The 56,140-nt window shown below is 61.9% G+C and carries 52 protein-coding genes and 5 pseudogenes (1 of these 57 cut by a window edge); 32 read left to right on the plus strand and 25 right to left on the minus strand.

Going from position 1 to position 56,140, the window contains the following annotated elements; genetic code table 11:
• Window positions 1-20: 20 nt before the first annotated feature.
• Window positions 21-107: pseudogene (locus K5H97_RS29615) on the minus strand (c-type cytochrome); the annotation flags it as partial.
• A 5-nt stretch (window positions 108-112) separates the two neighbouring features.
• Window positions 113-604 carry a DUF1543 domain-containing protein gene (locus tag K5H97_RS11710; RefSeq protein WP_028689311.1) on the minus strand — a complete coding sequence of 164 codons (492 nt, stop codon included), beginning with the start codon at window positions 602-604 and terminating at the stop codon, window positions 113-115.
• Here K5H97_RS11710 and K5H97_RS11715 point away from each other — a divergent pair.
• The 5 genes from K5H97_RS11715 (at window position 603) to K5H97_RS11735 (ending at window position 3,883) form a co-directional block, all read left to right on the plus strand.
• A complete protein-coding gene (locus K5H97_RS11715; RefSeq protein WP_155952662.1) occupies window positions 603-1,034 on the plus strand; it encodes a hypothetical protein in 432 nt (143 codons plus the stop codon). The two genes, K5H97_RS11710 and K5H97_RS11715, sit on opposite strands and share 2 nt — an antisense overlap.
• A gap of 296 nt (window positions 1,035-1,330) precedes the next feature.
• Window positions 1,331-1,867 carry a DUF3833 domain-containing protein gene (locus tag K5H97_RS11720; protein ID WP_028689313.1) on the plus strand — a complete coding sequence of 179 codons (537 nt, stop codon included), beginning with the start codon at window positions 1,331-1,333 and terminating at the stop codon, window positions 1,865-1,867.
• Window positions 1,864-2,169, plus strand: coding sequence for a DUF6482 family protein (locus K5H97_RS11725; protein ID WP_028689314.1), 306 nt, complete (start codon window positions 1,864-1,866; stop codon window positions 2,167-2,169). The genes K5H97_RS11720 and K5H97_RS11725 overlap by 4 nt, the downstream gene beginning before the upstream one ends.
• A gap of 8 nt (window positions 2,170-2,177) precedes the next feature.
• Entirely contained in the window at window positions 2,178-3,704 is a 1,527-nt protein-coding gene (locus tag K5H97_RS11730; RefSeq protein WP_028689315.1) for a cryptochrome/photolyase family protein, read from the plus strand.
• Window positions 3,701-3,883 carry a DUF2256 domain-containing protein gene (locus K5H97_RS11735; protein ID WP_081791532.1) on the plus strand — a complete coding sequence of 61 codons (183 nt, stop codon included), beginning with the start codon at window positions 3,701-3,703 and terminating at the stop codon, window positions 3,881-3,883. Before K5H97_RS11730 ends, K5H97_RS11735 begins: the two co-directional genes overlap by 4 nt.
• On the opposite strand, the pseudogene K5H97_RS11740 reads toward K5H97_RS11735, so the two are convergent.
• Window positions 3,821-3,973: pseudogene (locus tag K5H97_RS11740) on the minus strand (DUF2878 family protein); the annotation flags it as partial. The gene K5H97_RS11735 and the pseudogene K5H97_RS11740 overlap by 63 nt on opposite strands.
• A 346-nt stretch (window positions 3,974-4,319) precedes the next feature.
• Here K5H97_RS11740 and K5H97_RS11745 point away from each other — a divergent pair.
• From K5H97_RS11745 to K5H97_RS11775, 7 genes are read left to right on the plus strand one after another with little or no spacing between them, the layout of a single operon-like run.
• A complete protein-coding gene (locus K5H97_RS11745; RefSeq protein WP_028689317.1) occupies window positions 4,320-4,997 on the plus strand; it encodes a thermostable hemolysin in 678 nt (225 codons plus the stop codon).
• Complete coding sequence (locus K5H97_RS11750; protein WP_028689318.1) at window positions 4,987-6,450, plus strand: AMP-binding protein; 1,464 nt, start codon at window positions 4,987-4,989, stop codon at window positions 6,448-6,450. The genes K5H97_RS11745 and K5H97_RS11750 overlap by 11 nt, the downstream gene beginning before the upstream one ends.
• Before the next feature lie 8 nt (window positions 6,451-6,458).
• Entirely contained in the window at window positions 6,459-7,139 is a 681-nt protein-coding gene (locus K5H97_RS11755; RefSeq protein WP_028689319.1) for a TenA family transcriptional regulator, read from the plus strand.
• Window positions 7,126-7,932: an SDR family oxidoreductase gene (locus K5H97_RS11760; protein ID WP_028689320.1), complete on the plus strand. Its 807-nt coding sequence runs from the start codon at window positions 7,126-7,128 to the stop codon at window positions 7,930-7,932. The genes K5H97_RS11755 and K5H97_RS11760 overlap by 14 nt, the downstream gene beginning before the upstream one ends.
• Entirely contained in the window at window positions 7,929-8,570 is a 642-nt protein-coding gene (locus K5H97_RS11765) for a tetratricopeptide repeat protein (RefSeq protein ID WP_028689321.1), read from the plus strand. The genes K5H97_RS11760 and K5H97_RS11765 overlap by 4 nt, the downstream gene beginning before the upstream one ends.
• Before the next feature lie 2 nt (window positions 8,571-8,572).
• Window positions 8,573-9,235, plus strand: coding sequence for a response regulator (locus K5H97_RS11770; protein WP_028689322.1), 663 nt, complete (start codon window positions 8,573-8,575; stop codon window positions 9,233-9,235).
• Complete coding sequence (locus K5H97_RS11775; RefSeq protein ID WP_028689323.1) at window positions 9,232-10,596, plus strand: sensor histidine kinase; 1,365 nt, start codon at window positions 9,232-9,234, stop codon at window positions 10,594-10,596. The genes K5H97_RS11770 and K5H97_RS11775 overlap by 4 nt, the downstream gene beginning before the upstream one ends.
• Before the next feature lie 260 nt (window positions 10,597-10,856).
• Here K5H97_RS11775 and K5H97_RS11780 read toward each other — a convergent pair whose 3' ends face one another.
• Entirely contained in the window at window positions 10,857-11,954 is a 1,098-nt protein-coding gene (locus K5H97_RS11780) for a mechanosensitive ion channel family protein (protein ID WP_028689324.1), read from the minus strand.
• A 72-nt stretch (window positions 11,955-12,026) separates the two neighbouring features.
• A complete protein-coding gene (locus tag K5H97_RS11785; RefSeq protein ID WP_028689325.1) occupies window positions 12,027-12,527 on the minus strand; it encodes a DUF4142 domain-containing protein in 501 nt (166 codons plus the stop codon).
• Between the two features lie 326 nt (window positions 12,528-12,853).
• On the opposite strand from K5H97_RS11785, the gene K5H97_RS11790 reads away from it, so the two are divergent.
• Window positions 12,854-13,018, plus strand: coding sequence for a DUF6021 family protein (locus tag K5H97_RS11790; protein WP_167388388.1), 165 nt, complete (start codon window positions 12,854-12,856; stop codon window positions 13,016-13,018).
• 76 nt (window positions 13,019-13,094) lie between these two features.
• On the opposite strand, the pseudogene K5H97_RS29620 reads toward K5H97_RS11790, so the two are convergent.
• Window positions 13,095-13,187: pseudogene (locus K5H97_RS29620) on the minus strand (protease); the annotation flags it as partial.
• 152 nt (window positions 13,188-13,339) lie between these two features.
• Here K5H97_RS29620 and K5H97_RS11795 point away from each other — a divergent pair.
• On the plus strand, window positions 13,340-13,582 hold the full coding sequence (locus tag K5H97_RS11795; protein ID WP_028689326.1) for a hypothetical protein: 243 nt from the start codon (window positions 13,340-13,342) through the stop codon (window positions 13,580-13,582).
• The gene (gene xth, locus K5H97_RS11800; protein ID WP_028689327.1) at window positions 13,579-14,376 is read left to right on the plus strand and encodes an exodeoxyribonuclease III; all 798 of its coding nucleotides are present in this window, start codon (window positions 13,579-13,581) and stop codon (window positions 14,374-14,376) included. Before K5H97_RS11795 ends, xth begins: the two co-directional genes overlap by 4 nt.
• Here xth and K5H97_RS11805 read toward each other — a convergent pair.
• From K5H97_RS11805 to K5H97_RS11830, 6 genes are all read right to left on the minus strand, one after another.
• Window positions 14,373-14,639, minus strand: coding sequence for a hypothetical protein (locus K5H97_RS11805; protein ID WP_081791533.1), 267 nt, complete (start codon window positions 14,637-14,639; stop codon window positions 14,373-14,375). The two genes, xth and K5H97_RS11805, sit on opposite strands and share 4 nt — an antisense overlap.
• A 77-nt stretch (window positions 14,640-14,716) precedes the next feature.
• Window positions 14,717-15,181 (minus strand): hemerythrin domain-containing protein, encoded by a 465-nt coding sequence (locus tag K5H97_RS11810; protein ID WP_028689328.1) that lies wholly within the window; start codon window positions 15,179-15,181, stop codon window positions 14,717-14,719.
• Window positions 15,182-15,325: 144 nt separating this feature from the next.
• Window positions 15,326-15,769, minus strand: coding sequence for a DUF421 domain-containing protein (locus K5H97_RS11815; RefSeq protein ID WP_028689329.1), 444 nt, complete (start codon window positions 15,767-15,769; stop codon window positions 15,326-15,328).
• 9 nt (window positions 15,770-15,778) lie between these two features.
• Entirely contained in the window at window positions 15,779-16,285 is a 507-nt protein-coding gene (locus K5H97_RS11820) for a hypothetical protein (RefSeq protein ID WP_028689330.1), read from the minus strand.
• Window positions 16,286-16,296: 11 nt separating this feature from the next.
• Window positions 16,297-16,800: a CinA family protein gene (locus K5H97_RS11825; protein WP_028689331.1), complete on the minus strand. Its 504-nt coding sequence runs from the start codon at window positions 16,798-16,800 to the stop codon at window positions 16,297-16,299.
• Window positions 16,801-17,162: 362 nt separating this feature from the next.
• Window positions 17,163-18,020 carry an SDR family oxidoreductase gene (locus K5H97_RS11830; protein ID WP_028689332.1) on the minus strand — a complete coding sequence of 286 codons (858 nt, stop codon included), beginning with the start codon at window positions 18,018-18,020 and terminating at the stop codon, window positions 17,163-17,165.
• 194 nt (window positions 18,021-18,214) lie between these two features.
• Here K5H97_RS11830 and K5H97_RS11835 point away from each other — a divergent pair, with 194 nt between their 5' ends.
• Together K5H97_RS11835 and K5H97_RS11840 are read left to right on the plus strand one after the other, a co-directional pair.
• On the plus strand, window positions 18,215-18,739 hold the full coding sequence (locus K5H97_RS11835; RefSeq protein ID WP_016486361.1) for a hypothetical protein: 525 nt from the start codon (window positions 18,215-18,217) through the stop codon (window positions 18,737-18,739).
• 79 nt (window positions 18,740-18,818) lie between these two features.
• A complete protein-coding gene (locus tag K5H97_RS11840; protein WP_028689333.1) occupies window positions 18,819-19,133 on the plus strand; it encodes a DUF6555 family protein in 315 nt (104 codons plus the stop codon).
• Here the strand turns inward: K5H97_RS11840 and K5H97_RS11845 are convergent.
• From K5H97_RS11845 to K5H97_RS11865, 5 genes are all read right to left on the minus strand, one after another.
• The gene (locus K5H97_RS11845; protein ID WP_051555629.1) at window positions 19,099-20,349 is read right to left on the minus strand and encodes a zinc-dependent alcohol dehydrogenase; all 1,251 of its coding nucleotides are present in this window, start codon (window positions 20,347-20,349) and stop codon (window positions 19,099-19,101) included. The two genes, K5H97_RS11840 and K5H97_RS11845, sit on opposite strands and share 35 nt — an antisense overlap.
• 255 nt (window positions 20,350-20,604) lie before the next feature.
• The gene (locus tag K5H97_RS11850; RefSeq protein WP_028689334.1) at window positions 20,605-22,803 is read right to left on the minus strand and encodes a xanthine dehydrogenase family protein molybdopterin-binding subunit; all 2,199 of its coding nucleotides are present in this window, start codon (window positions 22,801-22,803) and stop codon (window positions 20,605-20,607) included.
• A complete protein-coding gene (locus K5H97_RS11855; protein ID WP_028689335.1) occupies window positions 22,800-23,801 on the minus strand; it encodes an FAD binding domain-containing protein in 1,002 nt (333 codons plus the stop codon). Before K5H97_RS11855 ends, K5H97_RS11850 begins: the two co-directional genes overlap by 4 nt.
• Window positions 23,798-24,325, minus strand: a complete 528-nt coding sequence (locus K5H97_RS11860; protein WP_028689336.1) for a (2Fe-2S)-binding protein — start codon at window positions 24,323-24,325, stop codon at window positions 23,798-23,800. The genes K5H97_RS11855 and K5H97_RS11860 overlap by 4 nt, the downstream gene beginning before the upstream one ends.
• 98 nt (window positions 24,326-24,423) lie before the next feature.
• Window positions 24,424-26,211, minus strand: coding sequence for a thiamine pyrophosphate-requiring protein (locus K5H97_RS11865; protein ID WP_028689337.1), 1,788 nt, complete (start codon window positions 26,209-26,211; stop codon window positions 24,424-24,426).
• A 148-nt stretch (window positions 26,212-26,359) separates the two neighbouring features.
• Between K5H97_RS11865 and K5H97_RS11870 the strand changes: the two genes are divergently transcribed.
• Window positions 26,360-26,884: a cupin domain-containing protein gene (locus K5H97_RS11870; protein ID WP_028689338.1), complete on the plus strand. Its 525-nt coding sequence runs from the start codon at window positions 26,360-26,362 to the stop codon at window positions 26,882-26,884.
• 409 nt (window positions 26,885-27,293) lie between these two features.
• Here K5H97_RS11870 and acuI read toward each other — a convergent pair whose 3' ends face one another.
• Together acuI and acuR are read right to left on the minus strand one after the other, a co-directional pair.
• Window positions 27,294-28,277: an acrylyl-CoA reductase (NADPH) gene (acuI, locus tag K5H97_RS11875; RefSeq protein ID WP_028689339.1), complete on the minus strand. Its 984-nt coding sequence runs from the start codon at window positions 28,275-28,277 to the stop codon at window positions 27,294-27,296.
• A gap of 47 nt (window positions 28,278-28,324) precedes the next feature.
• Entirely contained in the window at window positions 28,325-28,957 is a 633-nt protein-coding gene (gene acuR, locus K5H97_RS11880) for an acrylate utilization transcriptional regulator AcuR (RefSeq protein WP_169740497.1), read from the minus strand.
• An 80-nt stretch (window positions 28,958-29,037) separates the two neighbouring features.
• On the opposite strand from acuR, the gene gcvA reads away from it, so the two are divergent.
• From gcvA to K5H97_RS11910, 6 genes and pseudogenes are all read left to right on the plus strand, one after another.
• Window positions 29,038-29,967, plus strand: coding sequence for a transcriptional regulator GcvA (gene gcvA / locus K5H97_RS11885; protein WP_028689341.1), 930 nt, complete (start codon window positions 29,038-29,040; stop codon window positions 29,965-29,967).
• A gap of 207 nt (window positions 29,968-30,174) precedes the next feature.
• Window positions 30,175-32,673 carry a CoA transferase gene (locus tag K5H97_RS11890; protein ID WP_028689342.1) on the plus strand — a complete coding sequence of 833 codons (2,499 nt, stop codon included), beginning with the start codon at window positions 30,175-30,177 and terminating at the stop codon, window positions 32,671-32,673.
• Window positions 32,674-32,791: 118 nt separating this feature from the next.
• Window positions 32,792-33,949, plus strand: a complete 1,158-nt coding sequence (locus tag K5H97_RS11895) for an iron-containing alcohol dehydrogenase (protein WP_028689343.1) — start codon at window positions 32,792-32,794, stop codon at window positions 33,947-33,949.
• A 45-nt stretch (window positions 33,950-33,994) separates the two neighbouring features.
• Window positions 33,995-35,491 carry a CoA-acylating methylmalonate-semialdehyde dehydrogenase gene (locus tag K5H97_RS11900; RefSeq protein WP_028689344.1) on the plus strand — a complete coding sequence of 499 codons (1,497 nt, stop codon included), beginning with the start codon at window positions 33,995-33,997 and terminating at the stop codon, window positions 35,489-35,491.
• A gap of 303 nt (window positions 35,492-35,794) precedes the next feature.
• Window positions 35,795-37,429, plus strand: a complete 1,635-nt coding sequence (locus K5H97_RS11905) for a BCCT family transporter (RefSeq protein ID WP_028689345.1) — start codon at window positions 35,795-35,797, stop codon at window positions 37,427-37,429.
• Window positions 37,430-37,529: 100 nt separating this feature from the next.
• Window positions 37,530-37,684: pseudogene (locus K5H97_RS11910) on the plus strand (transposase); the annotation flags it as partial.
• Between the two features lie 327 nt (window positions 37,685-38,011).
• On the opposite strand, the gene K5H97_RS11915 reads toward K5H97_RS11910, so the two are convergent.
• Together K5H97_RS11915 and K5H97_RS11920 are read right to left on the minus strand one after the other, a co-directional pair.
• On the minus strand, window positions 38,012-38,668 hold the full coding sequence (locus tag K5H97_RS11915; protein WP_028689346.1) for a response regulator transcription factor: 657 nt from the start codon (window positions 38,666-38,668) through the stop codon (window positions 38,012-38,014).
• Window positions 38,665-40,089: a sensor histidine kinase gene (locus tag K5H97_RS11920; RefSeq protein WP_036985830.1), complete on the minus strand. Its 1,425-nt coding sequence runs from the start codon at window positions 40,087-40,089 to the stop codon at window positions 38,665-38,667. The genes K5H97_RS11915 and K5H97_RS11920 overlap by 4 nt, the downstream gene beginning before the upstream one ends.
• A gap of 181 nt (window positions 40,090-40,270) precedes the next feature.
• Between K5H97_RS11920 and K5H97_RS11925 the strand changes: the two genes are divergently transcribed.
• Together K5H97_RS11925 and K5H97_RS11930 are read left to right on the plus strand one after the other, a co-directional pair.
• Complete coding sequence (locus tag K5H97_RS11925; protein WP_028689348.1) at window positions 40,271-41,893, plus strand: acyl-CoA synthetase; 1,623 nt, start codon at window positions 40,271-40,273, stop codon at window positions 41,891-41,893.
• 99 nt (window positions 41,894-41,992) lie between these two features.
• Window positions 41,993-43,762 (plus strand): acyl-CoA dehydrogenase C-terminal domain-containing protein, encoded by a 1,770-nt coding sequence (locus K5H97_RS11930; RefSeq protein WP_028689349.1) that lies wholly within the window; start codon window positions 41,993-41,995, stop codon window positions 43,760-43,762.
• A 147-nt stretch (window positions 43,763-43,909) separates the two neighbouring features.
• Here K5H97_RS11930 and K5H97_RS11935 read toward each other — a convergent pair.
• Together K5H97_RS11935 and K5H97_RS11940 are read right to left on the minus strand one after the other, a co-directional pair.
• A pseudogene (locus tag K5H97_RS11935) lies at window positions 43,910-44,776 on the minus strand (tyrosine-type recombinase/integrase); the annotation flags it as partial.
• Window positions 44,777-44,929: 153 nt separating this feature from the next.
• Complete coding sequence (locus tag K5H97_RS11940; RefSeq protein ID WP_028689350.1) at window positions 44,930-45,844, minus strand: LysR family transcriptional regulator; 915 nt, start codon at window positions 45,842-45,844, stop codon at window positions 44,930-44,932.
• A 207-nt stretch (window positions 45,845-46,051) separates the two neighbouring features.
• On the opposite strand from K5H97_RS11940, the gene K5H97_RS11945 reads away from it, so the two are divergent.
• The 6 genes from K5H97_RS11945 (at window position 46,052) to K5H97_RS11970 (ending at window position 55,484) form a co-directional block, all read left to right on the plus strand.
• Complete coding sequence (locus tag K5H97_RS11945) at window positions 46,052-47,074, plus strand: zinc-dependent alcohol dehydrogenase family protein (RefSeq protein WP_028689351.1); 1,023 nt, start codon at window positions 46,052-46,054, stop codon at window positions 47,072-47,074.
• Window positions 47,075-47,265: 191 nt separating this feature from the next.
• On the plus strand, window positions 47,266-48,666 hold the full coding sequence (locus tag K5H97_RS11950) for a hypothetical protein (RefSeq protein ID WP_028689352.1): 1,401 nt from the start codon (window positions 47,266-47,268) through the stop codon (window positions 48,664-48,666).
• A gap of 116 nt (window positions 48,667-48,782) precedes the next feature.
• Window positions 48,783-50,438: a VRR-NUC domain-containing protein gene (locus K5H97_RS11955; RefSeq protein ID WP_028689353.1), complete on the plus strand. Its 1,656-nt coding sequence runs from the start codon at window positions 48,783-48,785 to the stop codon at window positions 50,436-50,438.
• Complete coding sequence (locus K5H97_RS11960; RefSeq protein WP_028689354.1) at window positions 50,435-52,690, plus strand: ATP-dependent DNA helicase; 2,256 nt, start codon at window positions 50,435-50,437, stop codon at window positions 52,688-52,690. Before K5H97_RS11955 ends, K5H97_RS11960 begins: the two co-directional genes overlap by 4 nt.
• A gap of 79 nt (window positions 52,691-52,769) precedes the next feature.
• On the plus strand, window positions 52,770-54,407 hold the full coding sequence (gene pgm / locus K5H97_RS11965) for a phosphoglucomutase (alpha-D-glucose-1,6-bisphosphate-dependent) (protein ID WP_028689355.1): 1,638 nt from the start codon (window positions 52,770-52,772) through the stop codon (window positions 54,405-54,407).
• Window positions 54,408-54,596: 189 nt separating this feature from the next.
• Entirely contained in the window at window positions 54,597-55,484 is an 888-nt protein-coding gene (locus K5H97_RS11970; RefSeq protein WP_028689356.1) for a pirin family protein, read from the plus strand.
• A 95-nt stretch (window positions 55,485-55,579) separates the two neighbouring features.
• Here the strand turns inward: K5H97_RS11970 and K5H97_RS11975 are convergent, their stop codons facing one another.
• Both K5H97_RS11975 and K5H97_RS11980 read right to left on the minus strand, forming a co-directional pair.
• Window positions 55,580-55,996, minus strand: coding sequence for a RidA family protein (locus tag K5H97_RS11975; protein ID WP_028689357.1), 417 nt, complete (start codon window positions 55,994-55,996; stop codon window positions 55,580-55,582).
• Window positions 55,996-56,140 carry the end of a flavin-containing monooxygenase gene (locus K5H97_RS11980; protein WP_036985833.1) on the minus strand. 1,172 nt of this gene lie beyond the right edge of the window, so the window shows 145 of its 1,317 coding nt (coding positions 1,173-1,317); the start codon falls outside the window, past its right edge; it ends in the stop codon at window positions 55,996-55,998. Before K5H97_RS11980 ends, K5H97_RS11975 begins: the two co-directional genes overlap by 1 nt.

Genomic DNA, 56,140 nt, shown 5'->3' on the forward strand with positions numbered 1-56,140 from the left:
TGCGCAACTTGCTGGCCGCATCACTTGGACATGTAGTCGATCACTGCCTGGTAGTCCTCGGCGGTGCAGTCCATGCACAGGCCTCGCGCCGGCATGGCGGTGAAGCCGGTCTTCAGAGCAGGATGTAGTCACTGAACTGGCGGATACCTCCATGCTCGCCCTTGACCAGATGCACATAGCGTCCCGCCACCAGATCGACCGGCAGGCAATCGTCGACGTCGAGCACAGCGTCGGTATGCGGCTTGAACCAATCAGATGCCATTCGTTGCTTGCCCAGGCGCTTGGCCTCGGCCTTGTCGGTGGCCGCCACCAGCAGGTAGCGATGCGCTTCACCGAATACCTGCCGTTCATAGCCGCCCAGGTTCAGGAAGAACAGGCGCATGGTGTCGGGGCCCGGAGCCACCTGGCTCAGTTCGACGCGATAACCATCGACACCGGCAACTTCCAGCCAGGAGTCGATGTGCAGGCCTTCCGCGCTGCCGAACCAGGCTTCGCGCAATTGCGGATAGAGCTGTTCCAGGGTATCGGCCTGGGCGAAGACCACATCGTGGACTTCGATGTGGGCTCGAGGGTGACGACCGCCGAGCATGACGATGTAGAGCATGATCAATCCTTCAGGGCAGCAAAAAGCGCTGTGGTGTAAACACTACAACGCTGTTCGCCAAGCACGCAATCAGCGTAACGGTTGCCTGAACACTCCGTGCAGACGTCGCCAGGCCAGTACGACACCACTGCGCGCAATGACCAGGCCACTGATGCTCATGGCAACGAGCAGGCTTTCGCGTAGCAGTCGCCTGGCCAGCCGGCGTTGTCAATCCCAGCTATACAGCAGTTTGAACAAACAGCGGCCGAACCGTTGCGTGTGCGACTACCTCGCCGTTCGGCGTTTCGCCTGGGCACTTTGGGGCGCCTTTGGCGTGCTCATAATCACGCTTTGTGTGTTTGCAGCAAGTTTGCGTGAGGGCTATGCGTTGCTGACTTTGGCATTCGTGCCTGTCGATATTGCGGACTTGGCGATATTGCTAGTGACCTGATCGAGGTCTGGCGCTGTCCATAAAAATCTATACGGTTGCAACGAATAATTGTACAAGATGCTATTGTTGTACAGTATTTGCGTGCGATCGAGGTCATTATGGCGCACCGTACTCGTTGGACTTGCCTTTGTCTGTTACTGGTTATCTTCTCGGCGGGCGCGAGCTGGAGGGCCGAGCTGGCTGGTGCGCAACGGCTCGGGAGTGGTGAGTTTCTTCTCCATCTGGCTAGACCCACGCTCCAGGGGCCCGCAACTGCGCCTGCTTGGGCTGGCTAGCAACGACTGAGGAACATGAACATGTACAAAGTACTGTTGCTGGTTTCCTGCGTGCTTCTGGGCAGCTGCCGCAATGTCGTTGTCGAGCACTATGCCCAGGAGCAACCGAAACTCGACCTGGCTGCATTCTTCTCGCGACCGGTGCAGGCCTGGGGGATGTTCCAGAAGCGTTCCGGGGAAGTGGTCAAGCGCTTCCATGTGCGTATCGACAGCCGCCGCGAAGGTGAGCGGCTGATCCTCGACGAACATTTTCTCTATAGCGATGGCACGCGCCAGCAGCGTACCTGGACACTGGTGCCAGACGGCCCTGGTCGCTGGCGCGGAACAGCAGGAGATGTGATCGGCGAGGCGCGCGGTGAAGTGGCGGGTAACGCGTTGCGATGGCGTTACCAGCTGGGCCTGCCAGTTGACGGGCGGCACTGGCAGGTAGACCTGGACGACTGGATGTATCTCATGGATGACGACACCCTGATCAACCGTTCAAGCATGAGCAAGCTGGGCGTCGAAATCGGCCAGATCACCCTGTTTTTCCGCCGCCAGCCAGAGGGCACACAATGAACCTGATAGCGCTTACCCAGCTGGTCTCGACCGGCGCAGCAAAGGAGCTTGAACTGTTGTCGCTGGAGGGTGGCTTCTACCTTCTGCGCGCCTTGACCGACGCCGGCCCCGTGACATTGAGCGATGCCCATGGGCAGCCCGTTCGCGTGCGTTCCACTACCGAGCTGCGGCAGCTGTTGGCCGACCTGCCACCCGTGCCTTGCATGCTGGTACAGCAGGTGGTGCATGATGAGATGTGCGGGCAACGTGACGGCCCCATTGCGCCGCTTCGCGTACCGGTCACGCTCACCAGCCAATGGTAGCCAGAACGATGCGCCTGGGCCTTGTGCTGGGTGACCAGCTGTCGTTCGACCTGGCGAGCCTCGCTGCCCTTGACCCCGCCCGCGATGCTGTTCTGATGGCGGAAGTGGAGGGTGAGGCTCGCTATGTGCCGCATCATCCGCTCAAGATCGTGCTCATCTTCAGCGCCATGCGGCACTTTGCCCAGACCCTGCGTGAGCGGGGTTGGCAGGTGCATTATGTCGAGCTTGATGCTGACGGCAACAGCGGCAGCATCGTTAGCGAGTTGCATCGCTGGCAAGAAGCCCTGGGCGCCACGCAAATTCACCTGACCGAGTGCGGGGAATGGCGCCTGGAGCAGGCTCTGCGTGATGCCGGATTGCCCCTCGTGTGGCATCGCGACACGCGTTTTCTGTGCTCCCGCGAAGCCTTTGCGCGCTGGGCCCACGAGCGTCGTCAGCTGCGTATGGAGCACTTCTACCGGGGCATGCGCAAGCGAAGCGGCCTGCTTATGCAGCCCGACGGCAGCCCGGCAGGTGGGGCCTGGAATTTTGATGGTGACAACCGCAAGCCCCTGCCTCGCCAGTTGCGTGGGCCGTTCGCTGCGCATTTCGCGCAGGACGGGATCACAGCAGCGGTGGTCGCCTTGGTACGACGGCGCTTCAGCGACCACTACGGGGACGTCGACGGCTTTGACTACCCCGTGACCCATGCCGAGGCAAAGCAGCTGTGGCAGCACTTTCTGGATTTTGGCCTGGCGGCTTTCGGCGACTACCAGGACGCGATGGCCGAGGGCGAGCCGTACCTGTTCCATGCGCGCATCAGTGCGGCGCTCAACATCGGGCTTCTGGATGTGCGATGTGTGTGTGAAGAGGTCGACAAGGCCTGGCGCGAGGGGCGGGTGCCGCTTAATGCAGCTGAAGGCTTCATTCGCCAGTTGATCGGCTGGCGCGAGTATGTGCGCGGTATCTATTGGCTGCGCATGCCTGAGTATGCCGGGCTCAATCACCTGGGCAACGACCGAGCGTTACCTGAATTCTATTGGACCGGGCGCACCCGCATGCGCTGCATGGAGCAAGCCATCGGGCAGACCCTGCGGTTGGGCTACGCGCACCATATCCAGCGGTTGATGGTGACCGGTAACTTCGCCTTGCTGGCGGGTATCGTGCCTACCGCGATTTGCGAGTGGTACCTGGCGGTATATATGGATGCCTTCGACTGGGTCGAGCTGCCCAACACGCTTGGCATGGTGATGCACGCCGACGGCGGCTACCTGGGGTCCAAGCCATACTGCGCCAGTGGTCGTTACATCCAGCGCATGTCCGATCATTGCCAGGCGTGCAGTTACAAGGTGAATCATGTGATCGAGGACGACGGCTGCCCGTTCAATGCCCTGTACTGGCATTTCCTCATCCGCCATCGCCCCCTGCTGTCGCCGAACCCGCGCTTGGCTCTGGTTTATCGCAGCCTTGATGGCATGACTGCTAGTCGGCGCGATGCCGTGTGGCAGCGTGGCCAAGCACTGTTAGCGCAGCTTGATGCGCAGCAGCCGTTATGAAAAAGAGTCTTTTGCCCAGCAAGGTCTGCGTGGCATGTGATCGGCCGTTCAACTGGCGCAAGCGCTGGGCCCGCTGTTGGGACCAAGTGCGCTACTGTTCAGAGCGATGCCGCAGGTCAGCGCCGCGCCGCGAGGCGCGCGAGCAGTGGCATGGCCAAGACCCATATCGGCATCAGTAGCAGGCCGGTTTGCAGCGCGCCAAGCGGCAGGGCGACATCCTCAAACCTTGCGCCGCCTACGTAGGCCAACGGGCCACCCCGTGCACCCATCCCTCTTGAAGCGCGCATCGTGGTGCTGTGCAATGTGTATGACGCCTTGTGCATGCCCCATCCCTACAAACCCAGGTAGAGCGCGCAACGCGCCCAAGCCTTCCTCCTGGAGCAGTCAGGGCAGCATTTTGATCCGCATTTGGTCCAGGTCATCCAAGGATGCTTCGAGCAAATCGAGCAGTATTTCGAATCATCCAAAACGGCACAGGGCCTTCGCCTACAAAGGTGGGTATTTGTGGCATTTAGCCGTCAGGCCGAATTCACCTGAAGTCGAAAACGTCACTTCAGATTCTATTCAGATTCGACCCCGATAATCCCTCCGTCGAACCCAATCGGGGGGAGTTTCATGACCGAATCTCAATGGAGCAGTCTGCTCCCGCTACCCATCGGTAGCCATGCCGACCACCGCGCGCAGCTTTCACTTTGTCTGGAGGGAGATCCTTCACGTGCGGATCTTGAGCAATTCATCCACGCGTGCTTTGCCGCCGTGCATCAAGCGAATGTGCAGCATTACCTACCAGAACTCTTGGCATTGCATGATAGCCACGGCCGCCTGATCGCCGCGGCCGGCATGCGCCCGGCCAGCCAGGGGCCAGTATTTCTCGAACGGTACCTGGACGTGCCTTTGGAAACCGCCGTTTCTCAAGTTGCGGGTATTTCATTGGATCGCACCTGCATAGTCGAGGTAGGAAACCTGGCCTCCCTCAGCGCTGGCAGTGCTCGCATCATGATCATCGCTGTCACGTGGTTGTTGGCCAACCGCGGCCTTGAGTGGGTCACGTTCACTGGGGCGGCGACACTGATAAACAGTTTTCAACGGCTTGGGCTTACGCCCTGCGTGTTGGCCGCCGCCGATCCCGATCGCCTACCGGGGCAGATGGATCAGTGGGGGACCTACTATGACCAACATCCGCAGGTGTTTGCCGGAAACATCGGCTATGGCTTCGACGCCCTGACCCGAGCCGGCGTGTTCCAAAGGCTGGGTTTTCCAGTGCTCGCCGAGGAGACTGGCCATGCCGCGTGAACTGGAGCGGTTTCAAGAGCTGCTGATGTCGTTCGCCCGAGATCATGCCGGTGCCGTGGCGGTGAAAGGTGATGCTCACAGCTACACATACCGGCAGTTACTCGGTGAAGTGGGACTGCGAGCCCATGTGCTGCACCGGCAACCTGCTGGGGCATTGGTGCTGGCCCTGGATAACGGCCCTGATCTGCTGTTCTGGGACCTGGCCGCCTTGTTCGCGGCGCGCCCCTGCGTGATCGTGCCGTCGTTCTTCAGCGCGACGCAGTTTGATCACTGCATTGCTCAGAGTGGTGCTTCAACCGTGCTTTGCACGACGCAGTGGGAGCCGCGACTGGTCAGTGAGGGGTTTGTTCAGGAAGGTGAGTTCTGGGTGCGCGAGCGGCTGGCCAGCGCCCGATTGCCTGATGGTACCGCCAAGATTACCTACACCTCTGGCAGCACCGGGCACCCTAAAGGTGTCTGCCTGAGCGCTGACGCCATGCTGCGGGTAGCACGGGAATTGGAGGCGGCAAGCCGGCCCACTGAACCGCAACAGTACCTGGCCGTGCTGCCTTTGGGCGTATTGCTGGAGAACCTCGGCGTATATGCCGCACTGATGGCGGGTGCCTGCGTACAGCTCTATCCGCAGCATCAGTTGGGCATGGGCGGGGCAAGTCAGGTGGATTTCAAGCGACTGCTGGGCGCCATTGCCCTCAGTGGTGCGCAGAGCCTGATCCTCGTTCCGCAGTTGCTGATGGGGCTGGTCACGGCCATCGAGCGCGGGTTGATGCGCGTTGGCCCACTGCGTTTCGTGGCGGTGGGCGGTGCCCGGGTATCGCCAAGCCTGCTAGCCCGGGCCGAGGCGGTCGGGTTGCCGGTGTTCGAAGGCTACGGCTTGTCGGAGTGTGCCTCCGTGGTCGCATTGAATCGCCCTGGTGCCGTACGCCACGGCAGCGTCGGCCAGCCATTGCCCCATGTGCAAGTGCGTATTGCCGACGACGGCGAGGTGCTGGTGGCCGGCTCGACACTGCTTGGCTACCTTGAGGACGCCCCGGTGACCCAGTCCTGGTGGGCAACGGGCGACCTGGGCCACCTCGACGAAGAAGGCTATCTGTTCCTCGATGGACGCAAGAAACACCAGTTCATCACCAGCTTCGGGCGCAACGTCAACCCGGAGTGGGTAGAAGCCGAACTTACCCAGAGCGGCGTCATCGCCCAGGCATTCGTGCATGGCGAAGCCTTGCCGCACAACCTGGCTCTGCTTTGGCCTCTTGACCCTGCCGCCAGCGACGATGCCATCGAGCAGGCCGTGCAGCAGTGCAACGCGCAGTTGCCCGATTACGCCCGGGTACATACCTGGCGGCGCTTGCCGGCCCCCTTCAGCACCCGTGACGAAACCCTGACTGCCAACGGCCGCCCGCGACGCGAGGCGATCCTGCAGCACTACCAAACCCTGTTATCCGATATCTCGTGGTGAGGCTCCCCATGTCCTTTTTCGACACCCTGCAACTACAAACAACCCAAGAGCGTCAGGCGTTGTTCGCCGTGCCGGTGATCCGTGACGCCCTGGCCGGCCAGGTCAGCCTGGACAGTTACATTGCCTTCCTGACCCAGGCCTACCACCATGTCCGCCACACGGTTCCGCTGATGATGGCCTGTGGCGCGCGCTTGCCGTCGCGCCTGGAGTGGCTGCGCGGCGCGGTGTGCGAGTACATCGACGAGGAATACGGCCATGAGCAGTGGATCCTCAACGATATCAACGCCTGTGGTGGTGACTGGGAGGCGGTGCGCGATGGTCGGCCGGCGCGGTCGATCGAGCTGATGGTCGCCTACCTCTACGACCTGATCGCCCGCGGCAACCCGGTCGGGCTCTTCGGCATGGTCAACGTGCTCGAAGGCACCAGCATCGCCCTGGCCACCCAAGCGGCGGGCACGATCAAAACCACACTGAACCTGCCTGACAAGGCGTTCAGCTACCTGAGCTCCCATGGGGCGCTGGACCAGGACCACATGGTGACCTACAAGCAACTGATGGACCGCCTCGATGATGCCGCAGACCAACAGGCCGTCATCCATGCGGCGAAGGTCGTCTACCACTTGTACACCGAAATGTTCCAAGGCTTGCCGCGCGCGGGGCAGCTAGAGGTGCATCATGCGCTTGCCTGAGTCCGTGGTGATCCTCACCGGCGCCAGTGGTGGCATCGGCCTGGAGCTGGCCGAACAGTTGTGCGCTGCCGGTGCCCAGGTACTGGCTGTCAGTCGACACATGGGCAAGCTGGCAGGCTTGATGAATCGCTACCCGGATCGCCTGCGTTGGCAGGAGGCCGACTTGCGCAGCCAGGCGGGGCGCGAACAGGTCGTGAGCCGAGCCCGCGAGATGGGCACTGTCAACGTGCTGATCAATGCGGCCGGCGTGAATCGCTTCGCCCTGCTCGACCAATTGGACGAGCACGCGCTCGACGAGCTGCTGGACATCAACCTCAAGGCACCGCTGCAGCTGACGCGGGCCTGCCTGCCGCTGCTGCGTGCTCAGCCCAAGGCACTGGTGGTCAATGTCGGGTCCACCTATGGCTCGATCGGCTATCCCGGCTACGCCACCTACTGCGCCAGCAAGTTCGCCCTGCGCGGCTTCTCCGAGGCACTGCGGCGCGAGCTGGCCGACACCACGGTCAACGTCTTGTATGCCGCCCCCCGGGCGACCCGTACCGGCATGAACAGCAGTGCTGCGACTGCGCTCAATCAAGCGCTTAAAGTCGGCATGGACGACCCGGCGGATGTTGCGCGCGCCGTTCTCGCGGCGGTGCAGTCCGAGCGCAGCGAACTTTACCTGGGGTGGCCGGAAAAGCTTTTCGTGCGCATCAACAGCATGTTGCCGGGCGTGGTCGACCGCGCACTGCGCAAGCAACTGCCCGTCATTCGGCGCTATATCGCTAACCACTCCAAGGAGTCGATCAAATGAAGCGTCTGTTCGTCGCCAGCTTGTTGGCATTCGCACCCTTGACCTGGGCATTGGACCAGGCAGGCACACAGCACCTGAGCGATCTGCAGCAGCACTGGGCGCAGATCCAGTACCAGGTACCGAAGGACAAACGTGCCGACGCCTTTGAAAAGCTCTCCGCTGACGCGGCGGCATTCGTTCATCAGTACCCCGGATCACCTGAGCCGTTGATCTGGCAAGGCATCATCGACAGCAGTTGGGCGGGCGCCACCGGTGGCCTCGGCGCACTGGGCAAGGTCAAGGCGGCGAAGGCCAGTCTTGAGCAGGCCATGAAACTGGACCCCAATGCCCTGCAGGGTTCGGCCTACACCAGTCTTGGCACTTTGTACGATCAGGTGCCCGGCTGGCCAATCGGTTTCGGCGACACTGACAAGGCTGACGCCCTGCTGCGCAAGGCGCTGCAAATCAACCCAAATGGTATCGACAGCAACTATTTCTGGGCCGATCATCTGTATCGACAAAAGCGCTACCCTGAGGCTACTGCTGCTCTGCAGAAAGCCTTGCAGGCCCCGGCCCGCCCAGGGCGTGAGTTGGCTGACCAGGGCCGGCGTGCCGATATCGATGTTTTAATGAAAGCGATCAAGGACAAACAGGACTGAACATGCGGCTGCTGCTGGTTGAGGACGACATCGCACTGGGAGAGGGCATCTGCGACGGCTTGCGCCAGGAAGGCTATACGCTCGACTGGTTGCGTGACGGCGTCAGTGCCTTGCATGCGCTGCAGCATGAAGCCTTCGACCTGGTGATCCTGGACCTTGGCCTGCCGCGCATGGATGGCCTGGAACTGCTGCGGCGGGTGCGCGCCGGCGGCGACAGCCTGCCGGTGCTGATCCTCACCGCGCGGGATGCGCTGGACGACCGCATTACCGGGCTTGATGCCGGTGCCGACGATTACCTGGTGAAACCTTTCGACCTCAACGAACTGAAGGCACGCTTGCGCGCCTTGCTGCGGCGCAGTGCGGGGCGAGCGAAGGTAGTGGTCGAGCATGCCGGGGTCAGCCTCGACCCTGCCACCCAGCAAGTGCACTACAACGGTGTCGAAGTGGTGCTGACCCCGAAGGAGTATGTGCTGTTACATGAACTGTTGGCGCAACCCGGCAAGGTATTCACCCGCGAGCGCTTGACCCAGCTGCTGTATGGCTGGGACGAAGAGCCCGAGAGCAATACGCTGGAGGTGAACATCTACCACCTGCGCAAGAAGCTGTTCAACGGGTTGATCCGAACAGTACGCGGCATCGGCTACCTGGTCGAGGCCAAGGCATGAGCTCGCTGCGCCAGCGCACACTGTGGCGGGTGATGTTGTTGCTGCTGCTCGGCACCGGTCTGCTGGCGCTCTACAACTACCACGATAGCCGCCGCGAAATTAACGAGGTGTATGACGCGCATCTCGCCCAGAACGCCCGCCTGCTGCAGGGTGTCATGAGCCTGCCGGTGCAGGACGGCTCGCGTGAGGCGCTGTACCAGGCCTTCAATGAGGCGTTGGGCAGGGCAGGGCGACATCAGGTGGGGCACCCTTACGAAAGCAAGCTGGCTTTTCAGGTCTGGCAGGTCGGCGGAGCCCTTCTGGTGCATACACCCAGCGCGCCAGCGTTCGATTCGCCACCGACGGTACCAGGCTTTTACGACTTCACCAGCGGCGGCGAACAATGGCGCGGTTTCGTCTTGCCGGTGCCGGAAAAACGCTGGGTGATCTGGGTCGGCGAGCGTGATGACGTACGCTACGACCTGATCGACCGTATTGTCCGCCATACCCTGTTCCCGTTCCTCCTGGGCAGCTTGGCATTGGCGCTGTTGGTCTGGGCGGCGATCGGCTGGGGGCTGCGGCCGTTACAGAACATGGCCAATGTCATCCGCGCGCGCCACGCCGACTCCCTTGAACCATTGCAACTGGTGCCGCTTCCCTCGGAGCTTGAGCCGATGCAGGCCGCCATCAATCGCCTGTTGGCGCAGATCGAGGACCTGTTGCGGCGTGAGCATCGGTTCATTGCCGATGCCGCTCACGAAATGCGCACGCCGCTGGCCGTCCTGCGCCTGCATGCACAGAACGCGCTGGCCGCCAGCAACGACATGGAGCGGCAAAAAGCGCTGGGGTTCCTGATGGGCGGGGTCGACCGGCTGACCCGGGTGGTCAACCAGTTGCTGACACTCGCCCGCGTCGAGCCGAAACTGGGGCAGCGTGCCAGTACCTGCGTCGACCTGGCTGAGGTGGTTACCGAGACCTTGGCTGAGCTGACCCCGTGGATACTTGATCGCGGCCTGGAGCCCTCGCTGGAGATCGGTGAAGGCGACCATCACCTGGCGATCGATGCTGGCGCGTTGGGCATTGCGCTACAGAACCTGGTGTCCAACGCGGTTGAACATTCACCTCCGGCAGGCCGCATAACCGTATCACTCAGGCGTCTGGATGGCGCCTTGGAGCTGGTGGTCGAGGACGAGGGGCCAGGTATCGATGAAGCAAGCCTTTCTCGTGTATTCGAGCGTTTCTATAGCCGCAACAGCCCGAATGGCGCCGGCCTTGGTCTGTCGATCGTTGCGACCATCATCGATCGCCTGGGCGGGCAGGTCCGGTTGGAGAATCGAGCGGGCGGGGGACTGGCCGCCACCTTGCTGCTGCCAAGGGATTGAGTCCATCGGCACATGCGCTGGCCAAGTCCTGCCGATGACCTGCGGCGCAACGCAACGTTGATAGCTTCAGACTGCGCCGCCCGGGCTTGAACTGGCACTGAGCCTCGCCGCCGGTGCGGCGAGGCCAGGAGGGCAGCAGTTGTGCGACTGCCTGGCCATCCTTCTGGCGGCGTTGGTCTTGTGCACGATCAGGTACATCGGTGGGGACGGCATCGGGTAAACGCCCACCTGGCCGAGATGGGCCAAAATGCGACCCGCCGTCACAGTACCTGAGACTGAACGAAGGGTTGCGGCAGCGCCGTAACTTTGATGGCACGCACTGGCACGGCAAATTTGGCGCCGATTCGGGTGAAGCGTTCGAGCAGGTGAAAGTTGATGGCCTGTTGAATATCCATGTAGAGGTTATAGCCAGGGTCTCTCACGATATAGACGCATTCGAACTCCAGCGCCTCTTTGCCAAAGCCGCGCAAGTGAGCGCGGTCGAAACGCACCTGCTGCTGGGCCTTGATCGCCTCTTCGACGATGGCGGGCGCCTGTTTCACCGCCTCGGTGGGCGTGTCGTAGGACAAGCCGAACTCGAACACAATACGTCGTTCCTGCAAGCGCTTGTAGTTCTGGATGGTGCTGCTGATCATGCTGGCATTGGCCATGACGATCTGCTCACCGCCCAGGCTGCGGATGCGAGTAGTCTTCAGCCCAACATGTTCCACCGTGCCGGCCAGTGGGCCGATGACGATGAAATCACCGACTTCGAAGGGTTTGTCGACGGCAATCGACAATGAGGCGAACAGGTCACCCAGGATGTTCTGCACGGCCAGGGCCACGGCAATGCCGCCCACACCCAGGCTGGCCACGAAGGCGGTGATATTGACGCCGAGATTGGACAGCATGGCCAGCAACACTACCGACCACAGCAGCACCCGTGCCCCCCAGGCCGAAAGCGTGGCCAATGCACTGCCTTGATACAGGCCGTCGGCGCTGTGCCGGCTGAAGTAGCGTGTCAGCCCCAGCGCGATGGCGCGATTGACCCAGAGGCCGATCTGCAAGGCGGCGACCACGAACCACAAGCTACTGACCCGGCCCAACCAGCGCTCGGGCAGGTCCAGCATGCTCAAACCGACCAGCAGCGAAGCGAGCAGCAGCAGGCTGTTGCTGGTACCAGCCAGTACCTTGGCCAGCACCTGACTCATCGCCCCGTCATGTTCGGACCAGCGCTGCACCCGGCGCATCAACAGGCCGATGACAGCTCTGGCAATCACGAACGTCAGCACGGCAACGCACAGCGCTACCAACAGGTTGAGGATGGAAATGCCGAAGAATGTGGTGTCGGTGAACAGTTCGATGATTCGATCATTCATGGGGAGCCCACCTCCAGATGGCTCAAGGCAGGGCCGCAAGGCGGCCCCTGGGATTGCGCGGTGACGTGTGGGTTACTTGCCGTGGGTGGCTTTCAGCGCCCTGGCCTGTTCCAGATGGTGTTGCAGCGTTGGCAGCTTGTCGCTGGCAAAGGCCTTCAGCTCAGGCTTGTCGGAGGAGGCGGCCTCTTTCTTGAACAGTTCCACGGCCTTTTCGTGCGCGTCGACCTGGTTATTGACGTAGGACCGGTCGAACGACTCCTCGCGCCATTCGAGGATCATCTTCTTGACCTTGTCGGTCAGCGCCGCCTCGTCGGGCACGCTGATGTCCAGCTTGCGGGCGATATCACCGAGTTCCTGGTTGGCTTTGGTATGGTCTGTAACCATTTGCTGGGCGAATTGCTTGATGTCTGCGCTTTGGCTCTTTTCGTGCGCCAGGTTGCCGGTGACCACTTCGGCGATACCGGCTTCAGTGGCCGCATCGACGAAATCGTCCGAAGACGCTGCCTGTACCTGCAGCGAAGCCAGGCCCATCAACAGGGTTACCCCGGCGATTTTCAAGAATGGTTTGTTCATCTTTCACTCCTTCGCTTGGTGGCTGCGACCTCTATGCCGCAATCGGTTGAGCCGTAGGAGCAGGTGAAGGTTTAGTTTTTCTCGAATAACCGGCCACTGTGAGGGCGCAACCGGCGTTTTGGGCACCGCTCATCCACTATGTCGCAATCAGAACGAACTCACGGGTACCGTTCAGACTTGTCCAGCAGATGGCATGTAGAAGGAACTTTACCGATCTTGCGATCCTCCACCGGATGCGAGTGCTTCACCGAAATATTTCATGAACAGCCCGTTCAGAAAGGGGCAAGACCCTGACGGTGAATACATCACACTCCGGAGACCGCAAAATGAACAAATCCGACGATCAGCAGCAGAAAGGCCCCCATTCCTCCGATCATGCAACGACTGATCAGGACCTGGGATTCGATCCGGACTCTCCAGACCTGGACGACCCTCAAGTGGACCCCCAAGGCCCAGCGAAAGCGCCCAGGGATGTGGAAAAGAAACCGTGAGCTTGCCTACCCTGAATGTTTGCCGAGCAGAACAGTAGGTTGAAGTGTTTGCTAGCCCACGGTTAGCAAGTGAACAAGCAAGGTCTTGGATCAACCGATCATTGAAGGCGGGTATATCATCCGGCATGCGGCGGGTGATCAGATTCCCGTCCACCACCTCTTCATCTACTTTCGCCAGGTGTGGACGTGGGACGTCTCGGACGGAGTGAGAAGTTCCATCGCACTACTTCAGCGGTAGGGTTGCTAACCGTCTGACCGTTGCGGTTGAACATTGCGCGGTGCTTGGGCTCTCACTTGCAGGGATAGAACGAGGCGGCCGTCATGAGCATCGAACGCAGCATTCCTGAACTTGAAGCCTGGTACGCGCAGTACGACGACATCAGCTACCGGCGCGAATCGCCGGACGCCTACCACCATGAACTGGTTCGCACCGCCGAGGCGCTAAGGGACGATGGTGCCATTGACTGGGATGACTGGTTGGCGCTGAAGGCACTGGCCGACGAGGCTCATATCCGGGCTCTGGAAGATGCCGTGCAGGCTCATGTGAGCGCCCCTGACGCATGAGAGCGCTGAAGATCGCCACCTTCAATATCAATGGCATCCGCAGCCGCCTGCCCGCGCTGTTGGCCTGGCTGGAGCGGGAGCAGCCGGACATTGCCTGCTTGCAGGAACTAAAGGCGGCCGACCAGCAGTTTCCTCGCCAGGCCATCGAAGCGGCAGGTTATGGCTGCCTTTACCAGGGGCAACCCTCCTGGAACGGTGTGGCGATCCTGGCGCGCGATAGCGAGCCGCTGGAGGTACGTCGCGGGCTGCCCGGCATGCAGGACGATCAGCAGAGCCGCTATCTCGAAGCTGCGGCGCACGGTGTACTGGTGGGCTGCCTTTACCTGCCCAACGGCAACCCGCAACCCGGCCCGAAGTTCGATTACAAACTGCGCTGGTTCGAGTGCTTGATCAAGCATGCCCACACACTGCATGTCAGCAGCCATCCTGCGGTATTAGCGGGGGACTTCAACGTTGTGCCCACCGATCTGGACATCTATAACCCGCGCTCATGGCTCAAGGACGCGCTGCTGCAACCTGAATCGCGGGCGTTATTCCAAGAATTGTTGGCCCAGGGCTGGGTCGATGCTGTTCGTCACCTTTATCCCGAGCAGCGCATTTACACGTTCTGGGACTATTTTCGCAATCACTGGGCGCGTAATGCCGGGCTTCGTATCGATCACCTGCTGCTCAACTCGGGTCTGAGCCCTTATTTGAAGCGGGCGGGCGTGGATGCCTGGGTGCGCAACGAAGCCAAGGCCAGTGATCATGCGCCGGTCTGGATCCAGTTGGGCGGGCGCCGCCAGCAACGCTAGGCTGTTCCCTGCAACGTGCGGGCAGCTTGCAGTTGTGTGTTTTTTCGCCACCCTCGCAGATTCATGGCACAGAGGCACAATTGCAGGATGATCAATGCCCAGGCTTCTGCTTGCCAGCCCCAGACGGCCCACAGAACGTTGCTTGCAAGAAAACAACAGAAACCTGCCTTCCTGCGCCCCGGACGGCGTGAACCGATGCACCAGGCTGCCAGCACGGTCATTACCATGGCGGGCCATTCAAGTAAGCCAATCCAATATTCCATGAAACCTTCCGACTGATGATGGGTAGCTGAAACTGATCACATGCCAGCGTACTGAGCGCTGGCAGGTGATCGCTTGACTAAGCTGCTCGCTGCTCGCCCTTGAGCATCTTTTTCTGCATTTCCATGGTTTGCCCCAGCTCCTCGAGGGTGTCCTTGCTGAGCAGCTTCTTCGCGGTGGGGAAGAGTTCGCCTTCCTCTTCCTCGATGTGATGCTCCAACAACTCTTTCATGACCTTGACCCGCCCGGCGAATTCGACGGTGCCGGTTTCGGTATGCAGGAGGTCGGGTAGGACGAGGGAGTCGACAGTCCGGTGTTCTTCCTTGGCCTCGTAGTACATCTTCGCTTCTTCCTTGCCACCCGCTTGCTTGATGGCCGGGTAGAGTATTTCTTCCTCGAGCGTGGTGTGGATCCGCAACTCCTGCTCGATCCTGTGAAGTAACTCGGCCCGTTTCTTCACTGCGCGCTCGGTGGTGGTCGACAGTTCTTCGAGAAGTTTTTTCACCAGCTTGTGGTCTTGAATCAGTAAGTCGATAGCGTTCATTGGCGTTACCTCATCACGGATTGAGTCAAGAACTTGCTCGTGGTTGAGTACGCGCAGAGTGACAGGGTTCAATGCTTACGATGGCTGGCATCATCGCGTGTGCATGCGAAGCGATGGACGTAGCTTTACTGTTGCCAAAAGGCCTCACTTGGCAGGAATGATCGAAATCTTTCCATTGCGTTCGACGATGGCGAACTTGACCTGCTCAATGTTCTCGATGCCTTGGCTGTCCCGCGCTGACTCGAGGATATCGTCCTCCGTGAGGCGTACCCGGCGCATGCGGTGATGCAGAAAGCGCCCATTCTCGACAACCAGGGTAGCGTGCCCATCCAGAAACCTGGCCAAGGGCTTGGAGTTGAGCTTCGCGAGCGAAAGACCGACGTCCAGGACGATCAGCGTGGCAATCACCAGCATGGCATTGGTGAACGAAAAGTCCTCGCCCAGAAGCGCCTGCTGGGTGGCCTCCCCGATGATCAGCAGCAAGACGAAGTCAAAGGTCGTCAGGTCGGCCAGCGAGCGCCGCCCGGCTACGCGAAACAGCAGCATGAGGGGGACGTACATTCCGGCTGCGCGGAGGATCGAATCCATGACGCACCCCTAGGGGTAAAGGAATGTGGAGAAACGAACGGCGCTTTTGGGGCCAGCCCTGACGATGCCCTCCAGAGTGCCTACGTGCTCACTTCGAAGGGTCAGGTACAAGGTGGCCACGCCATCTTGCCTTGTACCCAATTGGAACAGCATGGCCTGGCCATGTGACATCGACCGTTGCGGCTCCGGTTGTAACGTCTCGATACTGGCGTCACGAAGCAATGATCCTGCGAGTTGCACCTCTACCGGCTGACCAGGGGTACCCTGAACGGTGATGAAAAGGCTATCTGTCGTGCCGCTTCGGCTGAGGCGCTGATACTCAACCCGTACCCTGCCATCCTGGCTCACCACCTCGGCATCGCTCAACGGGCCATTACCGAACAGGCCTGCCAAGGCAAGCAGTACGATGGTCACGAGTACATACCACCCCACGCGCTCAAAGCGCCAGACGCGCTGCTGCATCGGCATGTCTTCTTGAACAGGGTGACGCCGGGATACCAGTTCATCTTCCGACATGATCACAGCCCTCAAGCGCGCTCACCGTGTAACCAGCGCTGGTGATAGTGGGAAACCTGGGTCAGACCGAACAGGGCGCCTTCGCGCATGACTTCAGATCGCTCGCCGAAGAACCGTCGAGTGCGCGTGAAAACGGCAATTGGATCGCCGGCGAAAGCCCACGCAAAGCACATCGTCCCCGGCGGTATTCCGGATTCGGGCGCCGGGCCGGCTACCCCGGTGGTGGCTATAACCACATTGGCATCGCTGTCTCGCAAGGCGCCCAAGGCCATTTCCCAGGCCACTGCTTCGCTGGTCAAGCCGTATCGTTCGATGGTTTCGGCGCTGACGCCCAGCAGGCGTTTCTTGGCGCTGGGTGAGTAGACGACGTAGCCGCTTTCCAGCACCTCTGCGGTACCCGGTACCGCCGCCAGCAAAGCCACCATGCAGCCCGCAGTGCACGATTCTGCTGTGGTCAAAATCAGTTTGTTGTTCTTGAGATAGCCGAGGGCGGCCAGTACAGGGTCGTTTGCCATTCCAGTGTCGACTCGCTTGTTTTGCGGTGGACGCGATCCTGGGGTATTTGGTTCATCGCATCTATTGCCCGGCTATCTCGAGAAGTGAATGTGACGTGAACTTTGCCCGTGCTTCGGCTTCCCTAGTTCAAAGGCAATGGCAGGAGAGCAACATGAAGAAAGTGAGCGATAGGCAAAAGGAGTCTGCGCAGACGAGGCCGCATGGGGAAGAAGAGCGAGACAACGATGCTCATCGTCCGGATGGATCCACCGGTACATCACATGACTCGACAGCGCAAAAAACGGCCCGTGATCACGATCGGCACAAACACTGAATCTGCCCCGCAAAAGGGAGGCCCGCCAGCACGGCGAGCCTCTTGGCGCTAAAGTATCGGTTTGCCGCCAGTCACCGCGTAACGTGAGCCACTGATGTAACTGGCCTGGTCGGAGCCCAGCAGCACGTAGATCGGCGCGACCTCGACCGGCTGCCCCGGCCGCCCCATCGGGTAGCTGGAACCAAAGTTCTTGACGGCCTCGTCCGGCATGGTTGCCGGAATCAAAGGCGTCCAGATAGGGCCTGGCGCGACACTGTTGACCCTGATGCCTTTCTTGCCCAGCAACTGAGCCAAGCCAGCAGTGAAATTGGCAATGGCCCCCTTGGTCGTGGCATAGGCCAGCAGGCTGGGGGATGGATCGTCGGAGTTGACCGAGCTCGTATTGATGATCGAACTGCCCTTGGGCATGGAGGGTAGTGCCGCCTGGCAAATACGGAAGATGGCGGTGATATTGGTATCGAACGTTTTCACCCATTCATCATCGTCGATTTCCTCCAGGGTCTCATGGGACATCTGGAACGCCGCGTTGTTGACCAGGATGTCGATACGCCCGAACTGGCGGACGGTCTTTTCGACGATGTCGTAGCAGTGCTGTTTCTGCGCCAAGTCTCCGGGTAACAGCAGGCATTGACGGCCCGCGGCCTCGACCCAGCGCGCGGTTTCTTGCGCATCTTCATGCTCATTCAGGTAAGCGATGGCGACGTCTGCACCTTCACGGGCATAGGCGATCGCTACTGCCCGCCCGATGCCGCTGTCTGCTCCGGTGATGAGCGCGATCTTGCCTTCGAGTCGATTGTGACCGGTATACGACTGCTCACCACAATCCGGGTAGGGTTCCATTTTGCGCTGTGAGCCGGGGACATTTTGAGGCTGTGAAGGGAAGGGCGGGGTAGGGAAGTCTCGCATGGTAGAAGCTCCTGCAGTTGAGAACGTTCATACCGGTTCGAAAGGCCGGGCCCCGGCGTGTTGGTTTCAATCTGCGGTTGATACGACGAGCGGTGGGGATACCAATCCAATTGAATTTCACGCCCCATCGCCGTTCTACCGAGCTCAGCTCCAGGCGCATCTCGTCGTTCGGAGCCCAACTCCCGGAGTAGCAAGTGCCTCGAATCATTACCCCAACGACCCCTGAACACGAGATCAGCGAGCACAATGCCAGGATGTTTGGTTCTCCCAAGGAGCGTCTGGACTTTTACCGGCGTGAGATCCAGTACGAAACCAGCATCCTGGCCAACCGCACCGACGCCTACCTGGCGGCGCAGTCATTCCTGGTCATCGCCTTCGTCTCCTCCATGGGCAACCTAAATCAAGGATGGGGCGAGATGTTCACCCTGATCGTGCCCGCGTTCCTCGCCCTGCTCGGGGTATTGAGCTCGCTCAATGCCTGGCCTGGCATCCGTGCGGCCTACAACATCATCGATCATTGGCAGCTCAAGCAAAGCCATCTGCTGCGCAGCGAGCCGTTGATGGGGTTGGCTTACGACGAATCGCCGCTGTTCTGCGAGGCGGAAACCTCGCGTGCAGGCCATCGGAAATCACTGCTGTTCTCGCTGCGCACACCGTGGATCTTTCTGGTGTTCTGGGTGCTGCTGGGTAGCTACTCGGTGTACATCCAACTCGCCTGACAGTCCGCTGCATGGATTGGCTGCGCGTCGTCCTGCGAATCCGATGGAATTATCTCTTCCAGGAGTCACTCAATAGCGTATGAACCAGGGAGCGGATCTTGTGCCAGCACTTCAATTGTACGTAATCGAGTATGACCTTCACGGTGACCATCGGACGTTCATCATCCGCCTGGAGAAAATGGACAACGCCGTGGCTTGGCACTGGGCCAGTTGCGATGCCGGCGTTGGCATCATCCCAAGATTCAGTCAGCAGAAAATCAAGTTGGTCAGTCGACCGATGGCCGAGCGCTACGGCATCGCCAAGGTGAAGTGGCGGCTCGCTGGCGATGGCCCTGAATTCGTGGCGCCACCTATCGACGTCAAAAAGTTTTCGGGCGTTGCTGGAGGTAGTTGAAGCCCAGCGCCCGATCCATCTGCCCAGGGCCCAGGGTGCCCGCTGCAGCGCCTGGCACGAGGATGACCTTGCGACAGTCATCCTGCTTCTGATCGAACAACTTGTAGCCCATGGCTGCTTCTTCGAGGGCCAGGCGGTGAGTGACGATCAATTCCGGTTGTAGACGTCCTGCTTCGATGTGTTCCAGCAGTTCGGGCAGGTATTTCTGGACATGGGTCTGGCCCATCTTGAAGGTAAGGCCCTTGTCGAACGCGTCGCCGAACATGAATGCGTGAATGAAGCCCGCGTACACACCGGGGACACTCACGACGCCGCCACGCCGCACGGCTGCAATGCTCTGGCGCAATGCTTTGCCACTGCTGCCTTCAATCTTCAGGGCCGTCATCACCGTTTCGGCAGTGCTGCCCTTGGCCTCGAAACCGACCGCGTCGATCACCGCATCGACCCCGCGCATGCCGGGTGTCTGACGAATGATGCTGTCGGCTGGATCGTCGTCCTGCTCGAAATTGATCGGTATGACGCCGTAAGCCTCGCGGGCGTAGGCCAAGCGGTAATCATTGTCATCGACCATGAAGATGGTCTGAGCGCCGAGCATTCGCGCGCAGGCTGCGCTCAGCAAGCCCACTGGCCCGGCGCCGTAGACTGCCAACGTTGAACCCGGGCCAATCTCGGCATTGATGACCGCCTGCCAAGCGGTGGGCAGAATGTCCGAGAGGAACAGCACCTTGTCATCGGCCAGGTTTGTGGGCACTTTGAACGGGCCGACGTTATCCTTGGGTACCCTCACGTAATCCGCTTGGCCACCAGGGATTCCGCCATAGAGATGACTGTACCCGAACAGCGCGGCGCCCGGTGGAATGCCTTTCTTGTTGATGATCGAGCCACGACCTGTGTTGGTGGTTTCGCAGGCAGCGAACAGATCACGCTGACAGAAAAAGCAGTGGCCGCAAGCGATCACGAAGGGAATCACAACCCGATCGCCGATCTGGAGATTGTTGACGGCACGCCCTGTGTCTTCGATGATGCCCATGAATTCATGGCCAAAGATATCGCCCGCTTCGGTTTCTGGAATTTTTCCTCGGTAGAGGTGCAGGTCGGAACCGCAAATGGCCGTAGCGGTGACCCTGAGGATGATGTCGTCTTCTTGCTCGATGATGGGATCAGGGACGTTATCGACTCTGACGTCGTTTGCTCCGTGGTAGGTCAGTGCTCTCATGAAAGTCAGCTCCTGCAGCCGCGTGTTTGCGTTATCGGTATGCAGGGGAAGCCATGGCGGACAGTAAAGTTCAGACCAACAAGTCTGGCGGTACTGATTTGCTGCAGCCCCGAAAATTGGCGGAACCATTCAGATCATGCTGGTATCTGAGCAATCATCGTCGTACCGAGGAGCGTGAGGTGCTGGTGCGGACGATCCTGCCGACCTGGCTGCTGCTGACCGCAAAGCGGGTGGGGGGACTTGGCCCCCGCCCGATCAGAGCACTTTGTCGAGCGTGATCGGAAACTCCCTCACACGCTTGCCTGTGGCATGGTAGACCGCGTTGGCCACCGCAGCGGCCACCCCGACGACGCCGATTTCGCCCACGCCCTTGGACCCCAGTTCGTTGACAATATCATCGTGCTCTTCAACGAAGATCACTTCGATATCCCCACAGTCTGCATTGACCGGAATGTGGTACTCCGCCAGGTTGTGATTGACGATGCGGCCTAGCCGATGGTCGGTCAACGCTGCTTCGTGCAGGGCCATGCCCACCCCCCACACCACGCCACCCAGGATCTGACTGCGCGCGGTTTTCGGGTTGACCACCCGTCCTGCGGCCACAGCGCTGACCACCCGGGAGACCTTGATCGTGCCAAGCTCTTCGTCGACGTGGACTTCCACGAATACCGCCGAATGGGTGGCGGTGGAGAATGGTTGGCGCCTGGCGCCGGGCTCGGCGTCGATCTGCACTTCGAACGCACCGGCGGGTGCGCTGGCGACGATGTCCGCCAATGCCAGGCGATGGCTGCCAGCGTGCAGATAGCCGTCGGCGAAAGCGATCTGCTGCCCGGCAGTGCTGGCCACCTGGGGGTGCATGTTGCGCGCGTGTGCCAGCACCTTGGCGCGCAGTACCTGGCAGGCCTGGCGCACGGCCGAGCCCACCGACGACACCGTGAATGATCCACCCTGAAGCGGTGCGGTGGGGAGTGAAGAGTCACCCAGCACGAAGGTGACATCCTGCACCCTGACGCCAGCTGCCTCGGCGGCGATCTGGGTCATGACGGTATAAGTGCCGGTCCCGATATCGGTGGTGGCACTGCTGACGGTGAGATGGCCCTGGGCATCGATGCGCGCCCTGGCGCTGGCCTTCATCTGCATGGCTTCCCAGACGCCGCCGGCCATCCCCCAGCCGACCAGCTGGTTGCCATTGCGCATGCTGCGCGGTTGGGGAGTGCGGTTATGCCAGCCAAAACGTTCGGCACCTTGCTGGTAGCACGCCAGCAGTTCCTTGCTGGAGTAAGGCTTGCCCTCGTTGGCGTTGTTGGCGGCGAAATTGCGCCGGCGCAGATCTACCGGGTCGACCTGCACTGCACAGGCGAGCTCATCCATGGCGCATTCCAGCGCAATCATCCCGGACGCAGCCCCAGGTGCCCGCATGTCCAGCGGGGTGTACACATCGAGCGAGGCCAGGCGATAGCTGAGCGCAACGTTGTCGCATTGGTAAAGCATGCCACTCCATTCCACCAGGTGCTCGGTGAAGTCCTCGAAGCGGGAGGTCTGGCCAAGCGCATCATGAGCGATCGCCAGCAAGCGCCCGTTTGCGTCTGCACCCAGGCGCAAGCGTTGCTCGGTGCGGGGCCGGTAGCCAAAGGTGAACATCTGCTGGCGTGTCAGGGTCACGCGCACCGAGCGCTTCAGGTGCAACGCCGCCATCACTGCCAGCGGCAACTGGTACTGCGGGCGCAAACCCGAGCCGAAGGCGCCGCCGACGAATGCCGCGCGCACACGGATGTTTGCCTTGGGCAGGCCGAACACCTTGTGCAGGTAGTCCTGGCAGTTCTGCGTACCTTGGGTCTTGTCGTGGATTTCCAGGGTGCCGTCGGCCTTGTAGTGCACGGTCGACGCATGGGGCTCCATCGGGTTGTGGTGCTCGTTTGCCGTCAGGTAGGTGGCATCCACCTGCACCGGCGCCCTGGCAAACTGCCCGGCGAAGTCGCCACGCGGCGCTGGCGTTTCGGCGGGTGCCGCATGCGATTGTTGGCAGGCGCCCAGGTCTGTCTGGTGAGCCTGCTCGGCATAGTCGATTGTGATCAGCGAGCCTGCATAGCGGGCCAGTTCCAGGGTTTCGGCGATCACCAGCGCCAACGGTTGCCCACTGTACAGCACTCGATCATTGAACAAAGGCCGAAACGGTGAGCCCTCGGCAGTGTCGGCATCGCTGTAGTCGTTGTCATAACTGGATATAGGCGGGCGATGGCCATGGTCGAGCACGGCGATTACCCCGGGCACGCGCATGGCCTGCGTACTGTCGATGTCGAGTACCCGGCCGCGGGCAATGGTACTGGACACGACGCTGCCGTGCAGCAGGCCCGCCTCGGGGTATTCGCCCGCATAGCGGGCCTGCCCGGTGACCTTCGCCACACCGTCCACGCGGTCCAGGGGTGTGCCGACAACGGGTGTGCTTGTGATCATGGTCGTGCCCCCCTGACAGCGGCACCGCGCGCCGCGTCATCCAATGCCCGTACGATGGCTCGCTGGGCGAGGGTCACCTTGAAACCGTTGTGGCTCAGGGGTTGTGCACCTTGCAGCAACGTTTGCGCGGCGCGGGTGAAGAGCGCTTCAGATGGCACCTGGCCAGCCAGCATGCACTCCACAACCGGGTCCCGCCAGGGTTTGTGGGCAACGCCGCCCAGCGCAAGGCGCGCCTGCCGGATCACTTCGCCATCGAAATTCAAGGCGGCAGCGACGGACACCAGCGCGAACGCGTAGGAGGCGCGGTCGCGTATTTTCAGATATCGAAAATGATGTTCGAACATCGGGGGCGGCAGCTCGATGCCAGTTACCAGCTCAGCGACTGCCAGTTGATTGTCGCGTTCGGGCGTGCCCCCGGGCAGACGATGGAAATCCGCAAAGGGTATCTCCCGTTTACCCGACTGCCCTGCTACATGCACCACGGCTTCAAGCGCTGCCAATGCCACGCACATGTCCGAGGGATGGGTCGCGACACAGGCATCGCTGGCACCGAGAATGGCATGGATGCGGTTCGACCCTTTACGCGCAGAGCATCCGCTGCCGGGCTCACGTTTGTTGCAGGGGGTGCCGGTGTCGTAGAAGTAGTAGCACCGGGTACGTTGCAGCAAGTTGCCACCGGTGCTGGCCATGTTCCTCAACTGCGGTGACGCCCCGGCCAGGATCGCGTCCGACAGCAGTGGATAATGCTGCTCGATCATCGGGTGCCAGGCCAGCTCGGCATTGCTCACCAGAGCACCGATCAGTACACCGCCGTTCGAGGTGGGATGGATACCGTTCAGCTCAAGGCCGGTGATATCGATGAGCCGCTCGGGACGAACGACGTTTTCCTTCATCAGGTCGACAAGGTTGGTGCCCCCGGCGATGAAATGCGAGCGTGTGTCAGCCAAGCTCACCGCTTCGCGGACTGATGCGGGCTTGCAGTAGTTGAAGGGCATCATGAATTTGGCCCTCGTTGCGGCTGGGCTGCGCCTCTTATCAACGGCAGCGCTTCCTCCACCGCTGCGACGATGTTGCCGTAGGCACCACAACGGCAAAGGTTGCCGCTCATCTGCTCGCGGATGGCCTCGCGGGTGTCGGCACGTCCTTCGTGCACAAGCCCGACCGCAGAGCAGATCTGCCCCGGGGTGCAGTAGCCGCACTGGAACGCATCGTGCGTAATGAAGGCGCGCTGCATCGGGTGCAGGGCGTCACCGTTGGCCAGCCCTTCGATGGTCACCAACTCGGCCCCGTCACACATGATGGCCAAGGTCAGGCAGGCATTGACGCGCTTGCCGTCGCGCAGCACCGTGCAGGCAACGCACTGACCATGATCGCAACCTTTCTTGGTGCCGATCAGGTCCAATTGCTCACGCAGCAGGTCGAGCAAGGTGACCCAGGGATGCACCTGCAGTGTTCGGGGCTGACCATTGAGGGTCAGACAGATGGGGTGCTCTGCAGCCCCGTTGGAAGCGATCGCGCTCATGGTAGGTCCTCACGGTCAGGGTTCGCGCAGTCGGCTGCGTCTCAGTTGTGCGACCGGGCCGGCCGAATAAACGTTCAGCCGGCTCGCCGAGGTGTCGCTCATTTCTTGCCAGGCAGCACCGAGCCGAGCACCTGCTTGGCTGTCTGCACGATGATGCCCGCCTGGTCGGGGTCGCCCTTGAGCAAGGTACCGGCAAACTTCTTCGCCTGTTCCAGCGTGATGTGGGGAGGCAGGGGCGGCACGTTCGGGTCGGTCTTGAACTCGATCAGTACGGGTCGATCAGCCGCCAGGGCGCGCTCCCACGCAGCGGCAACGTCCTCTTCGCGATCTACGTAGATACCTTGCAGGCCAATGGACATGGCAAACACATGGTAGGGCACGTCAGGGATTGTCTGCGACGCTTCGAACTTGGGGTCCCCCTCCATGACCCGTTGCTCCCAAGTCACCTGGTTGAGGTCCTCATTGTTGAACACGGCACAGATCCATTGAGGGTTGTCCCACTGCTGCCAGTATTTGGCCACGGTGATCAATTCGGCGAGGTTGTTCATCTGCATCGCCCCATCGCCCACCAGGGCAATTACGGTCCGTTGCGGGTGGGCGAACTTGGCTGCAATCGCATAAGGCACGGCTGCGCCCATGCAAGCCAGGCCGCCAGACAGCGAACACTGCATCCCGTGGCGAATCTGCAGGTCGCGGGCAAACCAGTTGGCGCAGGAGCCGGAGTCGCTGGTGATGATGGCGTGGTCGGGCAGGCGAGGAGACAGTTCATGGACCACGCGTTGCGGGTTGATCGGGTCAGCCTTGACCAGCGCGCGTTTGGCCACGGTCCTGTCCCACCGTGCACGCCAGGTCTCTACCTTGTCGCGCCAGCGCCGGTCGGTCTTGTGCTCGAGCAACGGCAGCAGTGCGCGCAATGTTTCGCTGGCATCGCCGATCAGGTTGACCTCCATCGGGTAGCGCAGGCTGAGCATGTCGGGTTGCAGGTCGATCTGCACGCCACGCGCCTGGCCTTCCTTGGGTAAAAACTCGGAATAGGGAAAGCCGGAGCCGATCATCAGCAAGGTGTCGCATTCGGTCATCAGCTGATAGCTGGGTTCGGTGCCGAGCAGGCCTATCGATCCGGTGACCCACGGCAGCTCATCCGGCAGCACAGCCTTGCCCAACAGCGCTTTGGCAACCCCGGCACCCAGTTTTTCGGCGATTGAAATGACCTGGTCTGTCGCCTGCAGTGCGCCGGCACCCACCAGTATCGCCACCTTGTGCCCAGCGTTTAATACATCGGCGGCGCGCTGCAGGTCTTCGTCGAACGGCAACACGCGGGGCTTGCTGTAGCCGATGCCGGAATGCACGGTACCGTGGGCACTCGGTGGTTCGTTGTAAGGTAGGTCCTGCAGGTCGTTGGGCAGGATGATGGTGGTGACGCGGCGTTCGCCGACGGCCGTACGCACTGCACGGTCAAGCAGGTGGCGCACTTGCTCCGGTGTCGATGCCTGCTGGACGAACGCACCGGCGACGTCCTTGAACATCGACAGCAGGTCCAGCTCCTGCTGGTAGTGCCCGCCCAGTGCCGCGCGGGCCTGTTGACCCACGATGGCCAGTACCGGCTGGTGATCCATGCGTGCATCGTACAGGCCGGTAAGCAGGTGCGAGGCGCCCGGGCCGGAGGTGGCGATGCACACGCCGAGCTCGCCGGTGAACTTGGCATGGGCGCTGGCCATGAAGGCGGCCATTTCCTCATGGCGGGCCTGGATGAATTGAATCTTGCCGTTGGCCCGACTCAGCGCGCCGAACACACCATTGATGCCGTCGCCGGGGTAACCGAAGATGCGCCGTACGCCCCATTGATACAAACGCTCCACCAGAAAGTCGCCTACCGTGCCGGTCATTGCCTGCTCCCGTTCTGTTATCGATAGGCGTCTGGAGTTGGCACGTGGCAGGAAAGTTTCATCGGTCTGTGTAGCGCTCTGCCGGCCGGAACCTGGCAACAGCCGAAGGGCTCGAAGGTAAACCAATCACTCGATCAGGAAGCGCATCATGACGCGCATGAATACGCAAGATGCCAGCGTGCAGGCCTTGTTTTTCGAAGACGACGGCGCGACGCCGAATAGCCGTTTTCCGGTACTGCTCTACCGGCTGAAACTCGATCGGGCAGGGGATACTGCCAGCGCCTTCGAGGCCCTGTTTGCGGCTCACGAATGGACCCCGCTCTGGCGCGACGGGATCTTCGATTATCACCACTTTCATCCTAACGCCCACGAGGCACTCGGGATTGCCGGTGGGCGGGCCCGATTGACGCTTGGCGGGGAATGCGGGCAAAGCGTGAGCGTGGAGCGGGGGGATGTGCTGGTGCTGCCAGCAGGCACGGGCCATCGCTGCATCGAGTGCAGTGATGATTTCCTGGTGGTGGGCGCCTATCCTCACGGGCAGGAAGATTACGACATCCAACGGCCCGATAGTGCGGCGCACCAGCGTGCCTTGGAGCGCATCGCCAAGGTGCCGCAGCCTGAGCAGGATCCGGTCAGTGGCTTGCATGGCGCGTTGAAGACACGCTGGCGATGAGGCTGCACATAATTTCTATGTGTTTGAGTGTTTCTGGTGCTTGGCTGGGACTCGGTCACAGGCTATCGGGATCCCCGAAGGCACAGGGCATCAGGGCAGTGCAGAGTGCTTGATAGCGTGCATTGAAAGCCCGCAGGGCGAGAGGTCTATGGCGGCAACACGTCCCCGTTACAGCAGCGCGGTAGTCAAGGTTACAGGTTAGGCTGATGGACAGATGCAATGACAGTGGGGGCGTCAACCTGATTGCGTTTACGGCGTGGGCTGCCTGGAGGGCTTACGGATGATGGCACGCTGGCGTTGGGTCGCTGTTACGGGGTCTTCGGAAATGATAGATGCCGGTCAAGTGAGCACAGCTGAGCAGCCCTCGATCAGTAATAAAGAGGACTGCTCTGAAGACATTTGCAAACGCCTATCCGTTTACGTCCACAATCAAGCGACCCCGGATCTTTCCATTTATCAAGTCTGAGGCTGACGCGATCACGCTTTGCAGGCCGATTTCTTTTGTCATGAGCGATAATGCGCCCAGGTTCAGCTGAGTCGAGAGTCTCTCCCACGCTTGCACTCGTCGCTCATAAGGCTGAGTCACGCTATTGATGCCGAGCAGGCTTACCCCTCTGAGAATGAACGGTGCGACGGTGGCCGGAAAATCCATACCTTGAGCCAATCCGCAGGCAGCTACCAAACCTTCGGACATTGTGCCTGCGCACGCATTGACCAGCGTATGGCTGCCGACCGAGTCCACGACGGCCGCCCATTTCTCTTTCGCCAACGGACGCCCCGGAGCCGACAGTTCGGCGCGGTCGATGATAGTTGTCGCACCCAGGCTTTTCAGGTACTCGTGCTCACTGGATTTGCCTGTGGCGGCGGTTACGGTATACCCCGCACCTGCCAGAAGGCTGATGGCGAAACTGCCCACGCCGCCGGTGGCGCCGGTAACCAGCACTGGCCCGTGGGAGGGTTTCAGCCCGTGGCGTTCCAATGCCATCAGGCACAGCATGGCGGTGTAACCGGCTGTGCCAATGGCCATCGATTGGCGCTCATTCAGCCCCTGGGGATGGGGGATGAGCCAGTCGGCGTTCAACCGAGCCTTTTGTGCAAGGCCTCCCCAATGGCCCTCGCCAACGCCCCAGCCATTGAGTAGCACGCGATCGCCAGGCTGGTAGCGAGGATCGTCACTCGTCTCGACAGTACCCGCGAGGTCGATGCCAGGGACCATCGGAAACTGACGTACAACCGGCCCCTTACCGGTGATTGCCAGCGCATCTTTGTAGTTCAAGGTGCTGTAGGCCACCTTGACCGTCACGTTTGCGGGTGGGAGTTGATCCTCCCGCAGCTCGGTGACGCGGGCGGTGTGTTGGTCATCTTGCTTCTCGATCAGAATGGCATTGAACATGGTGCGCCCTTATTTAGACCGGTTGTCTTTAAATCATCCGAAAGGAATCAGTGGGTGATTCCGTTCAGAAAACCTTGATAGAAAATGTCCAGCGGACGGACATTCTGCGTAAGCCGTGCACGAAGCACGGCACCCTCCCAACCTACCCAAAAGTAGGCTGCGAGTGCCTTGCAATCATGTCCGCAAGGCACTTCTCCCAGATTGACTGCTTGTTCCAGGCAGGCTGCCAAGCGCTGCTCCCAATCCTGCAGGGTCAGTTCCAGCTGTTCGCGGAAGCTGTCGGGGAGCACCAGTACCTCTTGGCCAAGGTTGCCTACCAGGCAGCCTCTTCTAAACTGATACCGGGCCATCCCCGCTTTCGCCTCCTCGACGAAGTTGGACAGCCGTTGCAAGGGCGATGCGCTCAAATCACCGAAGTTGCGCTCGAGCTTTTGAGCGAAATAGTCGGCATAGCGTTGCAGTACGGCTTGGCCAAATGCTTCTTTACTGTCGAAGTAGTGATAAAACGAACCCTTGGGCACCTGCACGCGCTTGAGCACGGCCTCGATGCCGGTGGCGGCGAAGCCTTGTTCGGTGAGGATTTCCATACCGCAACGCAATAGCATTTCGAGGGTTTCGCCATGCTCACGTGCGACTTTGGGGGGGCGGCCTCGACGAGGTGCAGGTTTGGAGATAGTCATGCGTTGTAATTTAGACTGATCGTCTCTAATGTCAACCTCCGAGCGATTCGATCCCCGAGCAGCCGAGTGTTGGATGCGTCATGAAAAAGCGTTTACCGCCCTTGAACTGGCTTCGAGCATTTGAGGTTTCTGCCCGGATGCTCAATTTCACCCACGCCGCTGAAGAGCTCAACCTCACGCAAGCGGCGATCAGCCAGCAGGTTAAAGCGTTGGAGTCCCAGCTGGGCGTTGCGTTGTTCAAGCGTCTGCCACGTGGACTTGAGCTTACCGAGGTGGGTAAATCGTATTTTCCAGTGGTCAGAGAGTCGGTTGAACGCCTGGCTGCATCGACCGACGAAATCTTTGGGCAAGGCCATCGCAGCGCACTCATTTTGCGTAGCAGTCTGGTTTTTTTTACCCACTGGATAGCCCCGCGCTTACCTCGATTTCAAGCAAGCCATCCAGACATACCCATTCGCATTGCCAGCAACATCTGGGTGGATGAAACAGCGTTCGATGCCGATCTCGAAATCCGCTACGGGCAGGGCCGCTGGCCCGGCATGAAGGCTGAACGATTGACCTGGGATACCCTGGTGCCGGTGTGTTCGCCTGCGCTGATCACGCAAGACCGCCCGCTGCAGCGCCCCAAGGACCTTGCCAGACACCCGTTGCTGCACGTGTTGGGTTATGAGGAGGGGTGGGGCTACTGGCTGAAGAAGAACCATGCGGAGAACGTTGATTCCTCGCAAGGGTTGCAGTTCGACACCCTTATCTCGGCATTGACGGTGGCGGAATTGGGGCAGGGTGTAGCCCTGGCGCGTTCCTCGTTGGTCAAGCACCTGTTGGATCAAGGCCGTCTCGTAGCCCCCCTCGGGCGCAGTGTGCCCACCAAGGAGGCGTTCTACCTAGTGTATGCCGCCCACAGCATGGTTAACCCTGACGCCGCGGCTTTTGCGCAGTGGCTGTGCGAGGAGGCACAGGCCTTCAGGGACGAGCACCGCTCGCTGGAGGAGGAAAACGCCAAGCGATAAGGAAATTTCCCCAGCAATAAAAAAAATGGCCCCTTAGGGCCATTTTTTATTGCTTTCGCGATGCCGTCGAATTTCTGAAAGTAGCTTCCACATCGCAAGCCCTTGGATGGATCAATCGTCCAGGTGACCGGTTGGTACGAGGTCTCAATAACAACAATAACCGCGCCGGCGAATCTCGTTGGCCCGGGGCTAAGTAGGGTTATCGTCATGCAGCATTGCAACCAATTGCCTTTGCAAGGCGTCAATGTCATCGATTTTGGTCAGTACATCGCAGGCCCTGCCGTCGCGATGATCCTTGCGGACCTGGGCGCGACTGTCGTACACATCGACCCGCTCGACGGGCCGCTGTGGGACAGCCCAGCCAACGCCACGCTCAACCGCAACAAGCTCTGCCTGCGGCTGGATCTGAAGACTGCCCAGGGGCTGCATCAGGCTCACGAACTCATCTCCCGTTCAGACATCGTGATCGAAAACTTCCGGCCGGGTGTCATGTCCCGGCTGGGCCTTGATTTCGCAGCGCTGCGGCGCGCTCGCCCTGAGCTGATCACGCTATCGATCCCTGGGTTTGCCAGTGATGACGAACTGCGTGCGCAGTGGCGTGCGACGGAGGCGGTGATCGCTTCGGCCTCCGGTGTGTTCACCGATATGGGCCAGAACCGCGTACTGATGGGCATCAACCCCAGTTTTTCGCCGCTTCCGCTGGCGTCGGCCTATGGCACCATGCTGGCTGTGTCTTCTGTCGTGCTTGCCTTGCAGGCGCGTGAGAAGCACGGCGTTGGCGATCAGATCGAAGTGCCGCTGGCCGCCGCCGTGATGGAAGGTCTGTCGTACAACTCGATCAAGATCGACGGCTACCCGCTGCGTTACAAGACGCTGCGTGAGAAGGAGAGCGAGCGGCGCCGTGCCGAAAACCTGCCGATGAACCTGAGCTACCAGGACCTGCAGGAGTTCCTCGACCCGTTCTACCGCACCTATGAATGTGCCGATGGCCGCAAGTTCTACGCCGTTTGCCCGTCCCATCGTGAGCATGCCAAGCGCTGCCTGCAGGCAATGGGCATCTATGAGGAAATGGTGGTCGCCGGCCTGCCGAAAGTAGATGACCCCTACCTGCCGATCGACCAATGGGAAGGCAATGCATCCCTGGGCGTTTACCCGTTGCCGGCTGATTGGGCGGCGCGTATTTCTGCCAGGATGAAAGAGGTGTTCCTGACCAAAACAGCCGCCGAGTGGGAGGTCATCTTCGGTGAAGGGCGTTTCCCTGGGGCGCCACACAGATCGACCCAGGAGTGGCTCCACGACGAGCACTCGAATACTGCTGGGTTGATCGTCGAGGTCGATGACCGCGAGTTCGGCGTGATGAAGCAGCCTGGCCCGATTGCCTGGTTGGAGGGGTGTTCGGAGCCCATGCTCAAGCCGCTGTCGCGTCGTGATGTCAGCTTCGAGCAAGCACTGGCAACCCTGTCCGAACGTCCTGATCCTGTATTGCCGCCTGCCAAGCTCGACACGCCTGCCGGTTGGCTGGAAGGCGTTAAGATCCTCGACCTGACGAATGTGATCGCAGGGCCGCACTCGACATCGTTCCTGGGCCGCTTCGGCGCAGATGTCATCAAGCTCGACCCTGTGGTGCCCAACTATGACCCGTGGAATACCGTGGTCTTCGGCATGTCGTCGGCACGTGGCAAGGAAAGTGTGCTGGTCGATCTGAACAAGCCCGAAGGGCGCGAGGTTTTCAATCGCCTCGTGCGCGAGGTCGATGTAATCGTCATGAACGCGCCGGATCGCCAATTGGCACCGCTGGGCCTTGATGAGGCGAGTCTGCAGGCGGTGAATCCTGGCGTGATCTTCTGTCAGCTGGACTGCTTCGGCGGCCCGCGTCGCGGACCTCGTACGGATTATCTTGGGTATGACGACCTGATCCAGGCCACTACCGGAATCATGCTGCGCTTTGGCGGCGGCATGGAAACGCCGGAAGAACATGCACATGTCGGCACGATCGATGTGATGTGCGGGTTTGCTGCTGCGCTGGGCGTGGCAACCGCCCTGTATCGTAAGCATCACTCGGGTGAGGCCTACCGGGCACGCACCTCGTTGGCTTCGCTGGGCAACCTGGTGCAAATTCCATTCTGCTACGACTACCCAGGCCGTGGCCCATTCAATGAGCCATCCGGCCGTGACGTGGCCGGCTACAGTGACCTTTCCCGGTTCTACAGGACGGCGGATGGCTGGATCTACCTGGATGCCAGCGAAGGGGAGCTGCACAAGTTCGCGGCCATCGCCGATCTCAGCGGCGTGACCTGTGCAAGTGATCGGGTGGGCTATCTGCAATCTGCTATCGGCAGGATGAGCAGCGCGGTGCTTCAAGAGCGCCTGCAGGCTGCCAACATCGCTGCCGCAGTACCGGACAACATCGATCACCTGCGCAGCCAGTACAGCCGCAGTGCCGATGGCCAGCCGGGTATCGAGAATGGCAGCTACTCCTTCAGCATCTATAACGACCATCCGAGCGGGCATCGGGTTACGCAACTCGATCCTTACGCCATTCGCCCACGGGTCGGGCGTATCCGAGCGCTGTCACCGGCTGAGAAGTTCGGTGCCTCGACTCGCAAGGTGCTGAGCCGCTACGGCTACACCGAGGCGCAGATTCAGTCGCTCCTGGACGCCAGCGCAATCGGCGAATCCTGGAGTGAAGAATATCTGCCGAGCTGACTGCTGAGGGCAGGTCAAGGCGCTGGATTTCCCGCCCTGGCTTGCCCATTTCGATCAAGCGAACACGAGCCCAAGGCTGCTCGCGGGCGCGTTCATGCCCAAAAAATGAGATAGAGCCATGAATTACAAGAGCATCCTTCCACGAATCCTGCAAACCGGAGCTGGTGCCAGCCAGCAAATCCATCAGGTTCTAGCCAGCCTGGGCTGCCACAAACCGCTGATCATCACTGACCGGATGATGGTCGAGCTAGGCTACGCAGGGCGTATCAGCGCAGTCCTGGCAGAGCAGGGGATTCAAGGCGACGTATTTTCCGACACCGTACCCGAGCCGACCGTCGCTTCGATTCAAGCCGGCGTAGCGACCGCCAGGGAAGGTGGCTACGACAGCATCATCGCACTGGGCGGCGGAAGCCCTATCGATAGCGCCAAAGCGATCGGCATTCTGGCCAAATTCGGCGGTGTCATGCGCGATTACAAGTTCCCGCGCAACGTGACCGAGATGGGTTTGCCGATCATTGCCATTCCAACCACTGCCGGCACTGGCTCGGAAGTGACCCGGTTCACCATCATCACCGACGAATCGACTGACGAAAAAATGCTCTGTGTGGGCGCAGGATTCATGCCGTTGGCGGCACTGGTCGATTACGAACTCACGCTGTCGTTGCCACCTCGCGTCACCGCCGATACCGGTATCGATGCATTGACCCACGCCATCGAGGCATACGTCAGCAAGAAAGCGAATCTGTTTAGCGATGCCCAGGCATTGGCTGCCATGCGCCTGATCGGGCCGAACCTGCGCAAGGTCTACCACGACGGTAGCGACCGTGCTGCGCGCGAAGCCGTGATGCTGGGGTCGACCTTGGCGGGCTTGGCGTTCTCTGCAGCTTCCGTTGCCCTGGTGCACGGCATGAGCCGCCCGATCGGCGCGGCATTCCATGTGCCCCATGGCTTGTCGAACGCCATGCTGCTGCCTGAAGTTACAGCCTTTTCCATTCCCGCTGCACGTGATCGGTACGCCGATTGCGCGCGTGCCATGGGCGTCGCCACGCAAAGCGACAACGACCAGTCGGCGGTACAGAAACTGCTGGATGAGCTGGTGGCGATCAATGATGAGCTCAAGGTGCCCACCCCTGCAGAGTTCGGCATCGATCGCGAAAAATTCTTCGAGCTGATGCCAACCATGGCCGCTCAGGCGCTGGCGTCCGGTTCACCTGGCAATAATCCGCGTGTACCGACCGAGGCCGAGATGGTCGAGCTGTATCGCAGCCTTTGGTAATGGCGCCTCATCGCATTATTTGAATAACAAAAAGTGGAGTTACACATGAATACTGTCGGTCATCTGATTAACGGCGAAGTCGTTGTCGAATCCAAGCGCACCCAGGATGTCTTCAACCCTGCCACCGGCCAGGTCGCTCGCCAGGTCGCCCTGGCATCGAGCCAGACCGTGGAGCACGCCATCGCGACTGCTGAGGCTGCTTTTCCGGCCTGGCGTGATACGCCGCCCATCAAGCGCGCACGTATCATGTTCCGCTTCAAGGAACTGCTGGAGCAGAACGCTGATGCGATCTGCAAACTGATTGGTGAAGAACACGGGAAGATTTCCCATGATGCGGCAGGCGAACTGCAGCGGGGTATCGAGAACGTCGAGTACGCTTGCGGGATCGCCGAGCTCCTGAAAGGTGAACACAGCAAGAATGTCGGCCCGAACATCGATGCCTGGAGCGAGTTCCAGCCCCTGGGCGTGGTGGCAGGTATCACGCCGTTCAACTTCCCAGTGATGGTGCCGCTTTGGATGATCCCGGTGGCCATTGCGGCAGGCAACTGCTTCATCCTCAAACCTTCCGAACGCGATCCAAGCTCCACGTTGTTCATTGCCCAACTGCTGCAGGAAGCGGGCCTGCCCAAGGGTGTACTTAATGTGGTGAACGGCGACAAGGAAGCGGTCGATATCCTGCTGCGCGACTCGCGCATCCAGGCAGTCAGCTTCGTAGGTTCGACCCCGGTGGCCGAGTACATCTACGCCACCGCCACGGCTCACGGCAAACGCTGCCAGGCACTGGGTGGGGCGAAAAACCACGCCATCGTCATGCCAGACGCCGACATCGACAATGCGGTAAACCAGCTGCTGGGCGCGGCGTTCGGTTCCTCCGGTGAGCGTTGCATGGCCCTGTCGGTCGCCGTTGCGGTGGGCGACGCGGCAGCCGATGCGCTGATCGCCAAGATGAAAGAAGCCATGAAGAACCTGAAGGTAGGGGCTTACAACGACAGCACGAACGACTTTGGCCCGGTGATTACCCGCCAGCACCAGCAGAAGGTGGTCGGCTACATCGACAGCGCCGAAGAGCAGGGTGCTACGGTGGTTGTCGACGGTCGTCAGCCAAACGTTGCGGGCTATGAGGAAGGCTTCTTCGTCGGCGGCACCCTGATCGATCACGTCACCCCAGACATGCAGAGCTACAGGGAAGAGATCTTTGGTCCGGTTCTGCAGGTCGTGCGTGTCAACAGCATGCAGGAGGCCATGGCGTTGATCGACAAGCACGAGTACGGCAATGGTACGTGCATCTTTACCCGTGACGGTGAGGCTGCTCGTTACTTCTCCGACAACATCAAGGTGGGCATGGTCGGCATCAATGTGCCGCTGCCAGTACCTGTCGCGTACCACAGCTTCGGCGGTTGGAAGCGCTCGCTGTTCGGTGACTTGCATGCCTACGGGCCGGATGGCGTGCGGTTCTACACCCGACGCAAGACCGTTACCCAACGCTGGCCGTCGTCAGGTGTTCGCGAGGGTGCTGAATTCTCCATGCCGACCATGAAGTAACGCATGTACAAGAGGTGTGCCTGGCTGTCGCCAAGCACACCGTTTCGTATGACACCGATGATCAATGATCGTCGTACTGCCGAGTGATGGTGTGCTGTTTTGTGGTGCCGCTGAAATAATAATTAGATAAAGCTAGAGGCGAATATGAATAATAAGCACAATATATGTTCGGGAAAGGCGGGTGGCCTTTCATTTCTTCAAGGGACGAGGTCTGTTCGAGCAAGGTTTGCAGTTCGTGCTTGACCTATCTGTATTCAACAGGTGTTTGGTGTTGAGTCGAAACGTTCTGAGGAGGTATGCCAAATGAGTACGTTGAAAGAAGGTGCGTCGATGGATGGGCGGGTGTTTTGGCCATCCATTGCAGTGATACTTGGCGTCACAATTCCGCTTATTGCATTTCCCGAGGCTGGAAATGCAGTGATCAATCAAATGTTTGCGTTTGCCACCGGCAAGTTTGGCTGGCTCTACTTGGTTTCAGGCCTGATGACGGTCGCGTTTCTGTTGTGGATGGCGTTCGGGCGCTATGGAAATATACGCCTTGGGCGAAAGAGTGACGCGCCAGAATTTTCCTATTTCAGCTGGGTCGCCATGATTTTTTGTGGCGGTATCGGCATCGCGATTGTCAATTGGGCCTGGGTTGAGCCGATTTATTATTTCAACGGCCCTCCTTTGAATGTCGCGGCTCACAGTCGGGAAGCGGCAGAGTGGGCGTTGACTTACGGACAGTTCCATTGGGGCCTGACCCCATGGGCATTCTATTGCCTGCCAGCCTTGCCGATTGCCTATTCGATGTATGTACGCCGGCAGCCAGGGGTGAGATTGTCCGTGGCTGCCCGTGGTGTGCTGGGTGAGAAGTCCAACGGGTGGCTGGGCCTTACACTGGATACGGTGGTGGTGTTCGGGATCGTGGGTGGCGTGGGCACTTCCCTCGGCCTGGCCGTTCCGCTGGTTTCGACCTTGGCGGGTGACATCTTCGGTATTCAGCAGTCCTTCGCATTCGACATGGGTGTGCTGGCGCTCTGGACACTGATGTTCGGCATGAGTGTGTGGTTCGGACTGAGCAAAGGGATCAAGATTCTCAGTGATATCAACGTCTACCTGGCGTTTGCACTGCTGTTGTTCGCGGCCGTCGTGGGCCCCACGCTGCTGCTGATCAACGGCTGGGCAAACAGCCTGGGCCTGATGATCAATAACTTCATTCACATGAGCTTGTGGACGGATCCGGTTGCCAAGGGTTCGTTCCCTCAGGACTGGACAATTTTCTATTGGGCCTGGTGGATTGCCTATGCACCCATGATGGGCTTGTTCGTCGCCCGAATTTCCCGGGGGCGAACGATCAAGGAACTGATTCTGGCCGAGCTTGTGTGGGGCAGCCTGGGGTGCTGGGTATTCTTCGCAGTCTGGGGCGGGTACTCACTTAATCTGCAACTCAGTGGTGAGTTGGATATCAGCGCCATCTTGACCGCGCAAGGTATCCCTGCGGCGGTGCTCGCCATTTTGAAAACCATGCCCTATTCGGGTATTGCTATTGCAGCGTTCGTGCTCCTTTGCTTTGTGTTCCTGGCGACAACGCTTGATTCGGCGGCCTATGTGCTTGCTTCGGTGACATCGAAAGAACTCAGTGGTTATGAGGAGCCTCAGCGCTGGCTGCGAATTGTATGGGCGCTGTTGCTGGCGGTCATCGGCATCGGGCTTCTCAAGGTGGGCGGGTTGAAGGCTGTGCAAACATCTACCATCGTCGTCGCACTGCCATTGATCCCCGTACTTGGCGTACTGGCCTGGTCACTGCTTCGCATGATTCGTGCAGACCTTGGGTATGCACTAGGAACGACTGAAGTTGTTTTGGACGACGCGCTAACGCTTGACAAGACTCTTGAAATGGACGAGCGACAGACTGCTGATACTGTCTTGATTACGATACACCCAGAGGCCAGATAGCAAGGTCTCTATTTTTCTGCTTACTAGGAAGAACTCAGAATTTTCTGGGCTCTTCCTTTCCACCCAGCGTATGTATGGCGGACGCTAAGGATTCTTTTAACAGCAGCGGAACGCTATCGAACGGCTTTTTGGTTGGTTGAAGGAGCTCCGCCGCCTGGGTACACGCTATTGCAAGCTAGCGGAAGGCTTCGCAGTGATAATTATGTGGCTTGCTGGCGGCGGTGTTTACGACATTACTTTTCGTACAGCGCATAACAAGCGTGCGCGAAGCCCCTAAAGACTTTCAGGGTCGCCGAAGAACATTTGGACAGGTCTCTAGCGCGGGTTTTGCGGGTAGAAAAATCAGAAATTTACCCCCAAAAATACCCGCGATACCCCCAGTAGAATGCGCGATCGAGAATGGCGATTTCTGACAACTTTCGTACAGGCGCTCGCTGGACTTCAGTGTACCTCCACGGTTGAGTGGTCGAAGACGGGACAAGGCGGAATTCCTATTGGAATGCATTTCACGAAGGGCTGCTATCGACCCTTTGCAGCTGTTCGGGGTATCTACGAAACCGAGGTCGATTCAGTTTGTACAAATCATCCGAGCTCACTGATATTCTCGTCTGGCTTGACACGAAGACTGAGTGCATCGATCTGCCCACAAGCAATGGCCATACCGACAAGCGCTGGCAAGCTCTCGGCCTGCATTCGTTTCATCACGCGGCTTCGATAGAGATCGATGGTCTTGGTGCTGACATCGAGGTGTTCGGCAATCTCCCGGTTGCTGAACCCCTGCACCAGCGGGATGAAGACATCCTGCTCTCGCGGGGTGAGGGCGTTGATGCGCTCCTGAACCGAGGCAAGCTCCGTCATGCCAGCCAGTGAGCTCCCTGCTTGCTGCAGCGCTGCCTGAACGCTGTCCAGCAACAGTTGATCGTTGTAGGGCTTTTCGATGAAGTCGCAGGCACCGGATTTGAATGCGCGCACGACAATCGGCACATCGGCATGGGCGCTGACAAAGATGACCGGGGTCTTGATATCACGTTTTTGCAGCGCTTCCTGTACAGCCAGCCCACCCATGCCAGGCATGCGCACATCAAGCAGTACACAAGCCGGCCCGCTCAGGTCTGCCGCATTCAGAAAGGCCTGGCCGTTCGTAAAAGGCACGGCCTCGAGGCCTACCGACTCCAGCAGCCAGACCGTCGAGTCGAGCATGCCCTGATCATCGTCGATCACATAAACCCTTGGCTTCATCGCCGGTTGTCGCTCCTGAGGTTATTGGTCGGCAGGCGGCAGCACAGCACCAGACCACCTGACTCATAGGCACGCGCATGCAGGTTGCCACCAAAGCCTTCGACAATACTTCGGCTCATCGACAGGCCAAGCCCAAGCCCCTCGGGCTTGCTGGTGATAAACGGGGTGAAGATCTCATCGAGGCGTTCAGCAGGGACACCGCATCCCTGATCTGCCACTTCGATCTGCAGCCAATCGCCCTGGCGCTCTGCCGTGAGAAATATACGTGATGGTTGGCTGGAATGCTGCTCACGATTGGCTTCGATGGCGTTGCGCAGAAGGTTGAGCAGGACCTGCTCCAGCAGTACCCGGTCGGCGTTCACCCTCGGCAACTGCCCGCCCAGGCGTTGCTCGATACGCACCTGCGCGCCAGCCGCTTCCCAGGCGCACAGGCGCATGGCTTCCTCGATCACTTCGCCAATCTCCAGTGCCTGCAGCTGGCGTGGACCCTTGCGCAGGAAGGCGCGCAGGCGACGGATAACCTCGGCGGCATGGGTGGCCTGGGCGTTGATGCGCTGCAGCCCCTGCTCGACCCGGTCCCGCGCCTGGGGATCGTGCTCCAGGTTGCTCAGGTAGCGCAGGCTGGCATTGCTGTAGTTGAGCACCGCGGCCAGTGGCTGGTTGATCTCGTGGGCGATACCCGAGGCCAGCTCGCCCAGGGTGGCGACCCGGGCGCTGTGGGCCAGGGTTTCCTGGGCCTCGATGCGCAGAGTGATGTCGCGGGACACGGCGACGATCTCCACCACGGCGCCGGTGTAGGTCTCGCGGATCGCCCTGCAGGCGATTTCGAACCAGCGATAGCGGCCATCGGCATGCCGCACGCGACAGGTCATGGTGTGGTAGCCGTCCGCGTCCAGCGCGGTGCCGGCCTGCAGCAAGGCCTGGAGGCGCTCGCCCGGGTGCAGAAGACCACGCACGAGGCTGCCGCGCAGTTGTTCGGGCCACAGCCCGAGCAGGCGGAACGCGGCAGGGGTGGCATCGAGAAAGCGTCCGTCCGGGCTGTGCCGCGAGATCAGGTCGGTGGTGTTCTCGGTGATCAGCCGGTACAGCCTTCGCGCGCGACTGGCTTCGCGCTCGCCACCGCGTTCGGCGCTGGCGTCGCGGCAGCGCGCCAGTACCTGTTGGTGTTGGTCATCGGGAATGAAGGTCCAGAGCAGGATGCGCCCGTTGGCCTCGGCCTCGACCTCGCTGATGGCCCGGCCTTGCTTCAGGCTGGCGCGTACCAGCTCGACATGGTTGGCGGGCAGCCATTGCGCCAGGGGCGGCCCCTGGCGAACCAAGGCCTCGCAGGCAGGATTGAGCTGCACGGGGCTGGCGTCAGCGGCCAGCAGCAGGCTGGGTTGTGGGTCCAGGGCGAGCAGGGGAGAGCAGGTGGCGATCACGATAAAAGGCTCTTTTATAGTAGTTTTACCATATTGCTATAGTCGATCTTCCAGATACGATAGCGGTTCGCGTAAAAAAGCGACAGGGAGGAAAACGCCTCCCACACCCTGATCAGAGCTAACAATCAGCCACCGGGGGCTTGCGCACAGCGCGCGCCTGCCTCCACTACAGGACCCGCGCATGTCGATATTCTCCCAGGGCCTGATGCCCGCACCGGTCAACCACGTCGCCCTGACGCCACTCAGCTTCATCGAACGCACCGCCGCAGTGTATGGCCAGTACCCGGCCGTGATCCATGGCGCCATCCGCCGCGACTGGGCCGCAACCTATGCCCGTTGCCGGCGCCTGGCCAGTGCCCTGCAGGGCCGTGGCGTGGGTCGCGGCGACACGGTGGCGGTGATGTTGCCGAACATTCCCGCCATGCTCGAAGCGCACTTCGGCGTGCCGATGATCGGCGCCGTGCTCAACACCCTCAACGTTCGCCTGGACGCCGAGGCCATTGCCTTCATGCTGCGTCATGGTGAGGCCAAGGTGCTGATCGGTGATCGCGAGTTCCACGGCGTCATCAAGGACGCCCTGGCCTTGCTCGAACACCCACCTCTGGTGATTGATGTGGACGACCCGGAATATGGCGAAGGCCAGCCGGTCAGCGATCTGGACTACGAGGCCCTGCTGGCCGAAGGCGACCCCGAGTTCGCCTGGGAATGGCCCGAGGACGAATGGCAGGCGATCTCGCTCAACTACACCTCCGGCACCACCGGCAACCCCAAGGGCGTGGTCTATCACCACCGTGGCGCCTACCTCAACGCCATCGGCAACCAGATGACCTGGGCCATGGGCCACCGCCCGGTGTACCTGTGGACCCTGCCGATGTTCCACTGCAACGGTTGGTGCTACCCCTGGACCATTACCGCCCTGGCCGGCACCCATGTGTTCCTGCGCCGGGTCGATCCGCAGAAAATCCTCACCCTGATTCGCGAGCACCGGGTCAGCCACCTGTGCGGCGCACCGATCGTGCTCAACGCCTTGGTCAACATGCCCGAGAGCGCCAAGGCCGCCATCGAGCACCCGGTTCAGGCGATGGTTGCCGGCGCGGCGCCACCGGCCAAGGTGATCGGCGCGGTTGAGGAGATGGGCATTCACATCACTCACACCTATGGTCTGACCGAGGTTTACGGCCCGGTGACGGTGTGCGCCTGGCACGCGCAATGGGATGCCTTGACCCTGGAAGAGCGGGCGCGGATCAAGTCGCGCCAGGGCGTGCGCTACCCGACCCTGGACGGCCTGATGGTCGCCGACCCGCAGACCTTGGAACCGGTGCCGCGCGACGGCAATACCCTGGGCGAGATCTTCATGCGCGGCAATACGGTGATGAAGGGGTACCTGAAGAATCCCGAGGCCACCGCCGAGGCCTTCCGCGGCGGCTGGTTCCACACCGGTGACCTGGCGGTGTGGCATGCCGACGGCTACGTCGAGATCAAGGATCGACTCAAGGACATCATCATTTCCGGCGGCGAAAACATCTCCACCATCGAGGTCGAGGACGTCCTGTACATGCATCCCGCCGTGCTCGAGGCCGCGGTGGTCGCCCGCCCCGACGAGAAATGGGGCGAGACGCCCTGCGCCTTCGTCACCCTCAAGAACGGCCACGGTGCCACCCGCGAAGGCGAGATCGTCGCCTGGTGTCGCGAACACCTGGCTGGCTTCAAGATGCCCAAGACCGTGGTGTTTGGCGAATTGCCCAAGACCAGTACCGGCAAGATCCAGAAGTACGTGCTGCGCGACCGCGCCCGGGCGCTCTGAGCGTTCAGCCACAGCGGCCAGTGCGGCCGCATCGCCGGCTTGCCGGCGATGAGGCCGGGCCTGCCAACTCAAAACCCAAAGCCTAACCGCGAGCCTGAGATGACCACCTACACCGCCCCCCTGCGTGACATGCGCTTCATTCTCAAGGACGTCTTCCACGGCCCTGCCTTGTGGGCCCATCTGCCGGCCCTGGCTGAGCGGGTCGACGCCGACACCGCCGACGCCATCCTCGAAGAAGCCGCCAGGCTAACCGGCCAACTGATCGCCCCGCTCAGCCGCAACGGCGATGAACAGGGCGTGCAGTTCGCCAACGGCCAGGTGCGCACCCCCGACGGTTTCCGCGAGGCCTGGCGCACCTACCGCGAAGGCGGCTGGGTGGGCCTGGGCGGCAACCCCGAGCACGGCGGCATGGGCATGCCGAAGATGCTCGGCGTGCTGTTCGAGGAGATGATGTACGCCGCCGACAGCAGCTTCAGCCTGTACTCGGCCCTCACCGCCGGCAGTTGCCTGGCCATCGACGCCCATGCCAGCGCGAGGCTCAAGGCCACCTTCCTGCCGCCGCTGTACGCAGGCCGCTGGGCCGGCACCATGTGCCTGACCGAACCCCAAGCCGGCACCGACCTGGGCCTGATCCGCAGTCGCGCCGAACCCCAGGCCGACGGCAGCTACCGCATCAGCGGCAGCAAGATCTTCATCACTGGCGGTGAGCAGGACCTCACCGAGAACATCGTCCACCTGGTGCTGGCGCGGCTGCCGGATGCGCCGGTCGGGCCCAAGGGCATTTCGCTGTTCCTGGTGCCCAAGTACCTGGTGAACGACGACGGCAGCCTGGGGGCGCGCAATCCGGCCCACTGTGGCTCGATCGAGCACAAGATGGGCATCAAGGCCTCGGCCACCTGCGTGATGAACTTCGACCAGGCCGAGGGTTACCTGGTCGGTGAGTCGAACAAGGGCCTGGCCGCGATGTTTACCATGATGAACTACGAGCGGCTGTCCATTGGCATCCAGGGCATCGGCTGCGCCGAGGCCTCTTACCAGAGCGCTGCGGGCTATGCCAACGAGCGTCTGCAGAGCCGCTCGGCGGCCGGTGTGCAAGCCCCAGAGCGCAGCGCCGACCCGATCATCGTGCATGGCGATGTGCGGCGCATGCTGCTGACTATGCGCACCCTCACCGAGGGCGGCCGCGCCTTCGCCGTGTATGTCGGCCAGCAGTTGGACATCGCCCGCTACGCCGAGGATGCCGGCGAGCGCGAACGGGCGCAGCGCCAGGTAGCGTTGCTCACGCCAGTGGCCAAGGCGTTCTTCACCGACAATGGCCTGGAGAGCTGCGTGCTCGGCCAGCAGGTGTTCGGCGGCCACGGCTATATTCGCGAGTGGGGCCAGGAGCAGCGAGTGCGGGACGTGCGCATCGCGCAGATCTACGAGGGCACCAACGGCATCCAGGCGCTCGACCTGCTCGGGCGCAAGGTGCTGGCCGACGGCCGCCAGGCCTTGGCTGGCCTGGCAGCGGAAATCCGTGCCTGGTGCGTCGATGCTCCGCTGCACCGGGAAGCGCTGTTGGCAGCACTGGTGCGCCTGGAGCGCGTCAGCCAATGGCTGCAGGTACAGGCAAGTGACGAACCGAACCTGGTCAACGCCTCGGCGGTGGAGTACCTGCACCTGTTCGGCCTGACCGCCTACGCCTACATGTGGGCGCGCATGGCCAACACCGCGCAGGCGCTGCAGGCCGAGGATCCGGCTTTCCATGGCGCCAAGCTGGCGTGCGCGGAGTTCTTTTTCCAGCGGTTGTTGCCTCGTACCCAGGCTCTGGAGGACAGCATCAAAGCGGGTAGCCAGAGCTTGTATAAAATGTCGCCCGAGCAGTTCTGAGGCGTGCTTGGAGTGGAAATTGCCAGCGTCCGGGTTGCCCTGAGGCAGGGCGACCCGGACGCTGGCAGTGCGACTTAGAACGCCGTAACGGGCAAGGCCATGATACTGCTGGCGCCATTGATGATCGTGTCATGCTGGCCGTGGATTGCTCTTGTCTAGGTGCCGCGTCTTGCTGACCACGTAGCGCCAGTCGGCGCTGATCAGATCGACATCCTCCCAGCGCATTTTGACAAGTTCGCCCGGGCGCACTGGCAGCATCACCAGCAGGCGCATTGCGGTGGTCACGCTGCTCGCATCTAGTTCATCCAGGCGCAACAGGAACTGACCCAAATCTGCCGGTCGTTCGATCGCTGGATTGCTGGTGACTACGTGGCGGATCTTGAGCTCCTCGGTGTTGCTCAGCGCCACGTTGCGTTCCACCCAGCCCCTGCCTTCAGCGAAGCCGAGTACGGCGCGAATGATGGTGCGAACGCGCTTGGCCATGGCCATCGTCCGAGCACGGCGCAGCGTATTGATGATCGAAGTGATGTGTTCAAGTCTGATCTCGGTGACTGGTTTTTCGCCGATGGCCGGCAAGATGTGATTGCGCAGTGCGCCGCGAAACCCTGCAATGGACTTGCTGACCAAATCCGGAGATTTGAAATTCATCCACTCTTCGGCCACGTAGGCAAACGTACGCGCCTTGTTGAGCCATTGTGCCTCGATCTTGGCTTTTTTTGCTTTGAGTGGGTCGATGTGATTGGCCACGCTATTGCGCGCTGTCCGGGCGAGCTCACGGGCTTCCTTCAAGCCCACATCCGGATACCTGCCGATCACGAATACGTTTTCCTTGCCGCGAAGACGGTACTTCAGTCGCCAGTGCCGGGAGGGTGACTTGCCAGGCTTGAGCGAGGCAAGCACCTGTAGATACAGACCCGGTACGTCGCCATCGGCGTACTTTCCTGGTGTGGTCAGCGAACGGATGAAGGCATCGCTGAGCTTTGGAAGGAAAGGAGGTGGTTTGTCGGGGGGCATGGTGTGGGGATATCTTTTTTAATCTGGGCTTGATGTACCCCCGAGATACCCCCAGTCAAGCTGGAATTGAGTGGATTCTGACGGATGGCTATGGATGGAGAATATTTCTAACTATATGAATTTAAAGGTTTTATGGCGCTTGGCGGAACTCGGTCAGAGACTGTCGGGGTCGCCGAAAAACATCTGAATCCGCGAGCGTAACCACCGTTCCGCCGGGTCATTGTCCTGCGCCCCGCGCCAGGCCATGTGCAGCTCGAAGCTGCGCACCTCCAGCGGCAGGTCTTCCGCGCGCAACCCACCCGCCGCGGTCAGCGCATCGGCGGTGTAGTCCGGCACCGTGGCGACGATATCGGTCCCCGCCAGCAAACTCCCCAATCCGTTGAACTGCGGCACCGCCAGCACCACATGACGCTTGCGGCCGATCTCGTCCAGCGCCTCGTCGATGAACCCCGAGAGGTCGCCGGCGAATGACACCAGGGCATGGGGGCGGGCGCAGAAGTCATCCAGGGTGATGCTGCCGGGCATGCTGTCGGCGCGTAGCAGCTTGGGCATGCTGCGGCGCAGCACCTTGCGCTTGGCGTTGGCGGGGAGTTCACTGGTGTAGCTCACGCCCACCGAGATCTCGCCCGAGGCCAGCAGGGTGGGCATCAGCAGGTAGTTGACCCGGCGCACCACCAGGACGATGCCGGGGGCTTCGGCGCGGATGCGCTTGAGCAGCTGCGGCAGCAGGGCGAATTCGGCGTCGTCCGACAGACCGATGCGGAACACCGCGTTGCTGGTCGCCGGGTCGAACTCGGCGGCGCGGCTGACGGCGGTGGAGATCGAGTCCAGCGCCGGCGACAGCAGGGCGAAGATCTCGTGGGCCCGTGCCGACGGTTCCATGCTGCGGCCGGTGCGCACGAACAGCGGGTCGTCAAACAGGTTGCGCAGGCGCGAAAGCGCGGCGCTGATCGCCGGCTGGCCGAGGAACAGTTTCTCGGCGGCGCGGGTAACGCTGCGTTCGTGCATGAGCGTTTCGAACACGATCAACAGGTTGAGGTCTACGCGACGCAAGTCGTTACGATTCATTCGATGCGGCTCGCCAGAAGTGGGGCAGGGGTGAATCTTAAGGCCAAAGGCTGGTACCCTGCACCGATTTCCGGGTGCCAATGCACAGAATTGTCAGGGGCCCAATCAATGACAGGCATGTCGACTATTAACAGCCACTGATGGTCCAACCGTGAAAGCCCGGATAAAGTCCGTGGTAATACGAGATTCACACAGGCGAGGTATGCGATGTCCCGCATGATCCGTTTCCACAAGTTCGGCCAGGCCGATGTGCTCCGATGCGAGGAGCAGGCCGAACCGTCCCCGGCTGCAGGCGAGGTGCAGATCCGCGTCGAGGCGATCGGCGTCAGCTGGTACGACGTGCTCTGGCGGCAGAACCTGGCGCCGTCCCAGGCGCGGCTGCCGGCCGGTATCGGCCACGAGATGGCCGGCGTGGTTACCGCCGTGGGCGAGGGTGTGGACGATATCGCGGTGGGCGATCGGGTCGCCAGCTTCCCGGCCACCAGCGCCAACGACCACCCGGTTTACGGCGACGTGATCGTCCTGCCGCGCAGCGCCATCACCCGTTACCCGGATGTGCTGACCCCGATTGAGGCCAGCGTGCACTACACGCCCCTGCTGATCGCCTATTTCGCCTACGTCGACCTGGCCCGGGCCAAGGCCGGGCAGACCGCGCTGGTCACCGATGCCAGCCACTGCGCGGGGCCGGCCTTCGTGCAACTGGGCAAGGCCCTGGGGTTGAAGGTGATCGCCGCCACCAAGGAGCCCGAGCAGCGCGAGTACCTGCTGGGGCTGGGCGCGGACAAGGTGATCGTCACCGAGGAACAGGACCTGCTGATGCAGATCGGCAAGTACACCGATGGGCGTGGCGTGGACATGGTCCTTGACGGCATGGGTGGCCCACAGATGTCACTGCTCGGCGATGTCCTGGCACCGCGTGGCAGCCTGGTGCTGTACGGCCTGCAGGGCGGCAACCAGACGCCGTTCCCGGCCTGCGCGGCGTTCCAGAAAAACATCCAGTTCCATGTGCACTGCATCGGCAACTTCACCGGCAAGCCGGAGCTGGGCATCGCCCAGGACCAGGTGGCCCTGCAGCGTGCGTTGCGCGACATCAACCAGTTCACCGCCGACCAACTGCTGACGCCGCAGATCATCAAGGTGTATCCGTTCGAGCAGGTGGTCGAGGCGCACCGGCACATGGACGAATGTCCGTGTGGCGGGCGGGTGGTGCTGGACATGGGGACGCACTGATCGGGCGATGAAGAAGCTCTCAGGACATTCACGCTCCCGCAGGGGAGCGTGCAGCCTGCAGGGCTGAGACATCAGCCAGTTTTTGCTAAATGTCCTACTGGGGTTTGGGAGGTTTCCTTCAAGCTCGGTTTGCTATTCATCTGCCAGAATCGGACTTCAACTCGAAGCCGTCAGGGAGATGGAGCGATAGCATGACCGAGACTCACGACCAAGCCATGCATTATGTCTACCAGCAAGTCCTGCAGCGCCTGCTGGAGCACATGACCCAGGCCCAGCGCGCCTCGGTGCAGCTGCTGGTCCAGCGATTGCTGGTCGTCGCCGGCGGCCAGGAATACGTCGGTAACGTCCGGGTGCTGGTGCTGCACGGCGTTGACCGACGCAGCGCGCACCTGCTGGCCTGCCTGCGCGCCGCGCAGTTGAGCATCGCCCTGCGCCATGGTGCCACCTTCCGCCTGCGGGTGCTGGCGGCCCGTTTGCCAACCCTCGACGACACCGCCCTTGCCCTTCACGACCGCTGTTTCAGCGCGCTGTTCCTGCACGACGACCCGCGGGTAGAGCTACTGCGTGCGGATGGCGGGCGGCTCGGCCTGTTCGGCGCTCGCCAGGCCTGCTCGGCCGAACAACTGACCGAGACGGGCAACGCCTGGCTGCTGTTCGGTCATCTGGTCGGCGGTCAGCCGGACGCGCTGCTCGGTGCCAGGGGTTACCTGGAGCTGGCTAACGGCTTGGGCCAGGCACTGATGGAGGAGGCCGGCGAGCAGATCCTGATCAGCGCCGAGCCGTTCGCCCAACGCCATCGCCTGCTGGCCTGGGGGCGGCGCTGCCTGCGCCATACCGTGGAGGTGGCCCACGCTCTGACGCCCCACAATGTGCTGGCAGCGGGCCTTGAGCAGTTAGGCAAGGTGTTGGCCGATCCCTGGCAACCGCCGACTTCACCCGTGCTGCGCCAGCCTGGCGGCGAGCCGCGGCTGGTGATGGTTGAGGACCTGTTGCGCCACCCGGACGACGGTGAGCTGCTGGACCGCATGCTCGGCCGGCAGGACGCCATGGGCAGGCACGCCCAGGGGCCGTCAGGGCTGTTCGATCCCTTGCCGTTGGCCCACCTGCATGGGCTCAAGGCGCAGTACCTGAATCAGCGCAGCTATCGCGAAGGCACGCAGGCGTTCTTCCAGCGTTTTGGCCAACCGTCGGTTGCCTGGCCACAGGGGCGGGCCTTGCGCAGCGAGGCACAGGCACGCCTGGCTGGCGCCTATGACGTGAACGAGGCGCAACTGGTCTGCCAGCTGTTCACCCCGTTCGAGGCGCAGGGGCACAACTTAGAGACCTTTGTGCTGCGCTGTCATCCAGGGATGCGTGTCGCGCTGCCGTATCTGCACCGCGCCTTGCAGGGGCTCCCTTGCCCGGAACCGGTTAGCCAGTGGCTGGTTGAAACCAGTGGCCTGCAGCTCACGCAACTGCGGGGGGTGTATGCTGGCACGCTCAGCCTCCACGCCCGGCGCCTGTTCCAGCTGTTGGGCCGGCGCGATCAGTGGTTGCGGCCCCTGTCAGCCAGCCCGAGCGGCGGCTTTGCGCCATTGCGCGCGGTCGATTAGTCCTGTTGTCGTGGCGAGCACGAGTACTGATCGCGTGACCGTCGATCCAGCGCGCTTGCCCACGACTGCGGTCTGTATGTATAACCAGTGCTTGTTCATCACACCCGACTTGCACCGTGATCGCCCACTCCGTCGATGATCCCCTGTACTACCTGCACAACTTTCGCCAGGTCCTGAGCTGGGTCGGGCAGCGCTATGCCGACCTGCTGGACCGCAACGAGCATGGATTCATCCAGGTTTTCAGCCAACTGCCGGTACCCAGCCAAGCTGTGCTGGTGCGCATGGTCATGCGCAAGGGCGAGCTGTTTCGCAGCGACAAGCTCGCCTATGCCGAGATCGGCGAAACCGAGGCGGCTCTGGCGCCGTTGCTGGTGCTGGGCTGGGTGGTCGACGATGCGCCGGTGACGGTGGAGCAACTGTGGGCGTTGCTGCGCAAGGACGAGCTGGCGACATGCTTCGCAGGGCGGCTTCCCCGCCCGCGCGCTGGCAAGGGCGACTTGCTGGAGCAGTTGCAGGCCCTGGGCTTGCCGCCAGGCCCGCTGGCCCAGTGGTGTCCCGGTTTCCCGGTGCGGATCCTGCACTGGCGCCGGCAGCCGTTGTGCGACCGTCTGCGCCTGCTGTTCTTCGGCAACCTCTACCAGAGCTGGTCGGACTTCGTGCTGGCCGACCTGGGCGTGTTCCGCTACGAACAGGTGGCGTTCAGCGACGACTCGCGGGCCTTGCGCCAGCGCTCCGAGGTCGATCTGGCCATCGCCCTGCACCAGTGTGCCGAGCGTCTGGAGCAGGGCGTCGCGCCTGCCGAGCTGCTCGCGGCGCTGGACGGATTCGACGACAGCAACCCCTGGCTGGCCAGGCGCCGGGCGCGCCTGCTGTTCAGCCTCGGCCAGCAATGCGAGCGCCTGGGGGACTGGGACTTGGCTCTGGGGATCTACGCCGAGTGCGCGCACCCCGAGGCACGTATCCGCCAGGTCCGGGTCTACGAGCGCAGCGAGCAATGGTCGCAGGCTCACGCTTTGGCCCAGCATATGGCCCTGGCACCCGCCAACGCCCTGGAGCGTCAGGCCCTGGAACGCCTGCTGCCACGCCTGGTGCGCAAGCTGGGCGGTCCGGCACAGCCGCGCCGGCGCAGCGAGGCGGTGATGCTGATCGAACTGGAACTGCCGACGGAACTTGCGTCACTGGGAGTGGAAGAGGCGGTGCGTCAGCACCTGGAGCAGGAAGGCGGCAGTGTTCACTATGTCGAGAACTCCCTGTTCAACAGCCTGTTCGGCCTGCTGTGCTGGGAGGCGGTCTTCGCCCCGGTGCCGGGGGCGTTCTTCCACCCGTTCCAGAGCGGGCCTCAGGACTTGCACGACGTCGATTTCCAGCAGCGCCGCGCGGCACTGTTCGACGTCTGCCTCGGGCGCCTGGACGATGGTAGTCATCGCCAGGCCATCCTTGACTGCTTCCAGGCCAAGAAGGGCCTGCAGTCGCCTTTCGTGTTCTGGCAGATGCTCGATGAGGCGCTGCTCGAACAGGCACTCGACTACCTGCCGCCCGCGCACCTGAAGGCCTGCTTCCTGCGCCTGCTGCAGGATATCCGCGCCAACCGCGCCGGCATGCCTGACCTGATCCAGTTCTGGCCGGGGCAGGGCGGTTACCGCATGGTTGAGGTCAAGGGGCCGGGCGATCGCCTGCAGGACAACCAACTGCGCTGGCTCGAGTTCTGCCATGCCCACGGTCTGCCGGTCGCGGTGTGCCATGTGCGCTGGAAGGGGGGCGTATCGGTATGAGCTACACCGTGGCCGTGCGCGCACTGTGTGAGTTCAGCGCCAAGGTCGGCGACCTCGACCTGCGTTTCACCCCGTCGCCCACCGCCCAGGAGGGCATCGCCGGGCACCGTCGGGTGGTGGCGCGGCGCGCCGCTGGTTATGAGTCGGAGGTGGCGCTGGAGGGCGAGTACCAGGGGCTGCGGGTACGCGGCCGCGCCGATGGCTACGACCCTGCGTGCAACCGCCTGGAGGAGATCAAGACCCATCGCGGCGACCTGGCCAGGCAGCCCGACAATCACCGCCTGCTGCACTGGGCCCAGGCCAAGGTCTATGCCTGGTTGCTGTGCCAGGCACGGCAACTGCCGGCGATCGACGTGGCGCTGGTCTACCTCGACGTCGACAGTGACGGCCAGACGCTGATCAGCGAGTGTTACCAGGCCGATGACCTGAAGCGCTTCTTCGAGACCCAGTGCCAGCGCTTTTTGGCCTGGGCGCAGGCCCAGGAGCGACGGCTGAGCGAGCGGGACCGGGACCTTGGCGCGCTGACATTCCCCTATCCCGAATTCAGGCTGGGCCAGCGCCAGCTGGCCGAGACGCTGTACAAGGCCGTGAGCACCGGCCGCTGCCTGATGGCCCAGGCCAGCACCGGCATCGGCAAGACCCTCGGTACCCTGTTCCCGCTGCTCAAGGCCGTGGTGCCGCAGCAACTGGACAAGCTCTACTTCCTCACCGCCAAGACCCCGGGCCGGGCCCTGGCCCTCGACGCTCTGCGCCAGATCACCCGGGCGTCGCCGCAGCCGGCGCTGCGCAGCCTTGAACTGATCGCCCGCGACAAGGCCTGCGAGCACCCCGAAAACGCCTGCCATGGTGAGTCCTGCCCTTTGGCGCGGGGTTTCTACGAGCGCCTGCCGGCCGCCCGCGAAGCCGCCGCGCAGGTGCCGCTGCTCGACCGCGCCAATCTGCGCGAGGTGGCCCTGGCGCATCAGGTCTGCCCCTATTACCTGGCCCAGGAAATGGCGCGCTGGGTCGACCTGCTGGTGGCCGACTACAACTACTACTTCGACGCTCATGCCCTGCTGTTCGGCCTGGCCCAGGCCAACCAGTGGCGCACGGCGGTGCTGGTGGACGAGGCGCACAACCTGGTGGAGCGGGGACGGCAGATGTACAGTGCCAGCCTTGACCAGGGCCAGTTGCTGGCACTGCGCCAGAGCAAGCCGGCCGGACTCGGCAGTGCCCTCGACCGACTCAACCGGCAGTGGAACGCGCTGTACAAGGCCCAGGTGGCGCCGTATCAAGCCAGCGAACAACTGCCGGACGCCTTCCTGCGTGCCCTGCAGCAATGCATCGGGCTGATCCAGGAACGCATGAACCAGGCGCCCGCCGAGGTCGAACCCAAGGTGCTGGAGTTCTTCTTCCAGGCCCTGCAGTTCAGCCGCATCGCCGAGCTGTTCGATGAGCACTTCCTGTTCGATATCAGCCCGCGCAACGGCCCACGGGGGCGGCGCCTGGCCACGTTGTGCCTGCGCAACGTGGTGCCGGCGCGGCTGCTGGGGCCGCGCATGAGCGCGGCGCGCAGCGTCACGCTGTTTTCCGCCACGCTCAATCCGCGGCACTTCTACAGCGACCTGCTGGGCATGCCCGCCGACACGGCCTGGCTGGAGGTCGCCGCGCCGTTCCGCGCCGAGCAGTTGCAGGTGCACATCGTCAGCGAGGTGTCCACCCGCTACCAGCAGCGCCAGGCGTCGCTTGCGCCGATTGTCGAACTCATCGCCGCCCAGTTCACCCGCCAGCCGGGTAACTACCTGGCCTTTTTCAGCAGTTTCGAATACCTGGAGCAGGTGGCGCGACTGCTGGCCGAGCGCTATCCGGTACTGCCGATCTGGTGCCAGGCGCCCGGCATGGACGAGGCCGGGCGCGAGGCCTTCCTGGCGCGGTTCGTGGAGCACGGGCAGGGGGTGGGCTTCGCCGTGCTCGGCGGCGCCTTCGGCGAGGGCGTGGACCTGCCCGGCACGCGCCTGATCGGCGCCTTCGTCGCCACCCTCGGGCTGCCCCAGGTCAACCCGGTCAACGAGCAGTTCAAGCAGCGCCTGGGCCGCCAGTTCGGCGCCGGTTTCGACTACGCGTACCTGTACCCGGGCGTGCGCAAGGTGATCCAGGCCGCTGGCCGGGTGATCCGCGGCGACCAGGACCGTGGCGTGCTGATGCTGATCGACGAGCGCTTCGCCGAGCCCCGGGTGCGGCAGATGTTCCCCAGCTGGTGGCAACTGGGGTGAACGCCGCCATCGCCTGGCGCTGAAACTCCCAGTACACTGCGCGTTCCAACACCTACTTCTGTTGATTTCGAGGTTCCGCATGACGCTCAGTCCTTTGGCAGGCAAGCCGGCTCCGGCAAGCGTGCTGGTCGATATTCCCCGCCTGTTGACCGCCTACTACACCGGCCGTCCCGACGCCGCGGTTGCGGCCCAGCGCGTGGCCTTCGGCACCTCGGGCCACCGCGGCACGTCGTTCGATCTGAGCTTCAACGAGTACCACGTGCTGGCGATCACCCAGGCTATCTGCCTGTATCGCCAGGAAAAGGACATCGATGGCCCACTGTTCATCGGCGCCGACACCCACGCGCTGTCGGCGCCGGCCGCAGCCAGCGCCCTGGAAGTGCTGGCCGCCAACGGCGTGCAGGTGATGCTGAGCCAGGATGACGAGTACACCCCGACCCCGGCGGTGTCCCACGCTATCCTCTGCTACAACCGTGGCCGCCAGCAGGGCCTCGCCGACGGCATCGTCATCACACCGTCGCACAATCCGCCGCAGAGCGGCGGCTTCAAGTACAACCCGCCCAACGGCGGCCCGGCCGACAGCGACGTGACCAAGTGGATCGAGGCCAAGGCCAACGAGCTGCTGGCGGCGAACCTGGCCGGTGTCAAGCGCATGGACTACAAGCAGGCGCTGGCGGCACCCACCACCCAGCGTCACGACTACGTCAGCAGCTACGTCGCCGACCTGGAAAACGTCATCGACTTCGAGGTAATCCGTGGCGCCAACTTGCGCCTGGGCGTCGATCCACTGGGCGGCGCCGGGGTGCGCTACTGGTCGGCCATCGCCGAGCGCTACCAGCTGAACCTGGAAGTGGTGAACACCGAGGTCGACCCGACCTTCCGCTTCATGACCGTCGACTGGGACGGCCAGATCCGCATGGACCCATCCTCGCCGTACGCCATGCAGGGCCTGATCGGCCTGCGCGAGCGCTTCGACGTGGCTTTCGCCTGCGACCCCGACCACGACCGTCACGGCATCGTCACTGCCGATGGCCTGCTGCAACCGAACAACTACCTGGCCGTGGCCATCGACTACCTGTACCGCAACCGCCCGCAATGGCGCAGCGACGCGGCCGTGGGCAAGACCGTGGTCTCCAGTGGCCTGATCGACCGGGTCACCGCCGCGCTGGGCCGTGACCTGTACGAAGTGCCGGTGGGCTTCAAGTTCTTCGCCCAGGGCCTGTTCGACGGCTCGCTGGGCTTTGGCGGCGAAGAGAGCGCCGGCGCCTCGTTCCTGCGCAAGGACGGCAGCGTCTGGGCCACCGACAAGGACGGCCTGATCCCGGCGCTGCTGGCGGCCGAAATGACCGCCCGCACTGGGCGCAACCCGAGCCAGATCTACGCCGACCTCACCGCCAAGCTGGGCAAGCCGTACGCCACCCGTGTCGAGGCCAAGGCCGATGCACGGCAGAAGGCGCTGCTGAGCAAGCTGGCGCCGGAGCAGGTCAAGTCCACCGAGCTGGCTGGCGAACCGATCCAGCAGATCCTCAGCCATGCGCCGGGCAACAACCAGGCCATCGGCGGCCTGAAGGTGATGACCGAGAACGGCTGGTTCGCCGCCCGTCCTTCGGGCACCGAGGACATCTACAAGATCTACGCCGAGAGCTTCATCGACGAGGCGCACCTCAAGCGCTTGGTGGCCGAAGCCCAGGTGCTGGTGGACGCGGCGATCGCCTGATCGTCCGTTGAAGCCAATCGCGGGGCAAGCCCGCTCCCACAAGGCCCATGTACGTTGGCCTTGTGGGAGCGGGCTTGCCCCGCGATGCCTTTGATTGTTCCGTTTGTGGAACGAGCAGTGCTGTTTTTGCTGCCTACCGAATCATTAGTCTCATCTGTAAGGTGATAGCCATCAAACAGGAGGCTTCTCATGAAAAACATCCAGGGTATCCACCGCAGCCCCCACGCTCACTGGGTGGGCGACGGCTTCCCGGTGCGCAGCCTGTTCACCTACGACCACCTGGCCCGGCACATCAGCCCGTTTCTGCTGCTGGACTACGCCGGCCCCCACGACTTCACCCCGACCACGGCCAGGCGTGGCGTCGGCCAGCATCCGCATCGCGGCTTCGAGACGGTGACCATCGTCTACCAGGGCGAACTGGAGCACCGTGACTCCACCGGCGCCGGCGGCCTGATCGGTCCGGGCGATGTGCAATGGATGACCGCCGCGGGCGGCATCATCCACGAGGAGTTCCATTCCCCGGCCTTTGCCCGTAGTGGCGGCACCCTGGAGATGGTGCAACTGTGGGTCAACCTGCCGGCCAAGGACAAGCGTGCCGCGGCGGGTTACCAGACGCTGTTGGCCAACGACATTCCCGTGGTGGCGCTGGCAGGCGAGGCGGGCAGCCTGCGGGTGATTGCCGGACGCTACCTGAATCATCAGGGGCCGGCGCGCACCTTCACCGAGATGGACGTCTGGGACCTGCGGCTGAAGGCCGGCGCGACACTGCAACTGCCCTTGGCCGCCGGGCGCAATGCCGCGCTGGTGGTGCTGCGCGGCAACCTGCGGGTCAACGACGAGCGCGAGGCCGGCCCGGCCAGCCTGGTGCTGCTGGAGCGCGATGGCAGCGATGTGCGCCTCGAGGCGCTGGAGGAGGTCAGCGTGCTGCTGCTCAGCGGCGAGCCGATCGACGAACCCATCGTTGGCTACGGGCCGTTCGTGATGAACAGCCAGGCGGAAATCGCCGAGTCGTTCGATGATTTCCAGGCCGGGCGGTTCGGGCAGATGGGCGGCGTCGAGCGCGGCGCCCGACAATAACAAAGCGTTGACTCCAATCGCCGGCAAGCTGGCACCCACAGGATCTGCGCGATCCCTGTGGGAGCCGGCTTGCCGGCGATTGCTTTTTCAGGGGATCACGGCTGATCCGGCACCACCGCGATCACGTCGATTTCCATCAGCCACTCAGCCTGGGCCAACCCCGCCACCACCAACCCGGTGGAAATCGGGAACACCCCCTTGAGCCACTTGCCCACTTCCTTGTACACCGGCTCGCGGAAGCGCGGGTCGGTGATGTAGGTGGTGGTCTTGACGATATGCGACAGGTCCGAGCCCGCTTCTTCGAGCAGCTGCTTGACGTTCTTCATCGCCTGCTCGGCCTGGGCCCGTGGGTCGCCCAGGCCCACCAGCCGGCCTTCGAAGTCGGTGCCGACCTGACCGCGCACGTAGATGGTGTTGCCGGCCCGCACAGCCTGGCACAGGTCGTTGTCCAGGGTCTGGTTGGGGTAGGTGGCCTTGGTGTTGAACATGCGGATGCGAGTGTGGGTAGGCATCAGAGGGCTCCGAAGGTGCTGACGTTGCTGATCGAGGGTTGCTGCTCATCCGCCGCGCGCTGCTCGCGGTCGCGGTAGGCCAGGTAGGTGCGCTGGGTGGCGATGTGGCCGGCGACGTGCTTGGCGTCGTGCCACACGCCCCAG

Source organism: Pseudomonas mosselii (assembly GCF_019823065.1).
GTDB classification, from domain to species: Bacteria; Pseudomonadota; Gammaproteobacteria; order Pseudomonadales; family Pseudomonadaceae; genus Aquipseudomonas; species Aquipseudomonas mosselii.

Bases quoted from the DNA above. Each gene is read 5' to 3' on its own strand.
- K5H97_RS11710 (WP_028689311.1), bottom strand. From the start codon at position 604: ATGCTCTACATCGTCATGCTCGGCGGTCGTCACCCTCGAGCCCACATC.
- K5H97_RS11970 (WP_028689356.1), top strand. From the start codon at position 54,597: ATGAAAAACATCCAGGGTATCCACCGCAGCCCCCACGCTCACTGGGTG.
- xth (WP_028689327.1), top strand. From the start codon at position 13,579: ATGAGAGCGCTGAAGATCGCCACCTTCAATATCAATGGCATCCGCAGC.
- acuR (WP_169740497.1), bottom strand. From the start codon at position 28,957: ATGACTATCTCCAAACCTGCACCTCGTCGAGGCCGCCCCCCCAAAGTC.
- pgm (WP_028689355.1), top strand. From the start codon at position 52,770: ATGACGCTCAGTCCTTTGGCAGGCAAGCCGGCTCCGGCAAGCGTGCTG.
- K5H97_RS11940 (WP_028689350.1), bottom strand. From the start codon at position 45,844: ATGAATCGTAACGACTTGCGTCGCGTAGACCTCAACCTGTTGATCGTG.
- K5H97_RS11720 (WP_028689313.1), top strand. From the start codon at position 1,331: ATGTACAAAGTACTGTTGCTGGTTTCCTGCGTGCTTCTGGGCAGCTGC.
- K5H97_RS11960 (WP_028689354.1), top strand. From the start codon at position 50,435: ATGAGCTACACCGTGGCCGTGCGCGCACTGTGTGAGTTCAGCGCCAAG.
- K5H97_RS11890 (WP_028689342.1), top strand. From the start codon at position 30,175: ATGCAGCATTGCAACCAATTGCCTTTGCAAGGCGTCAATGTCATCGAT.
- K5H97_RS11860 (WP_028689336.1), bottom strand. From the start codon at position 24,325: ATGAGCGCGATCGCTTCCAACGGGGCTGCAGAGCACCCCATCTGTCTG.
- K5H97_RS11930 (WP_028689349.1), top strand. From the start codon at position 41,993: ATGACCACCTACACCGCCCCCCTGCGTGACATGCGCTTCATTCTCAAG.
- K5H97_RS11865 (WP_028689337.1), bottom strand. From the start codon at position 26,211: ATGACCGGCACGGTAGGCGACTTTCTGGTGGAGCGTTTGTATCAATGG.
- K5H97_RS11770 (WP_028689322.1), top strand. From the start codon at position 8,573: ATGCGGCTGCTGCTGGTTGAGGACGACATCGCACTGGGAGAGGGCATC.
- K5H97_RS11845 (WP_051555629.1), bottom strand. From the start codon at position 20,349: ATGAGAGCACTGACCTACCACGGAGCAAACGACGTCAGAGTCGATAAC.
- K5H97_RS11805 (WP_081791533.1), bottom strand. From the start codon at position 14,639: ATGGAATATTGGATTGGCTTACTTGAATGGCCCGCCATGGTAATGACC.
- K5H97_RS11830 (WP_028689332.1), bottom strand. From the start codon at position 18,020: ATGCGAGACTTCCCTACCCCGCCCTTCCCTTCACAGCCTCAAAATGTC.
- acuI (WP_028689339.1), bottom strand. From the start codon at position 28,277: ATGTTCAATGCCATTCTGATCGAGAAGCAAGATGACCAACACACCGCC.
- K5H97_RS11945 (WP_028689351.1), top strand. From the start codon at position 46,052: ATGTCCCGCATGATCCGTTTCCACAAGTTCGGCCAGGCCGATGTGCTC.
- K5H97_RS11850 (WP_028689334.1), bottom strand. From the start codon at position 22,803: ATGATCACAAGCACACCCGTTGTCGGCACACCCCTGGACCGCGTGGAC.
- K5H97_RS11855 (WP_028689335.1), bottom strand. From the start codon at position 23,801: ATGATGCCCTTCAACTACTGCAAGCCCGCATCAGTCCGCGAAGCGGTG.
- K5H97_RS11790 (WP_167388388.1), top strand. From the start codon at position 12,854: ATGAACAAATCCGACGATCAGCAGCAGAAAGGCCCCCATTCCTCCGAT.
- K5H97_RS11755 (WP_028689319.1), top strand. From the start codon at position 6,459: ATGTCCTTTTTCGACACCCTGCAACTACAAACAACCCAAGAGCGTCAG.
- K5H97_RS11780 (WP_028689324.1), bottom strand. From the start codon at position 11,954: ATGAATGATCGAATCATCGAACTGTTCACCGACACCACATTCTTCGGC.
- K5H97_RS11785 (WP_028689325.1), bottom strand. From the start codon at position 12,527: ATGAACAAACCATTCTTGAAAATCGCCGGGGTAACCCTGTTGATGGGC.
- K5H97_RS11825 (WP_028689331.1), bottom strand. From the start codon at position 16,800: ATGGCAAACGACCCTGTACTGGCCGCCCTCGGCTATCTCAAGAACAAC.
- K5H97_RS11950 (WP_028689352.1), top strand. From the start codon at position 47,266: ATGACCGAGACTCACGACCAAGCCATGCATTATGTCTACCAGCAAGTC.
- K5H97_RS11735 (WP_081791532.1), top strand. From the start codon at position 3,701: ATGAAAAAGAGTCTTTTGCCCAGCAAGGTCTGCGTGGCATGTGATCGG.
- K5H97_RS11765 (WP_028689321.1), top strand. From the start codon at position 7,929: ATGAAGCGTCTGTTCGTCGCCAGCTTGTTGGCATTCGCACCCTTGACC.
- K5H97_RS11900 (WP_028689344.1), top strand. From the start codon at position 33,995: ATGAATACTGTCGGTCATCTGATTAACGGCGAAGTCGTTGTCGAATCC.
- K5H97_RS11795 (WP_028689326.1), top strand. From the start codon at position 13,340: ATGAGCATCGAACGCAGCATTCCTGAACTTGAAGCCTGGTACGCGCAG.
- K5H97_RS11775 (WP_028689323.1), top strand. From the start codon at position 9,232: ATGAGCTCGCTGCGCCAGCGCACACTGTGGCGGGTGATGTTGTTGCTG.
- K5H97_RS11905 (WP_028689345.1), top strand. From the start codon at position 35,795: ATGAGTACGTTGAAAGAAGGTGCGTCGATGGATGGGCGGGTGTTTTGG.
- gcvA (WP_028689341.1), top strand. From the start codon at position 29,038: ATGAAAAAGCGTTTACCGCCCTTGAACTGGCTTCGAGCATTTGAGGTT.
- K5H97_RS11750 (WP_028689318.1), top strand. From the start codon at position 4,987: ATGCCGCGTGAACTGGAGCGGTTTCAAGAGCTGCTGATGTCGTTCGCC.
- K5H97_RS11810 (WP_028689328.1), bottom strand. From the start codon at position 15,181: ATGAACGCTATCGACTTACTGATTCAAGACCACAAGCTGGTGAAAAAA.
- K5H97_RS11975 (WP_028689357.1), bottom strand. From the start codon at position 55,996: ATGCCTACCCACACTCGCATCCGCATGTTCAACACCAAGGCCACCTAC.
- K5H97_RS11840 (WP_028689333.1), top strand. From the start codon at position 18,819: ATGAACCAGGGAGCGGATCTTGTGCCAGCACTTCAATTGTACGTAATC.
- K5H97_RS11870 (WP_028689338.1), top strand. From the start codon at position 26,360: ATGACGCGCATGAATACGCAAGATGCCAGCGTGCAGGCCTTGTTTTTC.
- K5H97_RS11915 (WP_028689346.1), bottom strand. From the start codon at position 38,668: ATGAAGCCAAGGGTTTATGTGATCGACGATGATCAGGGCATGCTCGAC.
- K5H97_RS11820 (WP_028689330.1), bottom strand. From the start codon at position 16,285: ATGTCGGAAGATGAACTGGTATCCCGGCGTCACCCTGTTCAAGAAGAC.
- K5H97_RS11730 (WP_028689315.1), top strand. From the start codon at position 2,178: ATGCGCCTGGGCCTTGTGCTGGGTGACCAGCTGTCGTTCGACCTGGCG.
- K5H97_RS11760 (WP_028689320.1), top strand. From the start codon at position 7,126: ATGCGCTTGCCTGAGTCCGTGGTGATCCTCACCGGCGCCAGTGGTGGC.
- K5H97_RS11725 (WP_028689314.1), top strand. From the start codon at position 1,864: ATGAACCTGATAGCGCTTACCCAGCTGGTCTCGACCGGCGCAGCAAAG.
- K5H97_RS11925 (WP_028689348.1), top strand. From the start codon at position 40,271: ATGTCGATATTCTCCCAGGGCCTGATGCCCGCACCGGTCAACCACGTC.
- K5H97_RS11745 (WP_028689317.1), top strand. From the start codon at position 4,320: ATGACCGAATCTCAATGGAGCAGTCTGCTCCCGCTACCCATCGGTAGC.
- K5H97_RS11715 (WP_155952662.1), top strand. From the start codon at position 603: ATGATCAATCCTTCAGGGCAGCAAAAAGCGCTGTGGTGTAAACACTAC.
- K5H97_RS11815 (WP_028689329.1), bottom strand. From the start codon at position 15,769: ATGGATTCGATCCTCCGCGCAGCCGGAATGTACGTCCCCCTCATGCTG.
- K5H97_RS11895 (WP_028689343.1), top strand. From the start codon at position 32,792: ATGAATTACAAGAGCATCCTTCCACGAATCCTGCAAACCGGAGCTGGT.